Consider the following 57253-nt stretch of genomic DNA (forward strand, 5'->3'; position numbering starts at 1 on the left):
CATAGCGCGAGTGGTCATCCACGACCGTCAGGGGATGGCATTGGGCATCATTGCCGAGCCGAACCCAGCCTTTGAAGTCCATCTGCCACAACAGATTGGGGGCCGGCATCTCAAAACGATGGCTGGCCACCGCGCCGCCGACCGGAGGCTTGATGCGGCCAGACCGACGCAAGATCTGATGGACTGTTGAGACGGCTGGCGAACGAAAGCCATTACGCTCCAGGCAGTGAGCTATCTTGCGAGCTCCCCATGCCGGATGAGCATCGCGTACCGCGATAATGCGCGCCTCGAGTTCGCAATCGGTCTGTCTCGGACTCGCATGCGGTCGCCGCGAGCGGTCCTCGATGTCCTGGTCGGCCTGCCATCGTGCAAGCCATTTGTAGCCCGTATCGGGATGGATATTGAACCGCCGACAGAGTTCCCGTCGGTTCGCTCCCTCCTGCATCGCAAGCCGAACGAACTCTCGCCGCTGATCCATCACCGACACCTCTCGCCAGGGCATGGACTTGGCCTCCCACACTGCCAAATCCGTGCACTATGACGTGTCGGCTATGTCCCCGAACACCCGTCGGTCATGTCCCCGGGCTGAACACTTGACCGGGCGATCCAGTATTCCGAGACGACAGCAGAATACGAAGGGCCACCTTGATAGGTTGAGCCGTTGCGAAACCCCTCGCTTCTCGATCCCCGCTCTCCGTAATCGCGGTCATCATCTGACTGTTCGCCCGCCCGATCGGAATTACGGTGACAGTGTTGGACTGCACCCCTGAAGTGAGACACGATAATTACAGTGACAGGCGTTTCGAGGATAGCCTGTAGCAGCAAGAGGCGACCAGTTGGTGCCGCTTTCGAAAGGGGCCAGCATGCCATAGTGACACTGTTTTGCCCGACGGGTCAAACGATATTCGTAAAATTCGAAATCCGCGCTGTCCTTGAATTGCAATTCCTGAACGAATTCTGCGCGTTGCTCCGATTGCCATCGTCTGTCGTTGTTTGCGAAATCGCTCCTCTTCGCCTATGCAGCGATCTTCGCCTCTTTGTTGCTGATATTTCCTCGACGCAGCAATGGCTTAACCGAACGGACGATGTGCCGTTCGCCGGCCGCGTTTCTACTGTGCATGGGGTTGTTTTTCACTTTTTTGCAGGAGGGATCCCGGGCCGACCAAGTGACGAGGGGAGGGAGCGCAGCCTACGCACCGCGCTGCTCCTTCCCTGGCGCCTGAGCTGAACAAAAGAAAAGGCCCGGTCGCGATTCGCGACCGGGCCTTTTTTCGTTCGTGCCGACCAGCGCGCTTACGCGGCGGTCGAAGCCTTCTGCGCGGCCTTTGCTTGCGCGGCAGCCGCCTCGTCCTTGCGGATCTCGGAGAGCTTCTTCTGGACCTGCTCCGAGAAGATGTACTGCGCCGGGCGCTGCTTGGACATGTCGATCTCCGGCGCCATGGGACCAGAGGTCTTGATGCCGCGCAGCGACACCCACATCGCCTTCAGCGGGTTGTGGAGGGCTGCGGTGGCCGCGGTCGGCTCGTAGCCGCAATGGGCCATACAGTCGGCGCACTTCTCGTATTTGCCGGTGCCGTAGCTGTCCCAGTCGGTGGTGTCCATCAGCTCCTTGAAGGTTTTTGCGTAGCCTTCACCGAGCAGGTAGCAGGGCTTCTGCCAGCCGAAAATGTTGCGCGCGGGCATGCCCCACGGCGTGCACTCGTATTCCTGGTTGCCGGCGAGGAAGTCCAGGAACAGGCCGGAGTGCATGAAATTCCACTTCTTGCCCTTGCCCATCGCGAAGACGTCGCGGAACAGCTTCTTGGTCTTGGTGCGGTTGAGGAAGTGCTCCTGGTCCGGCGCGCGCTCATAGGCGTAGCCCGGCGACATCGAGACGCCGACGCCGAGCTCGACGGTGAGGTCGAGGAATTTTGCGATCTCCTCGGCCGGATGGCCGTCGAAGATGGTGGCGTTGACGTTAACGGTGAAGCCGCGCGCCTTGGCCGCCTTGATCGCGGAGACGGCGCGGTCGAACACGCCCTTCTGCGACACCGCCTTGTCGTGGTGATCGCGCAGGCCGTCGAGATGCACCGAGAAGAACAGATACGGCGAGGGCTCGAACAGATCGAGCTTCTTCTCGAGCAGCAGCGCGTTGGTGCAGAGCGAGACGAACTTCTTGCGCGCGACGAGGCCGCGCACGATCTCGCCGATCTCCTTGTGGATCAGCGGCTCGCCGCCGGGAATCGCGACCATCGGCGCGCCGCATTCGTCGGCGGCATCCCAGCACTCCTGTGCCGTCATGCGGCGGTTGAGGATCGCGTCGGGATAATCGATCTTGCCGCAGCCGACGCAGGCGAGGTTGCAGCGAAACAGCGGCTCCAGCATCAGCACGAGCGGATAGCGTTTGCGGCCAAGCAGTTTCTGCTTGAGCAAATAGCCGCCGATACGCATTTCCTTGAAGAACGGGATAGCCATTACAAGTTTCTTTCTGGGCTTTGAATTCGGGTGAGTCAGCTCGCAGCCAATTGGGCCGGAAGCCGGAATTCGATGTTTTCCTCGCGGCCCGGCAACACCGAGACCTTCACTGGTCCGATCCGCCGCATCGCTTCAATCACGTCATCCACGAGTACCTCGGGCGCCGAAGCGCCGGCCGTGACGCCGACGGTCCTGGCATCCTTCAACCACGCCGGATTGAGCTCGCTGCCGTCGGCAATCAAATAACTCGCGACGCCGGCTTCGGTGCCGATTTCGCGGAGCCGGTTCGAGTTCGAACTGTTGGCAGCGCCCACCACCAGGATCACGTCGACCAGCTTGCTCAAATCCCTTACCGCAGTTTGGCGGTTCTGTGTCGCATAGCAGATATCCCGGATATCCGGACCTTGAATATCTGTAAAGCGGGCCTGGAGGGCCGCGATGATGTCCTTGGTGTCGTCGACCGACAGGGTGGTCTGGGTGATGTAGGCCATTGGCGTATCCGCCGGCAGCGTCAGGGCGTTAACCTCTTCAACGCTTTGAACAAGCTGCACCGGCCCCGGGACCTGGCCCATCGTGCCCTCGACCTCGGGGTGGCCGGCATGGCCGATCAGAATCAGCGTGCGGCCCTTGGTGATGTAGCGCTTCCCCTGATTGTGAACTTTCGTGACCAGGGGGCAGGTGGCGTTCAGCACCGGAAGATCGCGCGCGGCGGCCTCTTCCTCGACGCTGCGGGCGACGCCATGGGCGCTGAAAACGGTCACCGCCTTCGGCGGCACTTCGGACAATTCCTCGACGAAGATCGCGCCCTTGTTCTTCAGGCTCTCGACCACGTATTTGTTGTGCACGATCTCATGGCGCACGTAGACGGGCGGACCGTACTTCTCCAGGGCCCGTTCCACGATCTCGATCGCACGCACCACGCCCGCGCAGAAGCCGCGCGGCTGCGCCAGATAAACTTCCATTGGACGCCCATCACGCAAGTTGCACCAATCCGCTTCAAAGTTCCCGGCAGCACCTCGATACTGACCAATGGGTGCAATATCCGCACCATTGGTGTCGCGCAGCGGTAGCTGCCCACCCCCGTTGGGCTCCGGCGCATGGAGGCGCAATACTTTGTGTCAAAAAATCGGCAGCAAGGGAAGTCGAACGCTCCTTGGGTTCCCAGACAAAGGCAGTTCGGTGGTATTTGAGTAGGTCATTCCCGGTGAGCAAATGGCGACATTTGGCTCACTCTTTCGTCACTTTCCCGCCTCAACTCCCCGGCTATACCGACCGCCCCGCATGATTTTGCCACGGGTCCTCCGCCGTTTACCTCGAACCTTGTCGCGGCGAGAACCACTCAAACAGCAATAGGTTTCGCCCGGGAACTCCGATAAACAGCGGGCGTTTCCGGCAAGCTGTTAACCGCAGAAAGAAAAGAAGTGCTGCAAAGCGTCGTTGTTGCCATCGTCAGGGCCTGTACCCGGTTTGCCTCCCTCGTCGTCATTTTCGGGCTCCTGCTGTCGGTGGGAGCGGGCTATTACGCTGCGCGCCACTTCGCCATCAACACCGACATCAATTCGCTGATTGCCCAGAATCTGGACTGGCGCCAGCGCGACCAGCAGTTCGACCGCGCCTTCGACCGCGACGCGACCATCACGGCGGTCGTCGAGGCCAAAACGCCCGAGATGGCGAGCGCGGCAGCGGACGCGCTCTTTGCCAAGCTCAAGGACGACAAGACCAACTTCCAATCGATGCAGCAGCTCGGCAGCGGCGAGTTCTTCGAGAAGAACGGCCTGTTGTTCCTGCCGACCGAGGAGGTCGGCAAGATTACCGGTCAATTCGAATCGGCAGCGCCCCTGATCGAGATCATGGCGGGCGACCCCTCGATCCGCGGCCTGACCGGCGCGCTCGAGACTGGACTTGCCGGCGTCAAGCGCGGCCAGGTCAAGCTCGACAACACGGAGCGGCCTTTCAACCTGATCGCGCAGACGGTCGAGACCGTGCTCAACAAGGGCAATGCCAGCTTCTCCTGGCGCGAGCTCGTCAGCGACGAGCCGCTGAAGGATTCGGACAAGCGCGCCTTCATCGAGTTCAAGCCGGTCCTCGACTACAACGCGCTGGAGCCGGGCAAGGGCGCCACCGACGCGATCCGCAAGGCCGCAGCGGATCTGGATTTCCCGACCAAATACCAGGCGCGGGTGCGGCTGACCGGCCCGGTCCCGATCGCCAACGAGGAATACGCGACCGTCCAGGAAGGCGCGGTCGTCAACGGCATCGGCACGGTTCTCGTCGTGCTGCTGATCCTGTGGCTGGCGCTGCATTCGGCGAAGATCATCTTCGCGGTGTTCGTCAATCTCTTCGTGGGTCTTGCGATCACGACCGCGGCCGGTCTGATGATGGTCGGCTCGCTCAATTTGCTGTCGATCGCGTTTGCGGTGCTGTTCGTCGGCCTCGGCGTCGATTTCGGCATCCAGTACAGCGTCCGCTACCGCTCCGAGCGCTACAAGCACGACGATCTCTCGGGCGCGCTGGTGCTGGCGGCGAAGCGCTCGGCGGTGCCGCTGTCGCTCGCGGCGATGGCAACGGCCGCGGGCTTCCTCTGCTTCATGCCGACCGACTACAAGGGCATCTCCGAGCTCGGCCAGATCGCCGGCGTCGGCATGCTGGTCGCGTTCCTCTCGTCGATCACCGTGCTGCCGGCGCTCTTGAAGCTGTTGAACCCGCCCGGCGAGCCGGAGCCCGTCGGTTACGCCTTCCTGGCGCCGCTCGATCACTTCCTCGAAAAGAACCGCGTGCTGATCGTCGGCGGCACGCTGCTGCTGGCGCTCGGCGGCCTGCCGCTGCTCTACTTCATGAAGTTCGACTTCAACCCGATGAACCTGCGCAATCCGCATGCCGAATCGATCGCGACCTTCCTCGACCTGCGCAAGGATCCCAACACCGGCGCCAATGCCATCAACGTGATGACGACGTCGGAAGAGCAGGCAAAGCAGGTCGAGGCGAAGCTGGAGAAGGTGCCCGAGGTGCTGCGGGTGATGTCGCTCGACAGCTTCGTGCCGCAGGATCAGCCGCCGAAGCTGAAGCTGCTCGCGCAGGGCGCCAAGGTCTTGAACCCCGCGCTCAATCCCGACCAGATCGACGCGGCGCCGTCGGACCAGGAAAACGTCGAAGCGCTGAAATCCTCGGTCGACAATCTGCGCCGGACCGCGGGCGATGCGAAGGGACCGGGTGCGCTCGCCTCGCGCCGGCTGGCCGACGCGCTCGAGAAGCTCGCTAATTCCGACGAGGCTACGCGCAACAAGGCGCAGGACGTGTTTGTCACACCGATGAAGATCGTGTTCGACCAGCTCAAAAACGCGCTGCAGGCCGAGCCGGTGACCTTGAAGTCACTGCCGCCGGATCTCGTCAGCGCCTGGAAGAGCAAGGACGGCGTCATCCGCGTCGAGGCGCTGCCCAAGGGCGATCCCAATGACAACGACACGCTGCGCAAGTTTGCCGCGGCCGTGCTCGCGGCTGAGCCGACCGCGATCGGCGGGCCGGTCTCGATCCTGAAATCCGGAGACACCGTAGTGAAGGCGTTCATCCATGCCGGCATCTATGCCCTGCTGGTGATCGGCCTGCTCTTGTGGATCACGTTGCGGCGGTTCGTCGACGTGCTGATGACGCTGGTGCCGCTTCTGGTTGCCGGCGCGGTGACGCTCGAGATCTGCGTGTTGGTCGGCCTGCCGCTCAACTTCGCCAACATCGTCGCGTTTCCGCTGCTGCTCGGCGTCGGCGTCGCCTTCAAGATCTATTATGTCGTGGCGTGGCGCTCGGGCAGGACGAATCTGCTCCAGACCAGCCTGACACGTGCGATCTTTTTCAGCGCGCTGACGACGGCGACTGCGTTCGGCAGCCTGTGGCTGTCCAGCCATCCCGGCACGTCCAGCATGGGCAAGCTGCTCGCACTGTCGCTGGTAACGACGCTTGCCGCCGTGCTGCTGTTCCAGCCGGCCCTAATGGGCAAACCCCGCAATCTCAGGGAGTAGGCAGATGTCGCCGACCGGGTCGGCGGCGCCCTTCTGACCGGGCTTGACCGCGCCGGCGGCCTTCGGGGCTGCCGGGGCAGCTGCTGAGGCGCCCGTCGTGCCCTGGGCTTTCGGTGCCGCGCCGGTGGACTTCGGCGCGCCCTTGGCCATGGCGTTGGCGGGGCTCAAGGGGATCGGCGGACCAACCCGGGTCCAGGTCTCGCCCCCGCAGAGAAAGCCCATCACACAGCCCTTGATTTCGAGCTGGTCAGTCCCGGCCGGCGTGATGGTGGCGCTGTAGAGCTGGCCGTCCTTGGCGTTGTAGACCTGTCCTTCCCACTGATCGACGCCGGGCTTCTTCTTCATGTCGATCAGGGTCGGCATGCCCAGCGTCGGCCTGTTCTTTTTTGACACATCCGGGTTATTCTCGTCGCGGCCTCCGGGCTGCTTTTCCCAGGAGACGGCACCCCACATGCTGCCACTGCATTGGGCGACACGGATGTTGGCGACGCCGTCGGCGACCCGCCAGTCGCCGGTCGGGTCTGTGGCGAGCGCGGGGGTCAGACAGGTGTAACCGCCAGCCAGTATTATTCCGGTGTAAAGGGCTAAACGCATGATAGTTCCTTGGCAGTGCAACATGGTTTAAAGCTGTGCTTGCGAAGATGGTCCGAAAAAGGGCAAAAGGCCGCACAGACCGTTTCGATAGCGGTCCGTTTTCAGTTGACTAGACGGCCCTCAACCGAAGTATGTAGCGGATGCACAGTCCAAATCCAGACATGTCTGAGCTCTTCGCGGACCGTCAGGCCCAGCGCAGCGCCCTGCATAATCGGTATCTGAACGAGCAGTTCGTTCGGGTTCTCAAGACCATCGGCTACGATGTCGGCTTCCAGAAGGGGCAGGGGCAGTACCTCTACGACCGCGAGGGCGCGCGCTATCTCGACCTGTTGTCCGGATTCGGCGTGTTTGCGATCGGGCGCAATCATCCGGTCATGCGCGAGGCGCTCAAGAGCGTGCTCGATGCCGACCTGCCGAACCTCGTCCAGTTCGATGTCTCGACGCTCGCCGGCGTGCTCGCCGAGCGCCTTCTGAAATACGTCCCTTATCTCGACAAGGCGTTCTTCGCCAATTCCGGCGCTGAATGCGTCGAGGCAGCAATCAAATTCGCGCGCGGCGCGACCGGCCGTCCCGGCATCGTCTATTGTGCCCACGGCTATCACGGCCTGACCTATGGCGCGCTGTCGCTCACGGGCGATTCGAACTTCCGCACCGGTTTCGAGCCGTTGCTGCCGGGCTGCACCCCGATCCCGTTCAACGATCTGGCCGCGCTCGAAAAGGCGTTGGCCTCACGCGAGGTCGCGGCCTTCGTCGTCGAGCCGATCCAGGGCAAGGGCGTCAACATGCCCACCGACGAGTTCCTGCCCGGCGCGGCCGCGCTCTGCAAGAAATACGGCACGCTGTTCGTCGCCGACGAGATCCAGACCGGCATGGGCCGCACCGGCCGCTTCCTTGCGGTCGAGCACTGGAACGTCGAGCCCGACATAGTGCTGCTGTCGAAGTCGCTGTCGGGCGGCCACGTGCCTGTCGGCGCGGTGCTGACGCGCAAGGCCATCTTCGACAAGATCTTCAACCAGATGGACCGTGCGGTGGTGCACGGCTCCACCTTCTCCAAGAATGACCTCGCGATGGCTGCGGGCATCGCCACGCTCGACGTCATGGAGTCCGAGAAGCTGATCGAGTCCGCCGCCAAGCGCGGCGCCGAGCTGCGCCTGGCGCTGACGCGCATGGTGCCCGGCTACGAACTGTTGAAGGAAGTCCGCGGCAAGGGTCTGATGATCGGCATCGAGTTCGGCCCGCCGAAATCGCTGCGCCTGCGTGCCTCCTGGAACGTGCTGGAGACCGCCAACAAGGGCCTGTTCTGCCAGCTCATCACCGTGCCGCTGTTCAAGGATCACAAGATCCTGACCCAGGTCGCCGGCCACGGCAGTCACACCATCAAGCTGCTGCCGCCGCTCACCATCACCGAGGAAGACTGCAGCTGGATCGAGCGCGCCTTCGACGACGTCATCGCCGGCAGCCACAAGGTCCCCGGCGCGATCTGGTCGCTCGGCAAGACCCTGGTGGACAACGCGGTGAGACGGTCGGCCTGATTTTTGGCCGAGCCATCTCGGCATTCGTCATTGCGAGCGAAGCGAAGCAATCCAGGCTATCTCGGCGGAGGCAGTCTGGATTGCTTCGCCGCTTCGCTCCTCGCAATGACGGTGCGGGGTGAATCTATCCCTCCACATTCGCCTTCATCGCCGCCTCGAACTTGTCGACGAACTCGGCGAGCTCGTCGGCGGCGATATCGCTGACGGCCCAGAAATTCAGGCCGCGATTGCCCCAGCGGCGGCAGTTGAAGCCTTGCATGGTCTCGGTCTTCGGCGCGCGATATTCCACGTTCGATGTCTGCGACACGAATAGGTTGATGACGTGCTGCCGGCGCCGGTAGACGACCGCACCGATGGCGCGCGCATCGATATAGTCGAGCCGGCCGCCGACCAGTGTGAAGCCCTGCGCGGTGAGATCGATCACGGGCGGGGCGACGTCGAGCTTGCCGTTGAACCACGGCTTGACCGTGTGCTGGTCGGTCGAGACCACGTCGGTGAGGTGGCCGGCCTGGAGCGAGCGCAGATGCGCGGAGACGACCTCCGACAGGATGCGCTGCTGGTCGTCCTGGCGCAGCACCAATGCGACGACGCCGGAGGCGGCGAGCGCGGAGACGGCTGAGCCCATCGCAAAGCCGCGCAGCAAGGAGCGGCGAGTCGGTTGGTGCTGTGCTTGCGGCAGTGACGCCTCGATCCGAGCGCGGAGGCTCGCGGGCGCGGTGTAGCGCAAATCGGTGTCGGCGAGCACGCGCTGCATCTCGCGCTGCGCGGCGAGCTCGGCGGCGCAGGCCGGGCAGCTGGCGATATGCGCTTCGACCTCGCGCGCATGGCCGGCATCGAGCTCATTGTCGAGCAGCGCGTGAAGCAGGATTCTTGCTTCGTCGCAGGTCATCTTGCTTGCTCCTCTTCCGCCGTCCAGGCCGCGCGCAACATGGCGCGCGCGCGGGCGAGGCGAGACATCACGGTGCCGATGGGCGCGCCGACCGTCTCGGCGATTTCACGATAGGACAGGTTGTTGATCTCCCGCAGCACGAAGGTCTCCTTGAACGGTTCGGCGAGCGTGTCGATCAGCTTGCGGATCGCGCCGGCATCGCGGCTGCGCAGCACTTCGGTTTCCGGGCTTGCCTCGCTCTCCTGCCAGATCGGCGTCTGCTCCGCGGCGCCGGGTGTATCCTCGATCGCGCTGGGCCTGTGCGCCCGCCGCGCATATTCTGCGTTGCAGACGTTGCGCAGGATCGCGAACAGCCAGGGTTTCATCGCCGGCCCGCGATAACTGTCAAAGTGCTTCAGCGCGCGCAGATAGCACTCCTGCACCGCGTCCTCGGCGTCGGAGGCATCGCGCAGGAGGTAGCGCGCGAGCGTGTAGACGTCGTCGAGATGGGGCAGTGCCGCTTCGCGGAAGCGCTGCGCCTTCTGCAAATCGTCGGTGGCGGGCATCGCTCCTCGCTTTGCCTCTTGCTTTGCTTCGTCTTTTGCCGTGATCGAAGACGTCCGAGCCCGGCCGGTGTGGGACCACCGGCCGGGCAAGACGTTGATGTCTCGGCTCGAGATGTTACTCAACCTTGATCATCCCCGTCATGTGCGGATGCAACGAACAAAAATATTTGTAATCGCCCGCATTGGTGAAGGTGAACGAGAACTTGTCGTCGGTGTCCAGGGTCTTGGACCTGAACTTGCCGGCCGAGACGATAGTGTGCGGAATGTCGTCCCGGTTGGTCCAGGTCACGGTGGTGCCGGCCTTGATCTTGAGCTCGGCCGGCTGGAAGACGAAATTGTCGATGTGCACCTCCGTCTCGTCAGCGCGGGCAGCCGTTGCGGGCAGCAGGATGGCCGCGACCAAAGCGAGACCGAAGTCGATACCGAAGTCGCGGCGATTAAGTGTCTTCATGATCAGCCTTTCTCTCAGCCCTGGAGCGGCGTATCGATGATGGCGAGGCGCTGCTCGTTCTGCTTGAAGTTGATACTGGCAACGCCGAGCATGGAGCGGAGTCTAGCGTCCTCGACCTTCATCGGCCCGGGCGAGGGAGCGGCCCCCGGCGCCGGCTGCGGGAAGGCGGTCGAGCGCGCGGTGTGGAAGGTGACGTTGCCCTCGACCTTCTGCATCACCTGATGGATGTGCCCGTTGAGTACGGTGACCGAGCCAAAACCCTTGACGTATTCCAGTGCGCGGCCGCCATCCTCGGTGCCCCAGCCCCATTGCGGGTAGACGGTCCACAACGGGATGTGGGCGAACAGCACGATCGGCGTCGATTTCGACTTGCCGCGCAGATCGTCTTCGAGCCAGGCGAGCTGCTCGGCGCCGAGATTGCCGAGGCCGCCAGCCTTGAGGTCGACGACATTGACGAGGCCGACGAAATGCACGCCGCCGGCATCAAATGAGTACCAGCCGTGCCCCTTGGTGCCGCGACCGTAGCGTTCGCGATAGAGCTTAACCTCCTCGTCGATGAAGTCGTGCTCACCCGGCACGTAGTGCACGTCGAGCTTGGTCTGCGAGATGATGCGCTCTGCGTCATCGAACTCGGTGACCTTCGACAAATGGGTGATGTCGCCGGTATGGATCATGAAGGACGGCTTGATCGGCATCGCATTGATCTTGCCCACGGCTTCCTCCAGCGTGCCGAGTGCGTTGGGATTAGCCGGCTTGTCGAAGCCGACATGGCTGTCGCTGATCTGGAGGAATGTCATGCCGGGCGCAGCCGCGGTCGCGGCTTGCGCAGAATCGATGATGCCCAGCGAGCGCGGCACGCCGCCGGTGATGGTCCAGAGTACACCGGTGCCGGCCCAGGTCATGCATTCCAGCACCTTGCGGCGGCTGACGCCGTCTTCGCCATGGTCGTGTCCGCTCATCACGCATCTCCTCTGGCCCGAAATTGGGCTTGCCGGGAGGTGATCGGGAGAGGGGCGGGTTTATTCCCGGGCTCCAGATAAAATGGATCGGGACCAGCTAATCACGTTTCCGAGAACCGGTTTACCCCGAAACAGGTGGTCTCCGCACCGCGGACGCCAATGGTGGCGCAGCTGAGCAACCATCTCGCGCCGTGGAAGCCGTTGCCGGACCGTCGTTTCTTGGTGCTTACGCAACGATCAGGATGCAGCGTTCAGTCGCAGCAATCATCCGCGAATCGACGAGACTGACTTCGGTGTCAGAAACTAACTCGTTCGAAGGTGAGCTCGCATCGAGAGAATAGGAACAGCTGGAGATCAACTGAATTCAAGGTTCGCCAATGACGCAGGCTGCCGAGTTTGACGTCTTGGCGAACGCAACTGAAGAGGAGTTGATGATGATGAGAACACTCGCGATCCTTGCGGCAGGCGCATCACTGCTCGCAGTCTCTTGCCCGAGCTATGCAGCAGACCATCTGTTCACCGCCGTGGCTGCGGGCGGACTGTCGAACACCCCCGGCCAAGAAAGCCAACCATTCCTGAATGGACTCAACAATCCGGGTCGACCGGGTGACGAAGTCCCAGGTCAAGGCAGCGTATTTCAGGGCGAGGACCATACCGTCCCGGCAACGGATACGACGACCGGGGTGAAGATGCTTAAAACGCCTCCGCCAGCGCAGAGCGGGACGAAGACTGTGCCAACGGGCAGCCCTTCGGTGCCCTAATCCAGCCACTGCGATCGCTTCGGGTCGCGCCAGAAGCGGCGCGTTCAGTCTCAGCTCTTCTGGTCTGATCACGCCGCCGGCATCGCCAACGAGGGGGCAACGTTCAGCGTGGAGCGCCGCAAGAGCTAATGCGGCGAAATTACTATTCGCACGGATAATCAATTGACATCGGCCCGAAGCCTTCTGATGCGCGCAGCATTGGGGGGCTGCGTGGTTGCCGCTGCCTATCCGTTGTGGGCTCCGGACAGCTCGCTCACAGCTGCCGGCGGCGACCATGATGATCTGCGCTATGTTAGCATTGCCCGCGACAACGTCATTCAGAACGTCACCGCTGCCGGAACGCTCGAAGCCGTTGATACCGTCGAGGTCAGCTCACAGCTTTCGGGGCAGGTCGCCAAGCTGATGGCCGACCACAATTCCATCGTTCGGGCCGGCGAGCCCCTTGCTGCACTCGACAGCGCCACTTTCGAAGTCTTGGTCAAGGAAGCAGAAGCCTCGCTCACCGTCGCGCTCGCACAACACGAGGAGGCCAAGGCAGCCGTCGATGGCGCGCAGGCGCACTACGATGACGCGTTGCGCGATCTTCAGGTCAAGAGCTCACTCAGCAAGAACGGCAGTGTTTCGCAACGCGACGCCGAGCGAGCGCAGATGACGGCTCGCTCGCTCGGCGCTGAATTGTCTGCGGCGCAGGCGCGCGTGCAGGTACGCGCGGCCGGTGTGATGGTTGCGCGTGCCTCCCTCGAACGGGCTCGACTTGATCTCGAACGAAGCACCGTCAAGTCGCCGATCGATGGAATAGTCATCCGGCGCAGCGTCGAGCTTGGCCAGACAGTTGCTGCAAGCCTCCAGGCGCCGACCCTCTTCACCATCGCGCGGGATCTGTCGGACATGCGCGTCAGTGCGTCCGTCAGCGAGGCCGACATTGGCGCGGTGCGAACCGGCCAGCGTGCGCTGTTCAGTGTCGATTCCTATCCGGGACGGACCTTCGAGGGCCGCGTACTCGAGATCCGGAAGGCAGCACGGATGGTACAAAACGTGGTGACCTACACCGTGATGATTTCGGCGCCCAATCCAGAAGATCTGCTGCTTCCCGGGATGACGGCCGATGTTCGCATCGTAGTTCAAGAGCAACACGATGTGATGGTTGTTCCCAATGCCGCACTCAGTTTTCGCCCGGTGCGGGACGGCGCAACTGATCGCGCCCCCGGACAGGGAGTGATCTGGATCCGCACGAAGTCCGGCCATCTGGACCCAGCCTCGGTCTCATTGGGCGCCACCAGCGACTCTCTGACCCAGATCCTGTCGGAGGACGTTCAAATCGGTCAGCGGGTCGCCATCGGTTATCGTAGCAAGCCATGACATCGCTCGTCATCCTGGACCATATCCACAAGCGGCACCGGCTCGGCAGCCAAAGCGTTCACGCGCTGTCGGACATAACCATGCAAATCGATCCGGGAGAGTTCGTTGCCGTCGTGGGCCCGTCCGGATCGGGAAAATCCACCTTGCTTTCGATCATAGGCTGCCTCGATCGACCCTCCTCCGGAGGATACTTCCTTCACGGTCAGGATGTACTTGCGCAGTCAAGGCGGCGGTTGAGCGAACTGCGAAACCGGCGCTTCGGCTTTGTGTTTCAGAACTTCAATCTGTTGCCACGCCTGACCGCCCTCGAGAATGTAGGGTTGCCGTTATTCTATCGGCGTGACGGGCTGCGCAATCCGATCGCAAGGGCACGCGTTGCGCTCGAGCGGGTCGGTCTCGGCAGTAGGATGCAGCATATGCCTGGCCAGCTCTCGGGCGGTGAGCAGCAGCGTGTCGCCGTCGCGCGTGCGATCGTCAACGAACCCGACCTTCTCTTGGCCGACGAGCCGACCGGGGCACTCGATACGAACACACGCGATACCATCCTCTCCATACTTGCCGAACTCCGGCGTGGCGGCCTCACGGTCATGCTTGTAACCCACGACGCCGAAGTCGCGGGGCGCGCGCAGCGCACGATCAGGCTTCGGGACGGCGCAATCGTCGGTGACTCGATATCTCTCGGCACGTCCTCAACTTCGACCATCGCGGAGGTTTGATGCGATCGCTCGGCTACGTCTATCTGGCGTTTCAGTCGATACGTGCCCACATATTGCGCTCTGTTCTCGCGATAACGGGCATTGTCATCGGCATCGCCGCCGTGCTGATCGTGGTCGCTGTGGCGGAAGGGGCGCGTGCCGAGATTTCGAGACAGATCAATTCGCTTGGATCGAATCTATTGCTGGTGCAGCCCGGTGCGCAAAACGCGCAAGGCGTGCGACAGCAGGCGGGCACCGTCCTGTCGCTTACGACAACCGATGCGCTCGCTGTTGCTCGCGAAGTGCCCGACGTTGTCATTGCGGCGCCATTCGTGGGCGGGCAAAAGACGGTCATCGCGAGAGACTTGAACTGGTCAACCCTTGTTGCCGGGGTGACCCCGGAGTTTTTTGAAGCTCGTGGGTGGCTAATAGGGGAGGGGCAGCTATTCAATCAGGATCAGGTTGCATCAGTCGCAAAGATCGCGGTGATCGGACGTACGATCGCGCGCGAACTGTTCCGCGACAGCGATCCGCTCGGCCGCTTCATCCGTATCGACCGCACTTCATATGTCGTGATCGGGGTGCTTGCCGAGAAGGGGCAGGACTTCACCGGCCGCGACCAGGACGACGTCATCTTCATTCCCCTGTCGTCCGCAAGAATCTTCGCCACCGGACGAAGTCAGGCCAATCCGGATGCCGTGCATACGATTCTGGTGAAGGCCGATTCCACCCAGTCAATGACAACGGTGGGAGGTGCGATTGCCCGCGTCCTGCGGCACCGTCATAAGATCATGGGACACAAGGACGACGATTTCCGGATTCAGAACCTCATCCAGATCGCCCAGACGCGCGATCGGACCTATCGCCAGTTCACGCTGCTGGTGTCCGCGCTTGCGGGAATCTCGCTCCTGGTCGGCGGCATCGGCGTGATGAACATCATGCTCGTATCGGTGACCGAACGGTTCAATGAGATCGGCATTCGCCTTGCGTTTGGCGCCCGGCCACAAGATATTCGGAAACAATTTCTGATGGAAGCGGTGCTCCTCTGCACCATCGGCGGCCTGTCGGGTCTCGTCGTCGGCTACGCCTGCACGCGCGTTGTGCCCTCCGCGTTGGGCTGGCCCGTCGAGTTCAACGCAGGGATGGCGCTGGTCGCCGTCGCCTGCTCCAGTCTCATCGGCATTATCTTCGGTCTTCTGCCGGCCGAGCGGGCTGCGCGCTTGGATCCGGCGGCGTTACTAAGGTCCGGTTAGAAGGACGAGTTTCCTCGTCCCTCTTGGCGGGCTGGTGCGATGGGGATCTCGTCCGGGGTTATTCGGGTCGGCTGTCAAACTCCAGCCAATCTTCATGGCATAGAAAATCTAAGTCAACGCGTCAGAAGATCTGGTTTGATCCGGGGATGGCGGCGTGAAACAAGCTCCCACCGAACCATGAAACAGGTGAGCGACAATGGTTGATGCGAGCGAAGTTGCTATCAGTCACCTGCAGCGCCGGAAGATCGAAGGGCGCGTGCTGATCCCGTTCATTCAGGTATTGCGTGACCGGTTCGGTCAAAGCGCAATGCGCGAAGTCGTTGACGAAACGATACGCAGGCTCGCCGCCGAGGACGGCGCGAGATGGGCAGCAACCTACGGCAAGACGACTGCGTCGCTGCGAACCGTGGCGCAGGAACTCTGGCCGGGCGGCGGCAGCATGGACCTCGAGGTGGTCTCGGAGTCCGACGATCACCTCGATTTCAACGTTACGCGCTGCCAATACGCCGCGTTCTACAAGGAGCTGGGTCTCGCTGATCTCGGCATTCGCGTCCACTGCAATCGTGATCATGCCATGCTGGCCGGCTTCAACGACGAACTCGAACTGTCCCGAAGCCAGACGATCATGGAGGGCGGAGCCTGCTGCGATTTCAGGTTTCGCAAGCGGTCGTAGCGCTACGCCGAAAACTCCCGCACAGCCCGCACCACGACGGCCGGCGCTTCCTGCGCAACGCAGTGACCGATGCCGGCGAAGGATTGTGTGCTGACGCGCGGAATGAGTGACACTGCGCGCAAGGCCATCTCCTTGTAGATCGCACCCGAGGCCTCGGCGGTCGTCACGCGCACTGGGCAATCGATCTCGATGAGCCGCGCGAACGGGTTTCCGCGGGCGTCGCCGGTGTAGATCTGGTCCATTGCCTCGAAGATCGGCCGCAGGATCGCTGACTCGATCTCTGGCGTGCAGCAGAGCCGCACCCGGCCATTCTCCAGAGGCGCGAAGCCGTGCTTCACATAGGCCCAGAGCGAGGTCTCGGTCCAATCCGCGAACGCCGGCGCGGCGCGGTAGCGCTTGAAGACCGCCTCAAAACTGTCGAACTCGGCCTGGCGCCGCAGCACGCCTTGTACGCCGGCGGTGGCCCATTCGCTCAATCCCGCCGACGCATCGCGTGCCTTGCGCGGATCCATCACGGTCGGCTCCATCACGAACAGGCGCGTGAAACGGCCGGGCCGAAGTTTCGCTGCGAGCAATAAATCCGTCGCACCGGCGCTGTGGCCGATGCCGTAGATGTCGCGCAGCTCCAGCGCATCGATCACCCGGCAGACGTCGTCGGCGTAATCGAGGAAGTGATATGCGCCGGGCTTGTGGCTGGCGCCGTGGCCGCGGCGGTCGAGCGCATAGACGGTGTAAGTCGATGCAAGCTCACGCGCGACCTCGCTCCAGACGTCGGCGACGAAACCGGTGCCGTGCAGGAGCAGGGCGGGCTGTTTGCCGCGCTCGCCCCACTGCAGCATGGCGATCTCGGAGCTGGCCGGGCCGATGGAAAAGCGGTGCGGATCGGTCATGGGGGCAAGATGCTACTTCGCATCCTCCAAGATCATCGTCGCGCCTTTCTCGGCGATCATCGCGGTCGGCGTGTTGGTGTTACCCGAGGTGATGGTCGGCATGACCGAGGCATCGACGATGCGAAGGCCGGAAAGGCCGTAGAAGCGCAGGCGTTCGTCGACCACCGCCATCGGATCGTTCGCCGCGCCCATCTTCGCGGTGCCGACGGGATGGAAGATGGTGGTGCCGATGTCACCGGCAGCCTTCGCGAGCGAGGCATCGTCGTTGCCGACCGAGGGACCTGGCAGATATTCGCGCGGGCGGTACTTTGCCAATGCCTTCTGCTGCATCAGGCGGCGGGTGGTGCGGATTGCGTCGGCGGCGACCTGGCGGTCGTCATCGGTCGACAGATAGTTCGGCGCGATGATCGGTTTCTCGTCCGGGCTCGCCGAACGGAGGCGCACGGTGCCGCGCGAGGTCGGCTGGAGATTGCACGCGCTCACCGTGATCGCGGGAAAGCGGTGCAGCGGATCGCCGAACTTGTCGAGCGATAGCGGCTGCACGTGGAACTGAATGTTGGCGCGTGCGCGCGTTGCATCCGAGCGCGTGAAGATGCCGAGCTGTGACGGCGCCATGGTCAGCGGACCGCGGCGGCGGAAGGCGTAGTCGAGCCCCATCAGGCCGCGGCGGAATAGGTTATAATAGGTCTCGTTCAGCGTGCGCACGCCCTCGACCTTGTAGATCGCGCGCTGCTGCAGATGGTCCTGTAAGTTGCGCCCCAGACCGGGCTTGTCCATGACGACGTCGATGCCGAGCGGCGACAGCCAGTCGGCGGGGCCGATGCCGGAGCGATGCAGCACTTGCACCGAGCCGATCGAGCCGGCCGAGAGGATCACCTCGCGCTTAGCCCGTGCCTCGATGATCTCGCCGTTCTGGATGAAGCGCACGCCCACCGCGCGGCCCTGCTCGATGATCAGGCGGTCGACCAGCACATGCTTCTCGAGCCGCAGATTGGGGCGGTTCAGCGCGGGCTTGAGGAAGCCGCGCGCCGACGACCAGCGCCGGCCACGCTTCTGGTTGACGTGGAAATAGCTGGCGCCTTCGTTGTCGCCGGTGTTGAAATCCGGGATGCGCTTGATGCCCATCTCCTCGGCGGCGTCGCCCACTGCATCGAGAACGTCCCACGACAGCCGCGGCGCCTCGATGCGCCAGCCGCCGCCGGCGCCGTGATGCTCGCTCGCGCCCAGGAAGTGATCTTCCAGCCGCTTGAACAGCGGCAGCACGTCGTCATAGCCCCAGCCGGTCATGCCGAGCTGGCGCCAATGGTCGTAATCGGCAGCCTGTCCGCGCATCGAGATCATGGCGTTGATCGACGAGCAGCCGCCGATCACCTTGCCGCGGGGATAGGCGAGCGCGCGGCCGTTCAGGCCCGGCTCGGCCTCGGTCTTGAACATCCAGTCCGAGCGCGGATTGCCGATGGCAAAGAGATAGCCGACCGGGATGTGGAACCAGATCCAGTTGTCGTCGCCGCCGGCCTCGAGAATGAGGACACGGTTCTTCGGATCGGCCGAGAGCCGGTTCGCGAGGATACAGCCCGCCGTGCCGGCCCCGACGACAATGTAGTCAAACTCACCTTCGAGCCGTCTTGGCATTCTGCGTCCACCCAAACAGGCGTCATGCCCGGGGCTTGTCCCGGGGCTCCAGCGCTTTCTGTCCTAATAGTCGGACGTGGATGGCGAAGACAAGCTCGCTACAAGCCCGGCCATGACGAGAGGACAGGGCTACCCTCGATCCGCGGCAGTTAGGTGGACCGGCGCTTGCATGGTAGACAGTCCTGTATTCCCAACAAAGCTTGAGACCCTCCATGCCCATCGTGAACCGCGTCGCCGACCTCCAACCCGATATTCAGGCCTGGCGCCGGGACATCCATCAGCATCCGGAGCTGCTATATGACGTTCACCGCACCGCAGCATTCGTTGCGGACCGTTTGCGCGAGTTCGGCTGCGATGAGGTCGTGACTGGCCTTGGCCAGACCGGCGTGGTCGGCGTGATCAAGGGCAGCAAGCCGGCCGGCGAGGGCCTCAAGGTGATTGGCCTGCGCGCCGACATGGACGCGCTGCCCGTCGAGGAGCAGACCAACCTGCCTTACGCCTCCAAGACCCCGGGCAAGATGCACGCCTGCGGCCATGACGGCCACACCGCGATGCTGCTGGGCGCGGCGCGCTACCTCGCCGAGACCCGCAACTTCGCCGGCGATGCCGTGGTGATCTTCCAGCCGGCCGAGGAGGGCGGCGCGGGCGGTGCGGCCATGGTCAAGGACGGCCTGATGGAGCGCTTCGGCATCGAGCAGGTCTACGGCATGCACAACGGCCCGGGCATCCCCATCGGCTCGTTCGCGATCCGGCCGGGTCCGATCATGGCGGCGACCGACGAGGTCGACATCATGATCGAGGGCGTCGGCGGCCATGCCGCGCGTCCGCACAAATGCGTGGACTCCGTGCTGGTCGGTGCGCAGGTGATCACCGCCTTGCAATCGATCGTCGCGCGCAGCGTCGATCCCTTGGAATCGGCGGTGATCTCGATCTGCGAATTCCACGCCGGCAATGCCCGCAATGTCATTCCGCAGACGGCGACGCTGAGGGGCACCATCCGTACGTTGTCGCCGGAGGTGCGCAAGCTGGTCGAGAAGCGCGTGCACGAGGTTGTGGCAGGCGTGGCGCAGATCACGGGTGCCAAGATCGATCTGCGCTACAAGCGCAACTATCCGGTGGTGAACAACCACGCTGCGGAGACCGAGGTGGCAAGGCGCATCGCCAAGCAGGTCGCAGGGGACGCCAACGTGCACGAGATGCCGCCGCTGATGGGCGGCGAGGATTTCGCCTACATGCTGGAAGCGCGGCCCGGCGCCTTCATCTTCTGTGGCAATGGCGACAGCGCCGGCCTGCATCATCCCGCTTATAATTTCAACGACGAGGCGATTGTCTACGGCACGTCCTATTGGGTCAAGCTGGTCGAGGAATCGCTGGCTGCGTCGTAGTTCACCTCGCCCCGCTCTTGTCCGCCGAAGCCTCGGCGAAGGCGGATGAGGTCGATCGCGTAAGCGATCGGGTGAGGGGGACTCTCCGCGAGTCCGTCTCTCACCGTGATTGTGGATGCAGCCCCTCACCTCAACCCTCTCCCCGTAAGAACGGGGAGAGGGAGCGGACAGGTACTCAGAACATCCGCGAGAAGATCACGTAGAGCGTGGCCGACAGCATGATCGCGCAGGGCAGGGTCAGCACCCAGGCCATCAGCAGGTTGCGGATCGTCGACCATTGCAGGCCCGAACCGTTCGCCGCCATGGTACCAGCGACGCCGGACGACAGCACGTGGGTGGTCGAGACCGGCAGGCCGAACACGTCGGCGGCGCCGATCGTGGCGGCGGCCACGAGCTCGGCCGAGGCGCCCTGCGCGTAGGTGAGATGGCTCTTGCCGATCTTCTCGCCCACGGTGATGACGATGCGCTTCCAGCCGATCATGGTGCCGAGGCCGAGCGCGATGGCGACCGCGATCTTCACCCAGTTGGGGATGAACTTCGTGGCGGCATCGAGCGAGCCCTTGTAGGTGTTGAGCACCGCGATCTCATCCTTGTTGAGATCGTTCGCCTTGTCCTTCATCAGGAAACGGATCGCTTCCGACGTCAGGTACATGTCGTTGCGGGTATTGCCGACGGCTTCGGCGGGTACCTTGCTCAGCGTGCCGTATCGGGCAACCTGATCGCCGACGTCCTTCACCAGCACGGCGAGCGAGGGATAGGTACCGTCGTTGAGCTCGTGCAGGGCGATGTACTGCGTCACCGCCGGACGAGGATCGCCGATGATGCTGTGGCCGGCGCCTTTGGCCGAGATCACCTTGGAGGCGGCCTCGGAGGTCTTCTGGAACTGGGCGACCTGGGATTCCGGCAGCGCCCGGTTGAGGGCGTAAGCCGTCGGCACGGTGCCGATCAGGATCAGCATGATCAGGCCCATGCCCTTTTGGCCGTCGTTCGAGCCGTGCGCGAAGCTGACGCCGGTGCAGGTTGCGATCAGCAGGCCGCGGATCCACAGCGGCGGCGCCTTGTTGCCTTCGGGCGCGGCATAGAGCGCCGGCTTGCGCACGATAAACTTGAGCAGCAGCAACAGCACGGCGGCGCAGATGAATCCGAACAGCGGCGACAACAGCAGCGCGTAGCCGATCTCGGTCGCCTTGCTCCAATCCACGCCCGAGGTGCCGTCGCGGCCGCGCATGACGGCGTTGGCAACGCCGACGCCGATGATCGAGCCGATCAGCGTGTGCGAGGAGGAGGCCGGCAGGCCGAAGAACCAGGTGCCGAGATTCCACAGGATCGCGGCGATCAGCAGCGCGAACACCATGGCGAAGCCGGCGCTGGAGCCGACCTGGAGGATCAGCTCGACCGGCAGCAGCGAGACGATGCCGAACGCGACCGCGCCGGAGGACAAGAGCACGCCGAGGAAGTTGAAGAAGCCCGACCACATCACCGCGACTTCGGCCGGCAGCGAATGGGTGTAGATCACGGTCGCCACCGCATTGGCGGTATCGTGGAAGCCGTTGACGAATTCGAAGCCGAGCGCGATCAGGAGCGCGACGAACAGGAGGATGTAGGGCAGGTAGGTCGTCACCCGCGTGCCGGTCGCGTTGATGTCGACATAGATGCTGTAGGCGACGAACAGCAGGCCGGCGGCGAGGATGCCGAAGAACAGGATCAACGTCAGCGGATTGAAGCCCTTGTCGAGATTTGGCCGCGAGGCCGGCTGGACGGGCGCGGGATCTGTTACCGCGCGGTCAAATGCAACATCGGTCATGTCTGGACGCCCCTTAACTTTCAAGTAAGGGTATTGTCCGCGATGGATTTGAAGGCCGGATGACAACTAAGGCGTGAAGGCCGTTTTTGCTGCCAGTATTAGGCAGCCCGTGCAGCCTTCTTCTGCAAGCCGGCCGCGATCTTCAAATCGTCGACAAAGCGCTGATATTCCAGCACCTTGGTTTCCGGATCGGGCAGCCGCAGCAGATAAGACGGATGCACCGTCACCAAAGCCTTGCGCCCGTCGGGTAGGTCGATGAGCCGGCCTCGGTTTTTGCCAATGGGCGTGATCTTGCCGAACACGCTTTGCGCGGCAGTGGCGCCCATCGCCACGATGAGATCGGGTTGGATTGCCGAAACTTCCCGCTCATACCATTGCCGGCACGCCCGGATCTCCGGCGTATTCGGCTTCTGGTGCAGGCGGACCTTTCCGCGTGGCACGAATTTGAAGTGTTTGACCGCGTTGGTGACATAGACCTTCTTGCGATCGACGCCGGCCTCCTCCAGCGCGCGGTCGAGCATCTGGCCGGCCGGGCCGACGAAGGGATGGCCGGCGAGGTCTTCCTTGTCGCCGGGCTGCTCGCCGACCAGCATGATGTTGGCGGACTTCGGGCCTTCGCCGAACACGGTCTGGGTTGCGTCCTTGTAGAGGTGGCAGGCGCGGCAATGCGCGGCCTCCTCGCGGAGCGCGTCGAGATCGTCGGCAGCTAGCTTGCGTTTCATCGGAGCCTCCGGCCGCGGGGTGATCCACCCGCCGGTCCAGCGTTCGGCATCGGCGAGCAGCGGTTCAAGTATCGAGGCTTTCGACAGGTTCCTGTGACTCTTCTTCGGCGCTTCCGGCGTGATCGGGTGGTCTGGAAAGTGGCGGCGCCAGGTTTCCTCCAACCGGTTGGGGGCGGGCATCTCCGTCTGGCTGATGCCCGGGGTGAATGAGATCGCGTGGCCATCCCAATGGGCGCAAATGTCGGGCGTGAGGATCGACCAGGGCATGTCGGCGTAGCGGCGCGCGAAGAAGGGGGCGGTGAATTCGACGATGTGATGCTCCGGCACGAACCAGGCCGCGTAATGTGCGTTGTGCTCGCGTCCGATTTCGCGGAAGCGAATGACATCGCGCATCCGCTGCATGTCGCGATGCACGCTGACGGCCATCGCTGTCGCCTGCGCGACGTCCGGATCGGCTCTGGTCTCGAGCAGATCGTGGTCGGTCCGCAACCGCCACAGCAGGCGATAGAGCAGTGCAAAGCGTTCACCGTCGCGGTGCAGGGCCGCGATGCGGGCGAGCTCGATGAAATTGGCCGGCACGCTGAAGGTGCCGTCGGTTTCGATCGGCGGAAGGCCTGGCGCTTCGCATAGACCGGCCGGCACCGCCTCTTTCGCGCGGCCCTGCACGCTCCAGGTCACTTCGGCCGGCGCGATCTGATGCAGTGCGAGCGCGCGGGCGGTTTTGCGCCAGCTCTCGAAATCGGTCTGGCTGTCGAGAGTGATGAGGTACATGGCACTTGAATCCTCTTGATTCTGCTCATGAATCCGACTTAGCGCCAATTCGATTGACTCGCGGGGCGCCGTTAGCTTTATATTAGAACATATCATGAACAAATGAGCCAGCCGTTGGTTCTTCTTTTGAGGACCACGGCATCAATCTCTGAAGGAGCGGCGAGCATGAGCGGCGCACGCATTAGCGCGCTTGCGACCTTGCGCAGCCAAATCGAGCGCATCGAGACGGCGGAGGTCGTGCATCATCGCGATCGCGTCGCGCTCGGCCACAGCGAGGCTGACAGCGCGCTGAAGGGCGGGCTCGCGCGCGCGGCGATCCACGAGGTGTTTTGTGAGGGGCGGCAGGGAACGGCCGCGACGGGCTTCGTCATGGGGCTTGCGGGCCGCGTGACGGCACGCAAGCCGCTATTGTGGGTGCGGCAGGATTTTTCGGAGCTCGAAACCGGCGCGCTGTCGATGAGCGGGCTTGCCGAACTCGGCCTCGACCCGCGTCGCGTGGTGATGGTGCGCGCCGCCGATGTCGAGAGCGCACTGCGCACCTCAGCCGACGCGCTCGCCTGCGATGCGCTGGGGGCCGTGGTGCTCGAGCTCTGGGGCGAGATCAGGCAGTTCGATCTCGTGGCGAGCCGCAAGCTGACGCTGGCCGCGCAATCTTCCGGCGTCACCGGGCTCTTGCTGCGCATGGCCGCGCAACCGATGCCCTCGACCGCGGAAACACGATGGATGCTGCGCGCGGCGCATTCACCGCCGGGCCCGGTGTGGAGTGCCTGGGGCGTGCCGCGCTTCGATGCCGAGCTCTTGCGCAATCGTCATGGCCCATGTGGCCGGTGGATCATGGAATGGAAATGTGATGAGTGCCAGTTCAGTGAGCCGTCGACGTGTCCTCAGCCTGTGGCTGCCGCGCCTGCCAATCGATCGGATTCAGCGGTTCTTTGGCAACGTCGGACTGCATAAAAGCAATGATCCAAGCATCGTCGTCATCAAGGACAACAATGCGCTGGTGATTCATGCGCTGGACGAGGCCGCCGAGCGCCTCGGCCTGTATATCGGTCAGCCGCTGGCGAACGCGCGGGCGATGTGTCCGGACTTGCGTGTGTTCGACGCCGATGTCGTGGCCGATGCGAAGACGCTCAGCGATGTCGCGGACTGGTGCGACCGCTTCACGCCGCTGGTGGCGCTCGATCCGCCGCACGGGCTGTTCCTCGACATCACCGGCTGCGCGCATCTGTTCGGTGGTGAGGCCGCGTTGTTGCGGACGTTGGTCCGCGCATTGGCCCGGCAGGGGTTTGCCGTCAGCGCGGCGATCGCCGGCACCTCGGTCTGCGCGCGCACGCTGACGCGGCAGGCCACGGGCACCATCGTGGCCGATGGCGAGGAGGCGGAGGTGATCAGCCGGTTGCCGATATCCGCGCTCGGCGCAGGCGAGACCATCACCACCGGCCTGCGCCGTGCCGGGCTGAAGACCATCGGCGATGTCGCCGCGCGCACGCCGAGCGAGATCACGGCGCGGTTCGGCGCGCGGTTCTCCACGCTGCTGGCGCATGCGCTGGGGCAGGGCGATGCGCCGATCAACCCGCGCAAGCCGCTGCCCGACTACATCGTGGAAAAGCGCTTTGCCGAGCCGATCGCGACCGACACCATGATCGCGATGACGCTGTCGCGCCTCGCCGACACGTTGATCGCGTCCATGGAGAAGCAAGGCAAGGGCGCGCGGCGCCTGGAGGCCGCCTTCTTCCGCACCGACGGCGTGGTGCGCGCGATCACGGTCGAGACCGGACATCCGGTGACGCGAAGCGCGGTCATTGACCGCCTGTTTCGCGAGCGCCTCGACGCACTCGCCGATCCGCTCGATCCCGGCTTCGGCTTCGACATGGTGCGGCTGTCGGCGAGCCGCACCGAGATCGTGGTGCAGGAGCAGCGCGATCTCGACGCTCATGTCCACGACAATGACGATCTCGCCGCGCTGATCGACCGCATTGCCGCGCGCATCGGCGGCAAGCGGGTCGTCGTGCACCTGCCGCAGGATACCCATATCCCTGAATGCGCGGTGCTGGCCGCGCCGGCGCAGCATCATCTCGCCGCTGCCATGCAGGCCGAATGGCCGGCACGTGCCGAGAGCGAGCCGCCGCTGCGCCCCTTGCGGCTGTTCGACAAGCCGGAGCCGATCAAGGTGCCGTTCGCGACCGTGCCGGACGGTCCGCCACATCAGTTCACCTGGCGCCGCGCGCTGCATGCGGTGGTGCGAGTGGAGGGACCCGAGCGCATCGCCATGGAATGGTGGCGGCAGGACGGCAAGCAGCTCACGCGGGACTATTTCCGCATCGAGGATGCCGAAGGCCTGCGCTTCTGGATCTTTCGCGACGGTCTTTATGAGGGGGAGTGCTTCGATCACGACGGCAAGCCCGTTCCTCCCAGCTGGTATGTGCACGGTCTCTTCGCATGAACACGCCTGCCTATGCCGAGATTGGCATCACCACCAATTTTTCCTTCCTGCGCGGCGGCTCGGATCCGCGCGCCTATGTGCATCAGGCCAGCATCCTCGGCATCCCCGCGATCGGCATCGCCGATCACAACACGCTGGCCGGCGTGGTGCGCGCCTACAAGGAGCTCGACAATGCCGAGGTGCTGCACAAGCCGAAACTCCTGATCGGCGCGCGCATCGTCTTCGTCGACGACACGCCGGATATTCTGGTCTATCCGCGCGACCGCGCGGCCTATGGCCGGCTGTGCCAGCTTCTCACCAAGGGCAAGCGCGGCGACGACATCACGCGGATCGAGAAGGGGGAATGCCGTCTCACCTTCGCCGATCTCCTCGCGTTTTCGCAAGGTCAGCTCCTGGTCCTGACGCTGCCGCATCGTTTCGAACCCGCGCAGGCGCTGGATGTTCTTGCGAAACTCAAGGACAGCCGCGCCGAGGGCGTGTGGCTGGCGGCGAGCCTGATCTATCGTGGCGACGACCGGCGCCGGCTGGCGCGGCTCGATGATCTCGCGGCAGAAGCACGAGTGCCGCTGCTCGCGACCAACGAGGTGCTCTATCATCATCCGGCGCGCCGTCCCTTGCAGGACGTGCTAACCTGCATCCGGGAAAAGACCACGATCGAGTCGGTCGGACGGAAGCTGGAAGCCAATGCCGAGCGGTTCTTGAAGGCGCCCAGGGAGATGTCGCGGCTGTTCCGCGATTTCCCCGAGGCGATCACGGAGACCATGCGCTTCGCAGACGCAATCGACTTCTCGCTCGATCAGCTCAAATACCAATATCCGGACGAGCCGGTGCCGCCGGGCAAGACCGCGCAAGGGCATCTGGAGGACCTGACCTGGGCGGGTGTCGACAAATATTTCGGCGGCAAGATCGACGACAAGTTGCGCGCGACCCTGAACAAGGAGCTCGCGCTGATCGCCGAGCTGAAATACGCGCATTACTTTCTCACCGTGCACGACATCGTGCGCTACGCGCGCAGCCAGAATATCCTGTGCCAGGGGCGGGGATCGGCGGCGAACTCGGCCGTGTGTTACGTGCTCGGCATCACCTCGGTCGATCCGACCAAGGTCGATCTGTTGTTCGAGCGCTTCATCTCCAAGGAGCGGCTGGAGCCGCCTGACATCGACGTCGATTTCGAGCATTCGCGGCGCGAGGAGGTGATGCAATATGTCTATCGCCGCTACGGCCGCCACCGCGCCGCGATCATCGCTACCGTCATCCATTACCGCCCGCGCAGCGCCATCCGCGACGTCGGCAAGGCGCTGGGCCTGACCGAGGACGTCACTGCCGCGCTCGCCGATACCGTCTGGGGAAGCTGGGGCAAGGGCCTCAACGACATGCAGGTCAGGCAGGCCGGGCTCGATCCCAACAATCCCATGATCAACCTCGCGGTCGAGCTCGCAACCGAGCTGATCGAATTCCCGCGCCACCTCTCCCAGCATGTCGGCGGCTATGTGCTGACGCAGGACCGGCTCGACACCTATGTGCCGATCGGCAACGCCGCGATGGACGATCGTACTTTCATCGAATGGGACAAGGATGACGTCGATGCGCTCAGCATGATGAAGGTCGACGTGCTGGCGCTGGGCATGCTGACCTGCATCCGCAAATGTTTCGATTTGATCGCGGAGCACAAGGGCGAGCGCTGGGTGCTGGCGAGCGTTCCGCAGGACGATCCCAAAGTCTATGACATGCTTTGCGACGGGGAATCGCTCGGCGTGTTCCAGGTCGAGAGCCGCGCGCAGATGAACATGCTGCCGCGCCTGAAGCCGCGGACGTTCTACGATCTCGTCATCGAAGTCGCGATCGTACGTCCGGGGCCGATCCAGGGCGATATGGTGCATCCTTACTTACGGCGGCGGAACGGTCAGGAGGAGGTGCGTTATCCCTCGCCGTCGCCCGAGCATGGTCCCGCGGACGAGCTCTACAAGGTGCTGCACAAGACCAAGGGCGTGCCTCTGTTCCAGGAGCAGGCGATGCGGATCGCGATCGAGGCGGCAAAATTCACCTCCGAGGAGGCCAATGGCCTGCGCCGCTCGATGGCGACCTTCCGCAATGTCGGCACCATCGGCAAATATGAGGACAAGCTGATCGGCAACATGGTCGCGCGCGGCTACGATGCCGACTTCGCCAGAAGCTGCTTCGACCAGATCAAGGGCTTTGGCTCCTACGGTTTCCCCGAGAGCCACGCCGCGAGCTTCGCGCAGCTCGTCTATATCTCTTCATGGCTGAAGCATTACCATCCCGACGCCTTCTGCTGCGGCCTCTTGAACTCGCAGCCGATGGGCTTTTATGCCCCGGCACAGATCGTCGGCGATGCCCGCAAGAACGGCGTCGAGGTGCGCGACATCGACGTGTCCTACAGCTTTGCGCAGAACACGCTGGAGCAGGGGAAAGACAAATATTGCGCCGTGCGCCTCGGTTTCCGCCAGATCGATGGCTTCCACTGGCTGGACGAGGATGAGGAGCGCTTGAAACGCTCCCAGCTGTCATTCCGGGGCGCGCGGCTTGTCCGCCGAAGCTCTGAGAGCGAAGGCGGAAGCGCGAACCCGGAATCCATAGGGCCGCGTACGCCTGGAGGAGGAATGGATTCCGGGCTCGCGCCAAGTGGCGCGCGCCGGAATGATGAAGGAGAGGTAGCTCAGAACAATACGGAGAGAGCCCAGGACTGGGCCGACCGCATCGTTGCCGCCCGCAACCGCCGTCCCTTCACCTCGCTGGAAGATTTTGCGCGCGACACCGGCCTGCCCAAGCGCGCGCTGATCCTGCTGGCGGATGCCGACGCGTTCCGCTCGCTCGGGCTCGACCGTCGCGAGGCGCTATGGCAGGTGCGGCGGCTGCCTGACGACGTGCCGCTGCCACTGTTCGAGGCGGCCACCGCGCGCGAGCAGCCGGACGAGCACGCAAAACCATTGCCGGTGATGCCGCGCGCCGAGCAGGTGGTCGCCGACTATCAGACCATCCGCCTGTCGCTGAAGGGACATCCGATGGAGTTCCTCCGCGAGATGTTCTCGCGTGAGCGCGTCATCGCCTGCAAGGATGTCAGCCATGAGAACGAGCGGCGCCGCGTCCGCTGCGCCGGCGTGGTGCTGGTGCGGCAGCGGCCGGGCAGCGCCAGCGGCGTCGTGTTCATGACGCTCGAGGACGAAACCGGCATCGCCAATGTTGTGGTGTGGCCCAAGATCCTGGAGCAGTACCGCAAGGAGGTGATGGGCGCGCGCCTCATCCTGGTCGAAGGCTATATCCAGAGCAGCCCCGAGAAGGTGACGCATCTCATCGCCCAGCGCATGATCGATCGCTCGCACGATCTGATCGGATTGGCCAACGACGCTCTAAGCCGCAAGCATCCGGTGCCATCAGGCGCCACCGTGGTCGAACCGCTCAACGACGACCCCCGCGCTCACGCCGATACCCCCGCGCAAAAAATCCGCCATCCCCGCAACGTCCGCATCCTGCCGCCGTCGCGGGATTTTCATTGAGGTTTTGTTCAGCTCGCGCAATCTCTCACCGTCACCCTGAGGCGGCCGCTTCTTCAGCGGCCCTCGAAGGGCGACGGCCCGGCTGCATCGTGGCCGTTCATCCTTCGAGGCTCAGCCTGCGATGCTTTGCATCGCAAGCTTCGCACCTCAGGATGACGGGGCGGTTACGAACCTTGTCGCCCCTAAAAATTCACCCGGTTCGAAATCGCGCCGTCCACGACGAGATTGGACCCGGTCGTGAACGATGACACCGGGCTCGCCAAGAACACCGCCGCGCTCGCGATTTCCTGCGGCGTGGCCATGCGGCCGGTCGGATTGCGGCTCATCGCATCCTTGTAGCGCTCGGGCATGTTCTGCTCGATCATGTTCCAGACGCCGCCCTTGAAATAGACGGTGCCGGGCGACACCACGTTGACGCGGATCTTCTTCTTCGCATATTGCCGCGCCAGTCCCTTGGCCATGTGGATCAGCGCCGCCTTGATCGGGCCGTAGGAGCTGGCGAGGTCAGCCTGTGCGGCCGAGATCGAGGAGATGATGATGAAGGCCGCATCGCCGCTTCTCTCGCCGCTGGCTTCGAGGAATGGCCGCGCGGCATCGAATGCATGCACGGCGCCGAGCACGTCGAGCCGAAAATTCTGCTCCCAGGACGCGGCATCCTGGCCCTGCGCCATCGCGCCGGCATTGGAGAACAGCAAATCGATGCCGCCGAGTTCTTTTGCGACATTCTCGATCCAGGCTTTCAGCGCCGCGCCGTCGGTGACGTCGACGGGGGCCGCCGATGGCGCTGACACCGCTTGCCTTCAGTTCAGTGACGGTGGCCGCAACCTGATCGGCGTTGCGCGCGCATACCGCGACATTGGCGCCTTCACCGGCGAGTGTCGCCGCAATCGCCCGCCCGATGCCGCGCGTGCCGCCGAGCACGATGGCGTTCTTGCCTTTGAGACCGAGATCCATTGTTTGGCTCCTTTTTGTTGATCGTGCGGAGCTTAGTTGTTTGAGCGAGGATGTCGAATTCGTTCTCGGTGTCATACCCCGCGCAGGCGGGGTATCCAGTACGCCGCGACGTCTCGGTTCTATCACCAGCGTCTCTGGAATACTGGATCATCCGCCTTCGCGGATGATGACACCGTGCGAGATGGCCAAGAGCGCCTCTCACTCCGGCGCCGCCCCTACCGGCGGGCCGCCGGGCGGGCGATGCAGGAAGGTCAGCGAGACGTAGGCGCCGGCCCAGGAGCCGATCGCGGCGAAGGCGACATAGAAGGCGTTCTCGGTGTAGCTGATCACGGCGTAGGAGGAGAGCAGGTACCAGATCGCGCTCCACGTCGCGGCCGGTACGCGCTTGCGCGCGACCACGGCCGAGGTGAACATCACATAGACCGCGTCGGTGGCCGCCGTTGCGACGAACACGGCGCCCGCGGTGAGGGGATCGATGGCGGCCATTGCAATCCTTTCTCTGAACGTGGGATGGTCGCGAAAACTAAAGGGAGAGAAGCGGCCATGCAAAGCTCCGCCGACATTCTCAAGTGCATCTGGACCTCCGCCGGCGGCGATCCGGCTGCGCTCGGCCGCGTGCAGCTGACGGGCGAGGAGCCGCAGATCCCATCCTCGTTTCGCGTCGCCGTCGCCGGCCAGACGACGATCGCTGCTGCCGGCCTCGCCGCCGCCGAAATCTGGCGACTGCGCAGCGGCGAGGTGCAGGACGTCTGCGTCGACATGCGTCATGCGGTCGTCGAATGCCGATCCGAGCGCTATTTGCGCGTCGACGACAAGCCGCCGCCCCCGGCCTGGGACGCCATCGCCGGCGTCTACAGAACCGGCGATGGCCGCTTCGTCCGCTGCCACACCAATTTCCCGCATCACCGCGACGCTGTCTGCAAGGTGCTCGGCTGCGTGCCCGAGCGCGAGAAGGTGCAGGCGGCGCTGATGCAATGGAAAGGCGAGGATTTCGAGACTGCGGCTTACGCTGCGGGCGGCGTCGTCGCCCTGATGCGCAGCTACGACGAATGGTCGGCGCTGCCGCAGGCGCGTGCGCTCGCCGAACTGCAGCTGGTCTCGATCGAGAAGATCGGCGAGGCCCCGGCGAAACCGTGGCCCCAAGGATTGTCGAACAGCGATCGTCCGCTCGCGGGTCTCCGCGTGCTCGATCTCTCCCGCGTGATCGCAGGCCCTGTCGCGGGCCGCACGCTCGCTGCGCACGGTGCGGACGTGCTGCTCGTCTCGGGGCCTGAATTACCCGCCATCCCCTGGCTCACCATCGACACCGGCCGCGGCAAGCTCACCACCTTGATCGAACTGAAGAGCGAAGCGGGCAGGGCGCAATTGCGCGCGCTGTTGAAAGACGCCGACGTCTTCTCGCAAGGCTATCGTCCGCGCGCGCTCGCCGCCCTCGGCTTCGCACCGGAGGACGCGGCGCAAATTAGTCCCGGCATCGTCTATGTCACGCTGTCGGCCTATGGCCATGCCGGCCCCTGGGCGGAGCGGCGCGGCTTCGATTCACTGGTGCAGACCACGACCGGCTTCAACCAGGCGGAGGGGCAGGCCGCCGGCATCGACGGTCCCAAGGAATTGCCGGCGCAAATGCTCGACCACGCCACCGGTTATCTGATGGCGTTCGGCACCATGGTGGCCAAGGCGCGCCAGGCCCGCGAAGGCGGCAGCTGGCACGTGCGCGTGTCGCTGGCGCAGACCGGACGCTGGCTATGGAATCTCGGCCGCCTTGACGGCGGACTGGACACCCCGGATCTTACGGGGGACGCTGTACATGCTGCGTTCATCGAGAGCATGTCATCTGGCTTCGGCACGTTGAAGGCGGTGCGTCATTCGGCGGTGCTATCGACAACGCCGGCACAATGGAGCCGTCCGGCGATGCCGCTGGGCAGTCATCCGGCACAGTGGCCGGCGCGAAGCTGACATGAAGCTGACACGTCGCAACATTTTAACGCCAACCGAGAGGCGCCCAGCGTTTTTTAGGTTGTCTGAAATCTGAATTCAGCACTATTAGCGCGACCGATGAGGCAGTCATTTGCCGAGATCGTCGCAGACACGACCGGGCTCAATGGTAGTTGAAAATACCAAGCGATTGCAGGTGCTTACAAAACCACGGGTGATCACCTCCGTAGTTTTACTAGCTCTCGTCGGTGCCGGGGCCTATGGCTTCCTCCAGGCGGGGCCCAAGGAAAAGAAGCACTCCGACATCTCCAGCCAATCGCGCAGGAATGCGCAGACCTTCACGCCGACGCCGTCCGAATGGGCAACGCTGACGATCGAGCCGGTCAAGGCCAAGAGCTTCCGGGCCGAGTATGTCACCGAGGGCAAGGTCGCGGTCGACGAGGATCGCTCGACGCCGGTGTTCTCGCCCTATGCAGGCCGGGTCACCAAGCTGCTCGCCAAGCCGGGCGAGACCCTGAAGCAAGGTCAACCGCTGTTCACGATCGAAGCCGCCGACACCGTGCAGGCTCAGAACGATTTCGTCGCGGCGATGACGTCGCAGAACAAGGCGAGGTCGGCGCTCGAGCTCTCGGACATCCAATTCAAGCGCGCCAAGGACCTCTATGAAGGCCATGCCATTCCGCTGAAGGACTATCAGCAGGCGGAAGCGACCCAGGTCCAGGCGCAGAACGACATGCGCTCCTCGGGGACGGCGCTGGAAGCCGCGCGCAACAAGCTGCGCATCCTCGGTTTCACCGACGAGACCATCAAGGCGTTCCAGGAGAAGGGCGCGATCAATCCGGAAATCACGATCTATTCGCCGATCGCGGGCACCGTCGTGCAGCGCAAGATCGGCCCTGGCCAGTATGTCAGTTCCGGTGCCAGCGATCCGGTCTTCGTGATCGGGGACCTCTCCACGGTCTGGCTCACCGCGTTCGTGCGCGAGAGCGATGCGGCCGCGGTGTGCATCGGTCAGGACATCACCGTCAACGTGATGGCCCTGCCGGGTCGGCCGCTGACCGCCAGGATCAACTACGTCGCCGCCGCGATCGACCCCAACACCCGCCGCCTCCTGGTCCGCGCCACCATCGACAACAAGGACGGCCTGCTCAAGCCGGAGATGTTCGCCAACGTCACGATCTACTCGGCCGGCGACCGTGCCGCGCCGGCGGTGCCGAAGCAGGCTTTGATCTATGAAGCCGACAAGGTCCGCATCTGGGTCGCGCGCGAAGACAAATCGGTCGAGCTGCGCCAGATCAAGATCGGCCTCATCAACGGCAACCTCGTCGAGGTCACCGGCAATCTGAAACCCGGCGAGCAGATCGTCACCAAGGGCAGCCTGTTCATCGACCGCGCGGCGTCCGGCAGCTGATCGACGACCCAAGAAAACTGAAGACCTGATGGATCGTCTCGTTGCTCTTGCCGTCAACCGGCGCTTCCTAATGGTCGGCATGTTCGTCGCCGTCCTGATCGGCGGCCTGATCGCGTTCAACCAGCTCAACATCGAAGCCTATCCCGATCCGACCCCGCCGATGGTCGACATCGTGACGCAGAGTCCGGGCCTGTCGGCCGAGGAGATCGAGCGCTACATCACGATCCCGATCGAGACCCAGGTCGCGGGCCTGAAGAACCTCACGACCATCCGCACCATCTCGCTCTACGGCCTCTCCGACATCAAACTCCAGTTCTCCTTCGCCTACACCTATGACGAGGCGCTGCAGCAAGTGCTGAACCGCCTGGCGCAGCTCGCGCCGCTGCCCGGCAACGTGCAGCCGCAGATCTCGCCGCTCAGCCCGATCGGCGAAATCTTCAGGTATCGTCTGGTGGGTCCGCCGAACTACAGCGTGCTCGACCTCAAGACCATCCAGGACTGGATCCTGCAGCGCCGCTTCCGCGCCGTACCCGGCGTCATCGACGTCACCGGCTGGGGCGGCAGGAGCAAGACCTACGAGCTCCAGGTCGATTTCAACAAGCTGGTCGCCAACGGCCTGACGCTGCCGCAATTGCTCCAGGCGGTCGGCAATTCCAACGTCAATGTCGGCGGCAATACCGTCAATATCGGCCAGCAATCGGCCGTGGTGCGCGGCGTCGGCCTGATCCGGTCGATCGACGACCTCGCCAACACCATGGTGGCGCAGTCCGGCGGCAATCCGGTACTGGTCAAGGACGTCGCCACCGTAACCGTCGGTCAGAAGCCCCGTCTCGGCATTGCCGGCCTCGACGAGTCCGACGATATCGTGCAGGGCATCGTCCTGATGCGGCGTGGCGAGCAGAGTTCGCCGACCATCAAGCGCGTCCACCAACTCGTTCAAACCATCAACAACTCCAGCATCCTGCCGCCCGGCGTGCGCATCGAGCGCATCTACGACCGCGGGGACCTGATTGAGCTCACCACCCACACCGTGCTGCACAACATGGTGGTCGGCATTATGCTCATCGTGCTGTTGCAGTGGATCTTCCTCGGTGATTTGCGCAGCGCGCTGATCGTCGGCGCCACCATTCCGTTCGCGCTGTTCTTCGCCGTCATCATCCTGGTGCTCCGCGGAGAATCGGCGAACCTGCTGTCGGTCGGCGCCATCGATTTTGGCTTGATCGTCGATGCCACCGTCATCATGGTGGAGGCGATCTTCCGCCGCCTGACCCAGACGACGCCGATGTCGGAAACCGAGCAAATGTCGAATGAGACGCTGTTCGGCATGAAGAGCCATGCCATCCTCAGCGCCGCGGCGGACGTTTCGCGCTCAATCTTCTTTGCAGCGGCAATCATCATCGCGGCCTTCCTGCCGCTGTTCACGTTATCCGGCGTCGAGGGCAACATCTTCGGGCCGATGGCGCGCACCTACGCCTATGCGCTGGCCGGCGGGCTGCTTGCGACCTTCACCGTCACCCCGGCGCTATCCGCGATCATCCTGCCCGCCCATGTCGAGGAGACCGAGACGAAGGTGATGCTGATCCTGCATCGGCTGTATTCGCCGCTGCTGCATTGGGCGGTCGCCAATCGAAACATCGTGCTCGGCGGCGCCGTCGGGCTCGTGCTGATGACGGTGGCGCTCGGCCGGCTGCTCGGTCTCGAATTTCTGCCAAAGCTGGAAGAGGGCAATCTCTGGATCCGCGCCACGCTGCCGCCGACCATCTCGCTCCAGGAAGGCAATACCTACGTCAACGAGATGCGCAAGGTCATCCGCGCCCGGCCGGAGGTCGAGTCCGTGGTGTCGCAGCACGGCCGTCCCGACGACGGCACCGACGCGGCCGGCTTCTTCAACGCCGAGTTCTTCGCGCCGCTCAAGCCTGCGAGCCAATGGCCCGGCACGCACGACAAGGAGGAGCTGACCGCCGAGCTGCTCAAGCAGCTCGACGACCGCTTCCCCGGCGTCGAGTTCAACTTCTCGCAATATCTCCAGGACAACGTCTCCGAGGCCGTCTCCGGCGTGAAGGGCGAGAACTCGATCAAGCTGTTCGGCAGCGACCTCCAGGCGCTGACCGACACCGCCAACAAGATCAAATCGGTGCTGGCCACTGTGCAGGGCGTCACCGACCTCGCGGTGTTCACTTCGCTCGGCCAGCCGACCATCCAGATCGACATCGACCGTGCCAAGGCCGCGCGCTATGGCCTCGCTCCCGGCGACATCAACGCCACGATCAAGGTCGCGATCGGCGGCGACACTGCGGGCGATCTCTATGAGCCGGGCAGCGACCGCCACTTCCCGATCATCGTCCGCCTCGCGCCGGAATACCGCAGAAGCGCGGAGGCGATCCAGAATTTGCGGATCGGCGCGCCGGGGCCGAACGGCACCGTCACGCAAATCCCCCTGAGCGAGGTCGCCAATATCAGCCTCGTCTCCGGCGCCGCCTACATCTATCGCGAGCAGCAGGAGCGCTATCTGCCGATCAAGTTCTCGGTGCGCGAGCGCGATCTCGGCAGCGCCATCCGCGAGGCGCAGCAGAAGATCGCCGAGCAGGTGCAGCTGCCGCCGGGTTCGCACATGGACTGGGTCGGCGAGTTCGGCAATCTCCAGGACGCGATCCGGCGGCTGTCGATCGTGGTGCCGATCTCGCTGGCGCTGATCGGCGTCCTGCTCTGGTTCAATTTCGGCTCGATGACCGACACGCTGCTCGCGATGAGCGTGATCCCGATGGCGATCTTCGGCGGGGTACTGGGCCTCTTGATTTCCGGCACGGCATTCAGCGTCTCCGCGGCGATCGGATTCATCGCGCTGTTCGGCATCGCCGTGATGGACGGCATCATCATCCTGTCGCAGTTCAACCAGCTCATCGAAGAGGGCATGGACCGCATGAGCGCGGTGGTGCGCACCGGCGAATTGCAGCTTCGTCCGGTGCTGATGACCTGCGTCGTCGCGGGCGTCGGCCTGCTGCCGGCGGCGCTGTCGGAAGGCATCGGCTCGCAGGTGCAGAAGCCGCTCGCGGTCGTGGTCGTGACCGGCATGATGCTGGCGCCCGTGGTGATCCTCGTGACCTTGCCGGTCCTGATCTCCTTCTTCTCGCGCCGCGCGCGTTGACCGTCAGAACCCGTAGAGCCGCGCCGGATTGTCGACCAGGATCTTCTTGCGCACATCGGCATCGGGCGCCCACACCGGAAGCTGATTGAGCAGCCGGCCGTCGTCGATCTGATAGAGCGGCGCGATGTCGGTGGGCTTGCGGCCCTCGACGCGGCTAGAATCCGGATGCGGCCAGTCCGTGCCCCAGACGATGCGGTCCGGGTTCGCCGCGATCAGCGCCTTCGCGAACGGCACCATGTCCTGATAGTCGGGAGCGAGCTTTGATGAGCGGTAGGCGCCCGAAATCTTGACATAGGCCTTGCCGGATTTCACCAGCGCGACGAGATCGGAGAAGCCCGGCTGCTCCAGGCCCTGCGAGGCTTCAAGGCCGCCAAAATGGTCGAACACGACGGGCACCGGCGCCGTCTCGACGAGGTCCTTGATCGCCGAGATCATGGCAAGCGTGGTGTAGAGTTGCACGTGCCAGCCGCGCGCTTTCATGCGCTCGACTGCGGCAGTGAAGCGCGGTCGGCCGACATTGGGATCATTCACGCCGCCGGTCGCCAGATTGAGGCGGATGCCGCGGAAGCCGTCCTGATGCATCGTGTCGAGCGCGCTCTCCGGTGTCTTGTCGTCGATCACGGCCACCCCGCGCGCGGTCGCGCCGCGCGCCTTCATGCCGAACAAAGTGGAGGAATTGTCGGTGCCGTAGACGCTCGGCGTCACGATCACCACGCGCTCGATATGCAGCGCCTTGTGCAGCGCGGCCATTTCTTCAGGGCTTGCCGGCTCCGGTGTATAGACGCGTCCCGCGAAGAACGGAAATTTTTCGACGTCGCCATGGATGTGGGTGTGGCAGTCACAGGCATGCGCCGGGACATCGAAATTGATCGGAGTCGCAGGCTGCGCCGCACGGGCGTGGGCTTTGCTGGTCATGGCTACTCCGGCGGCAAGGGAGGCCAAGAGGACGCCGCGTCGGCTGAGCATGGTTTCTCTCCTGCTTCGTTGTCGGCGAGTCTATAACATATCTCGGCGGTCGGGTCGCCGATATACGTCTTACGCGACCCGGCGGCGCTTTGACGGCCGTCCGCTTGTCGCGGGCTGTGCCGACAGGGTCAGGCCCAGTGCGCCGACGATGCGCATGACAGTGCCGAACTCGGGATTTCCGGTCTCTCCGAGAGCCTTGTATAGGCTTTCACGGTTCAAGCCGGCCTTCTTCGCGATCTCACTCATGCCGCGCGCCCGCGCGACGAGGCCAAGCGCATCGCGTACGAAATCTGCATCGCCGGTCTCCAGCGCGGCCGCGATATAAGCGGCCTGCCGCTCTTCAGTGTTGAGGTAGCCGGCCGCATCAAATCGGGTTGTCTTCGTAGCCGTTTTGGCTACGGCTTTGGACGTTGCCTTGGGCATCACACTGTCTCCGCCAGCCTTTGGGCTTGTTCGATGTCCTGACGTTGTGTGCGCTTGTCGCCGCCACATAGCAGGATCACGATCTGCGCTCCGCGCTGCATATACTAGATCCGATAGCCCGGGCCGTAATCGATGCGCATTTCCCGGACATTGCGGCCGACGCTCTTGCTGTCGCCGGGATTGCCCATTTCCATGCGGCGAACGCGGACGGTGATCCGGGCGACCGCGTTGGCGTCTTTGAGCCGGTTCAGCCACTCCGAAAAATGCTCGGTTTGCCTGACCTCGATCATGAGGATCAATCGTAGTCTATGGGCTACAAAGTGTCAAACAAGTTGGTTGAGCCGCGTCGAGTTGGCCAGTGTAGCTTTGACGCGGATATGTCCCGAACCTCTACTGCCCCGACGGCGTGCGCAGGCCGTGCCAGGCGTCGCGGACCTGCTGGTAATGCACCTCGGGCAGGTAGTCCGGCGTGTTCAGGCTCAAGGTCTTGACGTCGAGATGGCCGACGGCGCTGAGCAGCGTGTAGGAGGCGATGACGCGATCGCGCAATGCGCCGATCAGGCGGGCCTTGGCCTGGATCAGGTCGGCCTGCGAGTTCAGCACGTCGACCGTCGTGCGTTGTCCGCCGGCGGCCTCGCGTTGCACGCCCTGGAGCGCGACGGTCGCCGCCTTCACCTCGGACTCCGAGGCCGAGACCGTGATCTTGGCGCCTTCATTGGCAACCCAGGCGCTGACCGCCGCCGTGCGCGCCTGGTTGCGCACCTGGTCGAGCACGAGGCGGCTCTGCGCCGTGATCTCCTTGGCCTGCCGGGTCTGCGCCGCGGCCTGGCCGCCGTCGTAGATCGGGGCGGTGACGTTGGCGACGATCGAGGCCTGGTCCTCGGCGAAGGTGCCGAGCGTCGGGTCGTTGTTGCGACTCTTGCTGGCGCTGCCCTGGATGCTGGCGCTCGGCAGCAGCGTGCCTTCGGCGATGCGGATGTTGGTGGAGGCGACGTCGACGTCGAAGCTTGCGGCCATCACCGCCGGATGCTGGCGGATCGCCATCGTTATCGCGTCCTCGCGGCTCTTCGGCAGATAGCGGTCGACGACCTCGGCGGGCCGAAGCTGCGACGGCGCATTGCCGATCACCTGCGCATAGGTTGCCTGGCTGACGGCGAGCGCGACTTCGGCGGCGTTGAGATCGGCAAGGCCGCGGTTGAGGCGCGCTTCGGCCTGGGCGGTATCGGTCGGCGTGACATCGCCGGCGTTGAGGCGGCGCTGGGTGACGGCGAGTGTTTCGCGCAGGAAGGCGACGTTGGAACGCTGCGCTTCGACCAGCGACTGGTTGGCGAGCACGTTGGTGTAGGCGGTGACCGCATCGAGCAGCACGCCCTGGCCGACATTGCGCAGCGCCTCGCGGCCCGACTGCACCTGCAGTTCGGCGGCCCGCACGCTGTTGGCGGTGCGGAAGCCGTTGAACAGGGTCTGCGTCACGGTGACGCCGATGATCCAGGGTTTCAGATTGGCGGTCTGGATGGTGTTGTCGGGCAGCAGATTGCGCACCGATTGCAGGCCGGCACTTAGGCTGGCCACGATCTGCGGCCGGTAGCCGGCAAGCGCCTGCGGCACGTTCTCGTCGGTCGCGCGCTGCCGCGCGCGCTCGGCATTGAGCTGGGGGTTGGTCTGGTAGGCCTTGGCCAGCGCCTCGGGCAGGGCTTCCGCCGATGCGGCCGAGGGCAGGGCGCAACAAAGCGCCAGCGTGGTCCATGTCGCAAGCACAGGAGCCACGCCCGATCGATGCCGCGTCATCACGCGACCAGCTCTGGCGGCACGCCCAATCATGTAATCCCGCAAAACCCTGGCTGTCCGCCCCCGCCGACGGCGGCCCTCTTAGCTGTTTAACCAGCGCAGGTCCCGCAGGCAAACTGCCGCGGGGAAAACCCCCATGAAATGCGTGCTTGTTGCAGCTTCGTCACAGGGGGGGCCTCAGGGGAGCGAGAGAGCCTTACACCAGCCTTGCAAGCCTTGCCGCGGCTTGGCTTTACCGGTTCTTGTTCACCGGCTTGCGCTTCTCGATGAACGCCGCCATGCCCTCGGAGCGGTCTTCCAGCGCGAAGGTCGAGTGGAATAGGTTGCGCTCGACGCTCATGCCTTCGGCGAGCGTGGTCTCGAAGGCGCGGTTCACCGCTTCCTTGGCCATCGCAGCGGCAGGGCGCGACATCGCGGCGATCTTCTCGGCTGCCGCCATCACCTCGTCCATGAGCTTGTCGGCGGGCACGATGCGGCTGACGAGGCCGCTGCGCTCGGCCTCCGCCGCATCCATCATGCGGCCGGTGAGGCAGAGGTCCATCGCCTTCGATTTGCCGATCGCGCGGGTCAGGCGCTGGGTGCCGCCGATGCCCGGAATGGTGCCGAGCGTGATCTCCGGCTGGCCGAACTTTGCGGTGTCGGCTGCGATGATGACGTCGCACATCATGGCGAGTTCGCAGCCGCCGCCGAGGGCGTAACCGGCGACTGCGGCAATGGTCGGCTTGCGGCAGCGCGCGACGCGGTCGCCGCCGATCGCGGCAAAATCCTCGGAGAACATGTCGATGAAGCTCTTCGGCTGCATCTCCTTGATGTCGGCGCCGGCGGCAAAGGCTTTCTCGCTGCCGGTCACGACAATGCAGCCAATGGCCTCATCGGCCTCGAGATCGTCGACGGCGGCCGCAATCTCGCGGAAGACGCCGAAGGAGAGCGCGTTGAGCATCTTCGGCCGATTCAGCTTGATGATGCCGACCGCGCCTTTGCTCTCGACGATGATGTGTTCGAACGTGCTCATGTTCCACCCACGCTTTTGATTGGGCGGGCAATGTGCCCGCTGGCGCGGTGGGCTTCAAGAGGGCCGGACGCAGGACGCGCGGGCCGCGCGTCCTGGCGGAACTGACGGTCAGGCCATGAACATGCGCGCGGCGGAGGCCAGCGTCAGCAGCGTGCCGACGCCGATGAAGATCTTGCCGATCAGGGAGCTCTGGTCCCAGGCCGAGCTCTGCTGGGTGCTTGCCATCACCGGTGAGGGGCGCGGCTGTGCTTCGGTTGCGGCGATCACAGCCTTCTGCGCCGGCGGGCTGTCCTGTTGCAGGGCGCGGTCGATGTCGTTGAGCTGATCGGGGGCCACCACTTGGGTGTCGGCGTTCGGTGCGGTGTTATTGGCGGTATCATCGGCCGCCGCCTGGACGTTGTCGTTGGCACGGCCCGTCATCGCGGAGGCCGCAGCCGCGGTCGGCGTATCGGCGGCGAGCTGCGCATTGGCGTTGGCGACTTCCGGCGGCATCTGGCTCGAGGCCGGCACGCCGTTGTCGGGCTTGGCCTCGGAGGTATTTGCCGCAGCATCGTTCTTGTCGGCCTTGTCGTCGGGTTTCTGCGCCGTCTTGCTGCTGCTGGTACGGCGCGACTCGTGGCGCCGGTGCTTGCTCGGCTTGGCCGCGTCGGCCTGCTTGCCTGCGCTGTCGGAGTTGCTGCTTGCTACTGAACTCGGCGCCGCCTGTGCAATGCCCCCAAACAGCAAGAAAAGTCCGGCCAGAACGATCAGGGCCGCGCGCCCGATGGCTTTGATCATGTTGACGATCTCCCCAATTCCGCCCGTCCCAGGAACGAACAGAGACCCTGGGGCGTGACCACAGCGGGGCAGAAAATGGGAATCTTCTGGCTACACCGGGCAAAAGCGGGGCAAACCGCCCCTCGCGGCCGGCCGCCGGATGCGGGCCGGACTGATCGGTGTTATGAGCCGTCGCGGGCTCTTACGGCCGCACCGGATGCGGAGGCTCGGCGGCGATCACGAATTCGTGATCGCTCGGGTGCAGGGGTAACAAATTGAAAGAGCGGCCGAATTGCATGGTGAGGGGCGCGCGTGCGCGGACGTGAGGATGAATGGACCGGCCTGATGCGGTCGGCCATGGCTGGCGACGATGCGGCGTATCATCGCCTGTTGAAGGCGGTCACGCCGGTGTTGCGCGCTGCTGCGAGGCGTGGGCTGGCGCGGGCCGGCCAGTCTCCCGACCAGGCCGAGGATATCGTGCAGGAGATCTTGTTGGCGGTGCATCTGAAGCGACACACCTGGGACAGCGAAGCTCCCTTCGCGCCCTGGCTGTTCGCGATCGCCCGCAACAAGCTGATCGATACGCTGCGGCGGCGCGGCAGGCGCGTCTTCGTCAACATCGATGATTTCGCCGAGACGCTGCCGGGCGAGGCACCGCAGGAGACGGCTTCGGCGGGCGAGGTCGCCGCGCAGCTGAGCACTCTGCCGCAGCGCCAGCGCGACGTGTTGCAGTCGATCGCGGTCGAGGCCGCCTCGATCAAGGATACGGCGGCAAAGTTTGCGATGAGCGAAGGTGCGGTGCGGGTCGCGCTGCATCGCGGACTTGCTGCGCTGACTGCCAAACTGCGGGACCACTAGGCATGGATACTGATCAACTCATTCGCTCGCTCGCGGCCGACAACGTCCATCGCGCGCCGCGCGTCGGCGCCGTGCTGACCATGGCGCTGCTGGTGGCCGCGCCGCTCTCGATCCTGATCTTCGCGACTTTCCTCGGCGTGCGCCCGGACGTGATGAGCGCGATGCGCAACCCGTTTTTCGACATGAAGTTCGCGGTGACGCTGTCGCTCGCGATCCCCGCGATCATCGTCAGCCTGCATTTGTCGCGCCCCGAAGCCCTGCTGCGCGGCTGGGGCTGGCTCTTGCTGCTTCCCGTCGGACTGCTTGCCGTGGCGATCGGCAGTGAGGCGATGATGGCGCCGGCCATGCCGATGACAATGCGCTTGATGGGCAAGAACTCCAGGGTGTGCCTGCTTGCGATCCCCGCGATGTCGCTGCCGCTGCTTGCGGGGGCGCTGTTCGGTCTGCGCCACGGCGCGCCCTCGCGCCCCGCGCTTGCCGGCGCGCTCGCCGGCCTGGTCGCGGCGGGATTGGCCGCGACGCTCTACGCCTCGCACTGCACCGACGATTCCCCCCTGTTCGTCGCGACCTGGTACACGATCGCGACCGCGGTCGTGACCGCGATCGGCGCGGCGGTGGGCTCGAAAGTCTTGCGATATTAAGGAGCCAGCTTCACGCCGCCGGCGTAGTGCCCTGCTGCATGCGGTGGAAGCGCAGCACCTGTTGCGCGGTCGAAGAGCGCAGGGCTTCGTAGGTGTCTCGCAGCGCCAGCATGTCGGTCTGCGAGCCGCCGGAGAGCTTCTCGCGCATGGCGATGATCGCGCGCACGCTCGACCACGACATCCCCGCGACCTTGGCGAGGATCATCACACCCTCGGTCCGGCTGTCGATCATCATGGTCTCGGCGGTCTCGACCGCGACGCCTGCGAGCGCGGCCAGCCCCGCATTGGTCTCGTCGAACTTGCCCTGCTCGGCGAAGGTGCTGACCTGGAATTCGTTGAGGCGGCCGTCCGCGTGCAGCGACTTCACCAGCGCACGCGCCATCTCGGTTTGCCGGGTCGTCGCGGCGGCACGGACCCGCTGAGCCGCTTCCTGGACCACGCTGGACACTTCGTCCGCGAGCTCGGGATGTGCGGCCTCTAACTTCCTGCGCACGCTCAAGGAGGCCTTCGCGATCAGCTTCAAATAATGATGACGCGGCAGGTCGGGCCGCAGGCCGATGCAGGTGGCGAGGTCGTCGTCGCGTTCGGCGCGGGTGACGAGGTCGGTGAGACTTCCCTCGGAGAGGCGCGCGCCCGGATTGCTGACGGTCGACTGCACCACGTCCTCGTTGCCGCGCGTCACCAGCAAATCGGTCAACGCCTCCGACAGCACTCGCCGCAGCGAGATCGCCCTAAGATGCGCCTGGCCTCTGGTGCGCGCGATCTCGATCAGGGTCGCCTCGTCCAGCCGTTCCGATTTCGACAGCACCGGGCCGGAGACCTCGATCACCTCGTCGAGCGCGAGCGTGCGGATGATCTTCGGCGGCGCGGACGCGACCGGTGCAAGGCGCTCGGCGAGCAGCGCCCTGGCCGAAACCTCGATCTGCTCGACCAGGCACTGGAACACGTCGTCGAACACGCGGACGTGGTCGTCGGAATAATCCACCGCGTTGCCCACGAAGAGATCGGTGACGCGGCGCAGCGTCTCGACCCGGCGCGCAACGGTGCCGTGGGAGAGCGCGGCCTGCAATTCCTCGAGCAGGTTCTCGGATGGTGTTGCGGATTTCGATCTCATTGCCCTGTCCTGGAGCGTTCGGCCCGGCGGCGTCTTCTCGCGCGCCTGAAAAATGAATTGGTCAACCCGTTGCAATGCGATTGCGCCCTTGCGCCTTGGCGGAATAGAGCGCGTGGTCGGCGCGTGCTAGAAACGTGTCGGCAGTATCGTTGTCGCGCAGCGTCACGACGCCCGCGGAAATGGTCACGCGCAGGCCGGGGGCAAATGCGCTCCAGTCGAGATCGGCGATGATCTGGCGCAAGCGCTCGATCATGCGCGATGCCGCCTCGCCATCGGTTCCGGGCAGCAGCAGCAGAAATTCCTCGCCGCCGTAGCGGCCGAAGCCGTCGGCTTGGCGGATGTTGGCGAAAATGGTGATCGCGAAGGTGCGCAGCACCTCGTCGCCGATGGGATGGCCGTGGGCGTCGTTGATGCGCTTGAACCAGTCGAGATCGATCAGCGCGATTGCGCAAGGCGTTGACGCCTGCCGCGACTTGTCGATCGCGGTGTCGAGAAGCCGCATGATGCAGCGGCGATTGTAGGAGCCGGTGAGCTCGTCGAGCTCGGCCAGTTCCTCGATGCGCTGATAGGCGGCCTTCAGCTCGATGCTGCGCCGGTACAGGATCTTGCGCAGCGTGGCGCCGAACAGGCCGAGGAAAGCGCACTGGCCGATCACCAGCACGAAGCACAGCATGGAGGCGGTCCGCTGCACCCGGGTCGTAACCGGCAGGCCAATCGGCAGATCCGAACCCAGGAAGACAAAGGCGAGCCCGCAGGTGGCAAGACCCCAGGTGAGCATCGCTTGGCTCGATGTCATCCGCAGCGTACCGAACGCGAAGATCAGAAACAGCACGGCGAGAAACGCGACCCCGACCGTCGGCACCGCGAGCAGGAATACCAGTTGCAGCGCCATATGCGCCGAGATCTGGAAGACGGTGAGGTAATGATCTTCGAACCGATCGCCGAAGCCGGCTTCCGACAGCACGGTGAACGTGCCGATGATCAGGAGGCCGCCGAGCCAGAACAGCGACGGCACACCCATGGAGATCGCACCGTCATAGGCGTACAGCAGCAGGACGGAGGCGCCGAGCGAGTAGCTCGCGACCTGGCCGATATACATCTGGCGGCGCTGCCGGGCCCGACGAGCCAGGACTTCCGGAGCCGCCGTCGCGGGCGCGAGGACGAGATCCGCGACTTCAGCGGCATTCCTCTCGGGAAGCGACGTCGCGGCCGTGTTCATTGTCCCGCCAATGGTGGATGTCAGCTCAAAAATCTACGTGGCAAGCCTTTAGGTTTGGTATCCTTCGAAATCGAATCCGAACCGTGCAGCGCGGAACAGGGGAATGTCGGCCCGGCAGCGAAATTTGCCGGCGGTTAAGCATCGGTTTGCGATGCGGTCGAGCCAAAGCGGGGGTTCGTGAGACATACACCGTGCAGGGCTGCTATGGATCCAGGCTTGACCGGGCTGCCTGTGCCGGACAGTCCTTCCGCAGGGAAATATTTCAGTATTATGTTACCGATCTGGATCGAGGCGGGTCGCCGCCGGTGGAACGAGAAAAAAGCGCGTATGTGGGGTAGATCACATAGCCCCCCGTATGCGTGCGGTAACTTGAAGAATTTTGCACCCCCCGTCGAACCGTCCGCCGCACCGACCCGACCAACTTTGCGAGACGGCCTTTGAGCGCAACACAGGCGGCTTCGGACGAGGTCCTGATCGCCAGGATCGCTCAAGGCGACCGGCTCGCCATGCAGGTGCTGTACGGACGGCACCATGTCAGGGTTTACAGGTTCGGACTCAGGGTCGTGCGGGACGAGCAGGCGGCGGAAGACCTCATCAGCGAGGTGTTTCTCGACGTCTGGCGTCAAGCCGGCAAATTCGAGGGCCGATCCGCCGTTTCCACCTGGCTGCTGGCTATCACCCGATTCAAGGCCCTGTCTGCGCTTCGGCGCAGGAAGGATTTCGAGTTGGACGAAGAGGCCGCCAACGCGATCGAGGATACGTCCGACGATCCGGAAACGGTGGTGCAGAAGAAGGATACCAGTGAGGCGTTGCGGGAGTGTCTGACGGGCCTCTCGCCGGAGCACCGGGAAATCGTCGATCTCGTCTACTACCACGAGAAGTCCGTGGAAGAGGTGGCTGAAATCGTCGGGATACCGGAGAACACTGTGAAGACGCGCTTGTTCTATGCGCGCAAGAAACTGGCCGAACTGCTGAAGGCAGCCGGCGTTGAGCGAGGCTGGCCATGATGGCTTTGAGCAAGAAGATGCTGGAGCAAGAGCCCAGTGAAATTGAACTGCTGCTGCCCTGGCACGCCGCCGGCACGCTGAACGCGCGCGATGCCCGCCGCGTCGAGGAAGCGCTGGCGCGCGATCCGGAGCTTGCGAAGCAATATGCCGCGATCCGCGGCGAGTACGAAGAGACCATTCATCTGAACGAGAGCCTGGGCGCTCCGTCGGCGCGCGCGATGCAGAAGCTGTTTGCCGCGATCGATGCCGAGCCAGCGCGGGCGACCGGTTCGCTGCCGCTGTCGGCACGCATCGCGACCTTCTTCGCGAGCCTGTCGCCGCGGACGCTGGCCTGGTCGGCGAGCCTCGGCGCCGTCGCGCTCGTGCTGCAAGCCGGAATTATCGGCGCCGTGCTGATGAAGAACCAGCCGGCGACCTTCCAGACGGCTTCGCTCTCGACCAGTGCGCCGATCACACGCGAACTTGGTGGCACGGTCGCGCCGGCGCGTGCGCTGGTGCGCTTCACCCCCGAGGCGCGCATCGCCGACATCACCGCGCTGCTCGACAGCTACCAGGCGTCGATCATCGACGGAGCCAAGGGCGGCATGTTCCGCCTCCAATTCAACAAGGCGATGAGCCAGGACGAGCTCGCCTCGCTGCTCGGCAAGATGCAGCGCGAGAAATTCGTCAATCTGGCCGTCGCGACGCCCTGAACGCGCCGCTGAACCGATGACGCGCAAGTCCGAGAGTAGGGTACGCGCCGGGGCCTACGTTTCGTCGGTTGGAGCCGTGCTGCTGCTCACGGCCTGTCTCGGCGCCGAGGTTGCGCAGGCGCAGGCGATCATGCGTACGCCAACGATCAGCGTTCCCTCGCGCACGCCGACCATCTCTCCGAGCATTACCCCGCGTGTCAGCCCCGGTGTTGCCGCGCGCGCGGTCAGCGTCGGCCGCGGCCCGCGGACGATCGCGGCCATCCCCCGCACCACGCCGTTGCGCGTGCGGACGACGCCGGTGCTGCCCTATGCGCGCTATTCGCCGAACCTCTATCCGGCCTGCACCGCACCCTATCGCGATGCCGGTGGCGAATGCTTGGCGCAGCCGAACGCGGGCGGCGAGGGTACCGGAACATCAGGCAAGAAGAGCGCCGGCAAGGGGCGTGGCAACAGCACGCCGGCCGCGGTGAACCTGCGCAGCTTCGCCAACGAATTCGTCGCCGAGATCGATAGCGCGCTGTCGCCGGCCGAGGCCGACGAGCTCGCGCGTCGCCACGGCCTGACGCGCGTCGCCTCCGAGAATTTTCCGCTGATCGGCGCAACTTTCGGCCTGTTCCGCATCACCGACGGCCGGCCGTACGAGACGGTGCGGCGCGAATTCGCGGCCGACGGCAGTGTGCGCTCGCTTCAGCCGAACTTCCGCTATGTGCTCCAGGACCAGACATCGTCGGGGCCGACCGAGGGCGATCCTGCGCAATATGCACTGACAAAGCTCCGCCTGCCGCAGGCGCATACGCTGGCGCACGGCGCCAACGTCACGATTGCCGTGATCGACTCCGGCATCGACGCCAGCCATCCCGAACTCGCCAATTCCATCGCCGACAATTTCGATGCGCTCGGCAGCGCCGAGGGGCCGCACGTTCACGGCACCGGCATCGCCGGCGCCATCGTGGCGCATGCGCGGTTGATGGGCAGCGCGCCCGAGGCGCGCATCATCGCGATCCGCGCCTTCGGCGGCACCGCCGGTGGCGCCGAGAGCTCGTCCTACATCATCCTGCGCTCGCTGAACCATGCCGCCGAGCACGGCGCGCAGATCGTCAACATGAGCTTCGCCGGTCCGAAGGACGCGGTGATCGAGCGGGCCATCGCGGCGACCGCTGTGCGCGGGCTGGTGCTGATTGCGGCCGCCGGCAATGCCGGCGCGAAATCGCCGCCGCTCTATCCCGCCGCCAATCCCAACGTGATCGCGGTCAGCGCCACCGATCAGCAGGACCGGCTGTTCACCGCCTCCAACCGTGGCAACTACATCGCGGTCGCAGCCCCCGGCGTCGACATCTTCCTGCCGGCGCCCGACGGCAAATATCAGATGACGTCGGGCACTTCGTTCTCGGCAGCCTATGTTTCCGGCATCGCGGCGCTGCTGTTCGAGCGCAACCATGCCTTAAAGCCGGAAGAGCTGCGCATGGCGCTCGCGAAGACCGCGCGCGACCTCGGTTCACCCGGCCGTGATGATCTGTTCGGCGACGGCGAGGCCGATGCGTTTGCCGCGGTCATGGCCGTTCCCGCCGACAGCGCGACGCCGGTTGCGGCGGCATCCGGTACAACAAAACGTGAAGACGCCGGCAAGCGTCGCGACGAGCCGGGCAGCCGCGCGATCGAGCAACCCTCGCTGTCAAGCGCAGAAGAGAAATCCGCGATTTCTCAGGCGGATAGGCCGGCGCCGCGATAGCCGCTGCGACAAAGATGCGCGCACGGCGAAGGTCAAAAAAGCAAACCCCGCGTTGAACGTTCAGCCAGCTGCCACGACCAAATTATGTGGGAGCGGTCATCCCTCCCCATCAGTCATATCAGGCGCGAGCGCCCATCCACCCCAAGCGCCCATATGGCTCGACCCGTCCGGTTGTCCCCCCGGACGGGTCTTTTCTTTTGGGCATCTGATCTTTCGAAGCCTGGCGCTCGTTCAGCTTCCGGTTGAAGGATCGCGCCCGCGTTCGTGCCGATCGTCGACTCGGCACACCGCAAGCCCGTCATGCTTGTGCGAAGCTTGACTCGAAAACACAGGAAATCTCCGCACGACTACGGTGTTTGATGACGGGCGCGGCGTCGTTGCTGGACAAGTCAAAACTTTTCCACAAAATATTCATGTCGCGTCTAAATTGATTCGTGTGCGTTGCGTCCCCGCGTCCGTGTTTTCTCCTGACGGGCTGGTTCATGACACATCGCCAAGAAGTCGTTCGCGACGTGGCTGTTAGCCGCGACATCGCGGCACGCTGGTGCGCTCTCGCCGAGCAGCGGCTGCAACATCTCTCTGAAATGTTCGAGACCGGACGCTGGCGCCGCTACCACTCCGAGATCGCATTCCTCGAAAACATCCAGGAGGCCAAGCGTGCGGTCCAGACCTGGCGCGCGCTTGCAACGGGCGCGGACGTCGCTGCGGCAGCCGCGAGCGTGACGCCCGCCTTCGGCTGGTCGCCGGCGACGATGCCGCGCGTGTTTCCGCGTGAGCAACCGGCGCAGACCGTGCAGCCGAAGGCCGTTCACATCGCGCCCGAGACCGCCGTGCCGGTTAGGCTCGATCCCGAGCCGGACGTTCTCGCCGATATCACCGACGCCCCGATCGCACCGCTCTCCGCGCCGCCCGCGATGGCACCGATCACGGCACCTGCCGTGATGGCACCGCCGACGGCGCCGGCCACGATGGCAACGCTTCTGCCGCAGTTCTCCCCGCCCGCCGCCGAAATCGTCGCAGCCCCCGAGCGTGTCGTCGAATTCACCTTCAGCCTCGACGGCCTGCAGGCAAAATACCCGCTGCTGCGGAACGCGTTCTAAGGGATGTTCAAGAGGGCAGCCGAACTTCTCCAACCCCGTCATCCTGAGGCGTGAGCCTTGCGGTGCAGAGCACCGCAAGGGCGAGCCTCGAAGGATGTGCGGCCCGTCTGCCAGCCGCGTCGCCGCTCACTTCTTGGACCTCGGCGCTCCCGCACGTCGGCGCGCAAGCAGGCTTACTGCCTTCCAATCCGAGCGAACAAGCGCTTCCTTCTTGGCGCGGCTCCATCCCTTGAGCTGCCGTTCGGCCGCAATGCCGTCGGTGATCCGTTCGAAATGCTCGGACCACACCAAGACGACCGGACGCCTCGAATAGGTATATCCGGGATAAGCGCCGGCATTGTGCTCATCGACGCGCTTGGACACGTCCTCTCCAGTGGCGCTCCCGATATAGAACGAGCCATCCGCGCACCGCAGCATGTAGACAAAGATGCCCACAAATCATCCTTCGAGGCTCCCCGCGCGGTGCTCCGCACCGCACGGCTCGCACCTCAGGATGACGGCAGCGTGCTTGTTGTCAATATCAGACTTAACAGCCTTTGAGTGTGGTGCCGAATAGCTCTTCGCGAAGTCGAGTTCGCTCGCTCGTCCCGTCATCCTGAGGTGCGAGACACGTGGCGCAACGCGCCGCGTGGGGAGCCTCGAAGGATGCTCGGCCCGTCTGCCAGCCGCACAGTTAACGCCGCACTGCATTCCCGCCGACCACCACCTGCGCGAACCGCTGCGCACCGTCGGCCGACAGGTCGGACGTCACCGCACGCGCGTGATCGAGGCCGACCACGGCGCCGCGCGGGGTCTCGGAGATCATGTTGTTGTTGACGAGCGCAGTGCCGGCTCCCGGCACCACGGAGACACCGACGCCGGCCAGTGCCTTGCGGATCACGTTGCCCGTGATCGCGATGTCGCGCAAATATTTTCCCCAGCCGGCGACGATGCCGTAGGATGGCGCGTTCTCGATCACGTTGCCGGTCACCGATGAATCCGCTTCGATGTACATGCCGACGCCGGCATCGTCGTCGGGTACGGTGCCGATCGGACGCTTCGGGAGCAGATTGCGGATGATGTTGCCCTGGACAACGGCGATGCGGCCGCCCTCGTTGAAATTGCAGACGGAGACGCCAACGGCGGCGCCGTCGACGGTGTTGTTGGCGATCACCGCGGCTTCGAACGCGAACTCGGAATAGAGCGCGACTTCGCGCACGTCGCTGACACTGTTGCCGGTGATGTGGATGTTGGAGGCGGAGTTGCCGCGCACGGCGGAGTAGTCGCAATTCCTGATGCGGTTGCCGCGTACGATCACATTGCCGGCGCGAAAGGCGTTGATGGCGTTGCCGTACTGGCCGGAGCCGCCGGGGCCGGCCTTGATGTCCTCGATGCGGTTATCGGTGACCAGCGTGCCGTCATCGCCGATCGCGGTGCGCAGGATCTCGATGCCGTTGTCATTGGTGCCAGTGATTGTGTTGCGGGAAACGCTGAGGCCTTTGGCATCGAACGAGACCACCGCCGTCACCGCGATATTGGTGAAGATATTGCCGGAAATGTCGCCTGACACCTGCTCGAGCCAGACCCCGCTGCCGCCGGAGCCGGTGATCGCGCAATCGGTGATGCGGACGTCGCGGCCGCCGAGGACGTGGATCAGGCCGCGCCGCGTCGGCAGCGGAATGTTGCCGCCGTCGAAGATGATGCCGGTGATGCCGATCGCATCGGAACCATCGCTCTGGATTACCGAGGCTCCGCCGGTGAAGACGAGTTTCGTCGCACCGCGCACGCCGATCAGTTGCGCGCCGTTCGGGAGCCGCAACAGACCGGTCCGGTAGATGCCGGGCGGCAAGGCGAGCGGCACCTGTGCCCGCGCGCTCTCGTCGATCGCACGCTGAAGCGCTCGCGTTTGGTCTTCGCTGCTGCCGGGCCGCACGCCGTATTGCGTGGCATCGCGGCCGAGCAGGGATGTCAGCGGCGCCGCGCGCGCAGCGTCAGCCGGCATGGCGAGCGCGCCAGCGATGCCGGCAGTCGAGGCTCCGATGAGATGACGGCGATTGAGGTCCATGACGCGTCCTTCGGCGGACGCGGGAAATGTCCGCGCCCACTAGGTAGCGCAGGGCGGCCGGTGACGTGAGGATTGTTCACGGTAGGGTTAAATGTTTACGCAAGCGAGGTGCGGTAGGGTGGGCAAACGACTTGTCCGCCGTAGCTCGGAGAGCGAAGGCGGAAGCGTGCCCACCATAGTCAGCACGGATCCCGATGTATGGTGGGCACGGCGCAAGTGCGCCTTTGCCCACCCTACGAAATCGGTGTGTTCCGCTCCTTCCTTGCCAACTGCACCATCTCCATCAGCATGGCTTCGCCAGCATCGACCAATTCCTCCAGCGTGATCCGCGGCGCGCCCTTGCGGCGCACGGCGCCGCTACGCGCGAGCAACGGGATGTGGATAAACGCCGCCAGCATCGGCCCGCCCGCTCTCACATTCTCGATCGCGCGCCAGCTCAGATAGTTGCAGAGATAGGCGCCGGCATCGCGCGAAGAGCGCGCATCGATGCCGGTGAGGCGTGCGGCGCGCAGCAGCCGTGCGGTGTGCGGACCGAACATCATCGCGTCTGCATGGCCGGCGATGCCGCGCTTGCTGGAACGGGTGTTGGCGGCATCCGGCCAGAGCATGGTGACGGCATTGCGGGCGCGGGTCTCGATGCGCAAGTAAGGCGTGCGTGCGGCGAGGCCGAACATCAGAAGCGCATCCGGCTTCACCTTCGTGAGCACGTCAGGCAATTGCCGGTCGACCGCAGCATAGGTGACCGGGAAGATGTGACTGGCAATCGTGACATCGTCGAGTGCCGGGCGGCGCAGCTGCGCCAGTCGCGCCACCAGTGGCTGGGTCGGATTATAGGGCGCGCCGGGAAACGGCCCGAAGCCGGTCAGGAGAACGCGGAGCTTTTCGCTCATTGCAGCAACTCCAAGATCTGCTCGGCAGCGAGCGCCGGCGTGAGATGGCCGTCGGCCACCTCCGCTTCGATCTTCCGGACCTTGGTCCGCACCGATGCCTCGCTGCGCAGCCGCGCCAGCATCCGCTGCTCCAGCATCGACCACATCCACTTCACCTGCTGATCGCGCCGGCGCGCGGCAAACTCGCCGGATGCGCTCATCGCCTTGCGGTGATCCAGAACCTTCTGCCAGAGCTCGGCGATGCCGGTGCCGGTGAGCGCCGAATAGGTCTCGACCGGTGGGTGCCAATGCTCGGACCTGGGGCTGAGAATGTGCAGCGCGCCGCGATAGTCGGCCGCGGTGATCTTGGCGCGCTTGAGGTTGTCGCCGTCGGCCTTGTTGATGGCGATCATGTCGGCGAGTTCGACCAGGCCTTTCTTGATGCCTTGTAGCTCGTCGCCGCCGCCCGGCAGCATAAGCGCGAGGAAGAAGTCGGTCATGTCGCAGACCGCGGTCTCGGACTGGCCGATGCCGACGGTCTCGACCAGCACGACGTCGAAGCCGGCGGCTTCGCAGAGCAGCATCGCCTCGCGCGTCTTGGCCGCGACGCCGCCGAGCGTGCCCGAAGACGGCGAGGGGCGGATGAAGGCATCAGTGGAGGCCGCCAGCCGCGCCATCCGCGTCTTGTCGCCGAGGATCGAGCCGCCGCTGCGCGCCGAGGACGGGTCGACCGCGAGCACGGCGACCTTGTGGCCCTGTTCAATCAGATACGTCCCGAGCACGTCGATCGTGGTTGATTTGCCGACGCCTGGCGATCCGGTGATGCCGACGCGAAATGCCTTGCCGGTGTCGGGCAGCAGCGTCTGCACCAGCTCGCGCGCCAGCGTCTGATGGTCACCGCGCCGGCTCTCCACCAGCGTGATGGCCCGCGCCAGCGCCGCGCGGCTGCCGGCGCGGAGGTCGCGGGCGAGAGATTTGATGTCGAGCGTCTTGGGGCTGGTCATCGTTGCAGGCGAGCGGGTGGATGCATCATCAGTGGGATGCCCGAATGCACCGTTCAACGAAAGATTTCAACGGCGGAAGATGATCTTGAACGATGTCCCACACAATCCCTACGTCTGTTGCATGGTACGCGTGGCGCAAGTGGTTGCCGAAATCGACCATTCTCTGCCAGTCGATCTCTGGCGCGTCTTTTTTGATATCGTCAGTCAAGCGCCGGGCAGCCTCACATATGACTTCAAGATAGCGTTCTGTCGCCATGCGGCGCGTCTTGTCTGCAGTGAAGAGGTCGAGGTTGTAGCCTGCCAGCAATGCCTCGATCTCGACGATGGCTTCGAGAATGTCTCGCAACCGGTCTTCCGCGGTCGGCGGCATCTAGAATACCTCGACCAGGTCATCCGCGATCCGCTCGGCGATGCGGGGCTTCAGCAGGTTTCGCAATGAAATTTGCGTCGTGAGGCCCACCTCATCTTCTATCAGATGCAGGACTTTGAAGAAATCGAACCGTGGTGGTTCCTCGCGCGAGGTCGTTTCGACGAGAACATCCAGGTCGCTGTCGGGCCGCGCATCACCGCGGGCACGTGATCCGAAGATGTATAGCCGTTTCACGCCCGCAGCCCTCAAGGCGGGAGCGATCTCCTTGAGCTTCAGAATAATTGTCTGAAGCGGAATGTCGGCGACCTCGGTCATGGCTGGATACTAGCACGAAGCCGCCAAGCGGCCCAGCGCCGTACTTAGGGGCGTCTCGATGGGCAGGCGAGGGCCGCTCGCCTGGAATCACCGGGATGTTGCCGCGGCCGTCTGGAGCGGTTTCATTTTGCGCCAGATCCACACCATCACCGGCCACAGCAGGGCGCCGATCGCCATCGCGGCAAGGATCGCCGCGACCGGGCGTTCGAAGAACGGCAGGATGCTTCCGTCCGACTTGATCAACGACGTGACGAAAGCCTGCTCGACCATGGTGCCCATGACGATGCCGAGCACCATGGCCGCGACGGGGTAGCCGTTGGCCTCCATCACATAGCCGATCACGCCGAAGGCGGCGACGGTGACGACGCCGAACATGTTGTTGCCGATCGCGAACGAGCCGACCGCGCAGCACAGCATGATGATCGGCATCACGGTGGAGCGCGGCGCCAGCAGGATGTAGGCGGCAACGCGGATCATGGCGATGCCGAGCGGGATCATGATGATGTTCGCGATGATGAACATCAGATAGATCGCATACATGCTCGACGCCTTCTCGGTGAACAGCGTCGGGCCGGGATTGAGCCCCTTCATGTAGAGCACGCCGATCGCGATCGCGGCGATGGTGTCGCCGGGGATGCCGAACAGCAGCGAAGGCACCCAGCCGGAGGCGATGCTGGCATTGTTGCTGGCGCCGGCCTCGACCAGGCCTTCGACGTGACCGGTGCCGAACTTTTCCGGCTCCTTGGAGAACCGCTTCGACATCGCGTAGGAGACCCAGGCGGCCATGTCGGCACCGGCGCCGGGCAGCACGCCGATGATGATGCCGACGATGTTCCCGCGCGTCATCTGCCAATGATAAAGCTTCGTCAGCTTCCACTGGCCGGCCATGATGCTCCCGAATTTTCGCCGCGGCAGCGGTGGCGGCTCGGGTGTCAGCATCGCGCGCATCACCTGCGCCACAGCGAACACGCCGACCAGCGCCGGGATCGGCTCGATGCCGCCGAACAGATCGGTGATCCCAAAGGTGAAGCGCGGGATGCCGCCGGGGTTCTCGATGCCGATGCAGGAGACCAAGAGGCCGATGAACATGCCCGCGATCGCCTTCACCGGCGAGGAGCGCGCGACCAAGGTGGCGCACATCAGGCCGAGCAGCGCCAGCCAGAAATATTCGAAGGTCGAGAACGACAGCGCGATCTCGGCGAGCGGCGGCGCCAGGATCATCAGCGACAGCACGCCGGCGATGCCGCCGACCGCGGAGAACCAGACGCCGGCTCCGAGCGCAAGCTCGGCCTGGCCCTTGCGGGTCATGGCATAGGCTTCGTCGGCATAGGCGGCAGAAGCCGGCGTGCCGGGAATGCGCAGCAGCGCGCCCGGAATGTCACCGGAGAAGATCGCCATCGACGAGGCCGCAACGATGGTCGCGATCGCCGCGATCGGCGACAGGTAGAAGGTGACGGGGACGAGCAGGGCGGTCGCCATCGTCGCCGACAAGCCCGGCAGCGAGCCGATCACGAGCCCGTACACGGAAGCCGCGAACATCGCGATGATGACCTCCCAGGTGGAGATCAGTGCGAACGCATCAATCAGGGTTTTCAGCATGGGATTACCAGGGCGTCGGCAGCAGGCCGGCAGGCAGTGGCACGCGGAGCAGCTTGCCGAAGATGAGGTGAATGGCGAACGGCGAGAGTGCCGCGAGCGGCAACGCCAGCTTCCACTTCGCCCCTAGCGCGGTCGACGTCACGTAGACCATGATCGCCGCGGTGATGATGAAGCCGAGCCGGTCGGCGGCAAAGACGTAGAACAGCAGCAGCGCCGGCGGCAGCAGCGCGCGCAGGCCGTAGAGATTGCCCTGCGGCGGCGGGCTAGCTGCCTGGCCGTCCTCGAACGGGATGAGCTCTTCCTCCTCCTCGAAGGAATGGCCGATGCCGAACACGATCGCGAGCCCGCATAGCGCGAGCCCCGTCCCGATCACCAGCGGAAACACGTTGGGGCCGACCGGCTGCCCCGGCACCGGCGGCAAGATCCAACCGCCATAGGCGGCGGCTGCGCCGAGTGCGACGAGAAACGATCCCGTGACGGAGTCGGGAAGACGCATGGGGGAGTCCTACAAAGAGTGTTCTCCCGCTCCCCGCGCGCGGGGAGAGGGTTGGGGTGAGGGGGGTTCTCCGCGAGGACGGTGAGAGTTGGATTCGTGGAGAGTCCCCCTCACCCGGAATCCGCGCCTTGCGCGAATTCCGGCCTCTCCCCGCAGGCGGGGAGAGGCGATCAGAGCGTCGCAGTACCAGGTCACGCCTTGCTCAGGCCGGCCGCCTTCATCGCCTCGCCCATCTGGGCGTCGCCCTTGTCCATGAAGCCGGCGAAATGGGCGCCATCGCCCCACACGGTGCCAAAGCCGCGATTGCTCATGAAGTCCTTGAACTCGGCGGAGTCGTAGACCTTCTTCAGGGCCGCGGTGAGCTTCGTTGCGATCTCCGGCGGCAGGTTCTTGGGCGCGCCGATGCCGCGCCAGGCGCCGGTCGCGTAATCGATGCCCATCGCCTCCTTCAGCGTCGGCACGTCCTTGA

At 64.4% G+C, this 57253-nt stretch carries 50 protein-coding genes and 1 pseudogene (1 of these 51 cut by a window edge); 20 read left to right on the forward strand and 31 right to left on the reverse strand.

All coding sequences use genetic code 11. The features are described from left to right. The 3 genes from BLV07_RS24560 to ispH all read right to left on the reverse strand — a co-directional run. Positions 1–502, reverse strand: a 502-nt coding sequence (locus tag BLV07_RS24560) for a helix-turn-helix domain-containing protein (protein ID WP_143035487.1), incomplete at its 3' end; no start/stop codon positions are given. 791 nt (positions 503–1293) lie between these two features. Then, positions 1294–2454: an adenosyl-hopene transferase HpnH gene (hpnH, locus tag BLV07_RS24565; protein ID WP_091890723.1), complete on the reverse strand. Its 1161-nt coding sequence runs from the start codon at positions 2452–2454 to the stop codon at positions 1294–1296. A gap of 35 nt (positions 2455–2489) precedes the next feature. Next, positions 2490–3416 (reverse strand): 4-hydroxy-3-methylbut-2-enyl diphosphate reductase, encoded by a 927-nt coding sequence (ispH, locus tag BLV07_RS24570; protein WP_091890726.1) that lies wholly within the window; start codon positions 3414–3416, stop codon positions 2490–2492. A 459-nt stretch (positions 3417–3875) separates the two neighbouring features. On the opposite strand from ispH, the gene hpnN reads away from it, so the two are divergent. Continuing rightward, positions 3876–6464: a hopanoid transporter HpnN gene (gene hpnN / locus BLV07_RS24575; protein ID WP_091890729.1), complete on the forward strand. Its 2589-nt coding sequence runs from the start codon at positions 3876–3878 to the stop codon at positions 6462–6464. On the opposite strand, the gene BLV07_RS24580 is transcribed toward hpnN, so the two are convergent. Further along, positions 6432–7058 carry a DUF2147 domain-containing protein gene (locus BLV07_RS24580; protein ID WP_176945731.1) on the reverse strand — a complete coding sequence of 209 codons (627 nt, stop codon included), beginning with the start codon at positions 7056–7058 and terminating at the stop codon, positions 6432–6434. The genes hpnN and BLV07_RS24580 overlap by 33 nt on opposite strands. Before the next feature lie 140 nt (positions 7059–7198). On the opposite strand from BLV07_RS24580, the gene hpnO reads away from it, so the two are divergent. Continuing rightward, positions 7199–8590 (forward strand): aminobacteriohopanetriol synthase HpnO, encoded by a 1392-nt coding sequence (hpnO, locus tag BLV07_RS24585; RefSeq protein WP_091890735.1) that lies wholly within the window; start codon positions 7199–7201, stop codon positions 8588–8590. Positions 8591–8714: 124 nt separating this feature from the next. Here hpnO and BLV07_RS24590 read toward each other — a convergent pair whose 3' ends face one another. The 4 genes from BLV07_RS24590 to BLV07_RS24605 all read right to left on the reverse strand — a co-directional run bounded on the left by BLV07_RS24590 (position 8715) and on the right by BLV07_RS24605 (position 11434). Beyond that, the gene (locus BLV07_RS24590) at positions 8715–9479 is read right to left on the reverse strand and encodes an anti-sigma factor family protein (protein WP_091890738.1); all 765 of its coding nucleotides are present in this window, start codon (positions 9477–9479) and stop codon (positions 8715–8717) included. Beyond that, entirely contained in the window at positions 9476–10024 is a 549-nt protein-coding gene (locus tag BLV07_RS24595; RefSeq protein ID WP_164939366.1) for a sigma-70 family RNA polymerase sigma factor, read from the reverse strand. Before BLV07_RS24595 ends, BLV07_RS24590 begins: the two co-directional genes overlap by 4 nt. Before the next feature lie 115 nt (positions 10025–10139). Next, positions 10140–10475, reverse strand: a complete 336-nt coding sequence (locus tag BLV07_RS24600) for a cupredoxin domain-containing protein (protein ID WP_091890741.1) — start codon at positions 10473–10475, stop codon at positions 10140–10142. Positions 10476–10489: 14 nt separating this feature from the next. Further along, positions 10490–11434 carry a metallophosphoesterase family protein gene (locus BLV07_RS24605; protein WP_091890744.1) on the reverse strand — a complete coding sequence of 315 codons (945 nt, stop codon included), beginning with the start codon at positions 11432–11434 and terminating at the stop codon, positions 10490–10492. A gap of 377 nt (positions 11435–11811) precedes the next feature. Here BLV07_RS24605 and BLV07_RS24610 point away from each other — a divergent pair, with 377 nt between their 5' ends. The 5 genes from BLV07_RS24610 (at position 11812) to BLV07_RS24630 (ending at position 16175) form a co-directional block, all read left to right on the forward strand. Next, complete coding sequence (locus BLV07_RS24610) at positions 11812–12195, forward strand: hypothetical protein (RefSeq protein ID WP_091890747.1); 384 nt, start codon at positions 11812–11814, stop codon at positions 12193–12195. A gap of 186 nt (positions 12196–12381) precedes the next feature. After that, entirely contained in the window at positions 12382–13554 is a 1173-nt protein-coding gene (locus BLV07_RS24615) for an efflux RND transporter periplasmic adaptor subunit (protein ID WP_091890750.1), read from the forward strand. Further along, a complete protein-coding gene (locus tag BLV07_RS24620) occupies positions 13551–14270 on the forward strand; it encodes an ABC transporter ATP-binding protein (protein ID WP_091890753.1) in 720 nt (239 codons plus the stop codon). Before BLV07_RS24615 ends, BLV07_RS24620 begins: the two co-directional genes overlap by 4 nt. Further along, the gene (locus tag BLV07_RS24625; protein ID WP_091890756.1) at positions 14270–15502 is read left to right on the forward strand and encodes an ABC transporter permease; all 1233 of its coding nucleotides are present in this window, start codon (positions 14270–14272) and stop codon (positions 15500–15502) included. Before BLV07_RS24620 ends, BLV07_RS24625 begins: the two co-directional genes overlap by 1 nt. A gap of 196 nt (positions 15503–15698) precedes the next feature. After that, the gene (locus tag BLV07_RS24630) at positions 15699–16175 is read left to right on the forward strand and encodes an L-2-amino-thiazoline-4-carboxylic acid hydrolase (RefSeq protein WP_091890759.1); all 477 of its coding nucleotides are present in this window, start codon (positions 15699–15701) and stop codon (positions 16173–16175) included. Between the two features lie 2 nt (positions 16176–16177). Here the strand turns inward: BLV07_RS24630 and BLV07_RS24635 are convergent, their stop codons facing one another. Together BLV07_RS24635 and BLV07_RS24640 are read right to left on the reverse strand one after the other, a co-directional pair. Continuing rightward, the gene (locus BLV07_RS24635; RefSeq protein WP_091890762.1) at positions 16178–17065 is read right to left on the reverse strand and encodes an alpha/beta fold hydrolase; all 888 of its coding nucleotides are present in this window, start codon (positions 17063–17065) and stop codon (positions 16178–16180) included. A gap of 12 nt (positions 17066–17077) precedes the next feature. Continuing rightward, on the reverse strand, positions 17078–18697 hold the full coding sequence (locus tag BLV07_RS24640) for a GMC family oxidoreductase (protein WP_091890765.1): 1620 nt from the start codon (positions 18695–18697) through the stop codon (positions 17078–17080). A gap of 212 nt (positions 18698–18909) precedes the next feature. On the opposite strand from BLV07_RS24640, the gene BLV07_RS24645 reads away from it, so the two are divergent. Then, complete coding sequence (locus BLV07_RS24645) at positions 18910–20082, forward strand: M20 aminoacylase family protein (RefSeq protein ID WP_091890768.1); 1173 nt, start codon at positions 18910–18912, stop codon at positions 20080–20082. A gap of 175 nt (positions 20083–20257) precedes the next feature. Here the strand turns inward: BLV07_RS24645 and BLV07_RS24650 are convergent, their stop codons facing one another. Further along, positions 20258–21886: an inorganic phosphate transporter gene (locus BLV07_RS24650; protein WP_091890771.1), complete on the reverse strand. Its 1629-nt coding sequence runs from the start codon at positions 21884–21886 to the stop codon at positions 20258–20260. A gap of 98 nt (positions 21887–21984) precedes the next feature. Beyond that, a complete protein-coding gene (locus BLV07_RS24655; RefSeq protein WP_091890774.1) occupies positions 21985–23379 on the reverse strand; it encodes a UdgX family uracil-DNA binding protein in 1395 nt (464 codons plus the stop codon). A 165-nt stretch (positions 23380–23544) separates the two neighbouring features. On the opposite strand from BLV07_RS24655, the gene BLV07_RS24660 reads away from it, so the two are divergent. The 3 genes from BLV07_RS24660 to BLV07_RS24670 are packed head-to-tail and all read left to right on the forward strand — an operon-like array spanning position 23545 to position 29337. Next, the gene (locus tag BLV07_RS24660) at positions 23545–24333 is read left to right on the forward strand and encodes an ImuA family protein (RefSeq protein WP_091890776.1); all 789 of its coding nucleotides are present in this window, start codon (positions 23545–23547) and stop codon (positions 24331–24333) included. Continuing rightward, entirely contained in the window at positions 24230–25822 is a 1593-nt protein-coding gene (locus tag BLV07_RS24665) for a Y-family DNA polymerase (protein ID WP_176945732.1), read from the forward strand. Before BLV07_RS24660 ends, BLV07_RS24665 begins: the two co-directional genes overlap by 104 nt. Further along, positions 25819–29337: an error-prone DNA polymerase gene (locus BLV07_RS24670; RefSeq protein WP_091890779.1), complete on the forward strand. Its 3519-nt coding sequence runs from the start codon at positions 25819–25821 to the stop codon at positions 29335–29337. The genes BLV07_RS24665 and BLV07_RS24670 overlap by 4 nt, the downstream gene beginning before the upstream one ends. Positions 29338–29519: 182 nt before the next feature. Here the strand turns inward: BLV07_RS24670 and BLV07_RS24675 are convergent. Together BLV07_RS24675 and BLV07_RS24680 are read right to left on the reverse strand one after the other, a co-directional pair. Then, positions 29520–30291, reverse strand: a pseudogene (locus tag BLV07_RS24675) (SDR family NAD(P)-dependent oxidoreductase). Between the two features lie 198 nt (positions 30292–30489). Next, on the reverse strand, positions 30490–30777 hold the full coding sequence (locus BLV07_RS24680; RefSeq protein ID WP_091890782.1) for a hypothetical protein: 288 nt from the start codon (positions 30775–30777) through the stop codon (positions 30490–30492). A 57-nt stretch (positions 30778–30834) separates the two neighbouring features. Here BLV07_RS24680 and BLV07_RS24685 point away from each other — a divergent pair, with 57 nt between their 5' ends. The 3 genes from BLV07_RS24685 to BLV07_RS24695 all read left to right on the forward strand — a co-directional run bounded on the left by BLV07_RS24685 (position 30835) and on the right by BLV07_RS24695 (position 36782). Then, positions 30835–32247, forward strand: coding sequence for a CoA transferase (locus BLV07_RS24685; RefSeq protein ID WP_091890786.1), 1413 nt, complete (start codon positions 30835–30837; stop codon positions 32245–32247). Positions 32248–32392: 145 nt separating this feature from the next. Then, positions 32393–33637 carry an efflux RND transporter periplasmic adaptor subunit gene (locus BLV07_RS24690; protein WP_091890789.1) on the forward strand — a complete coding sequence of 415 codons (1245 nt, stop codon included), beginning with the start codon at positions 32393–32395 and terminating at the stop codon, positions 33635–33637. Between the two features lie 28 nt (positions 33638–33665). Then, positions 33666–36782 carry an efflux RND transporter permease subunit gene (locus BLV07_RS24695; RefSeq protein WP_091890792.1) on the forward strand — a complete coding sequence of 1039 codons (3117 nt, stop codon included), beginning with the start codon at positions 33666–33668 and terminating at the stop codon, positions 36780–36782. A 3-nt stretch (positions 36783–36785) separates the two neighbouring features. Here BLV07_RS24695 and BLV07_RS24700 read toward each other — a convergent pair whose 3' ends face one another. The 6 genes from BLV07_RS24700 to BLV07_RS24725 form a co-directional block, all read right to left on the reverse strand. Next, positions 36786–37748 (reverse strand): amidohydrolase family protein, encoded by a 963-nt coding sequence (locus BLV07_RS24700; protein WP_091890794.1) that lies wholly within the window; start codon positions 37746–37748, stop codon positions 36786–36788. A 69-nt stretch (positions 37749–37817) separates the two neighbouring features. Next, positions 37818–38171, reverse strand: a complete 354-nt coding sequence (locus BLV07_RS24705; RefSeq protein WP_091890797.1) for an addiction module antidote protein — start codon at positions 38169–38171, stop codon at positions 37818–37820. A gap of 104 nt (positions 38172–38275) precedes the next feature. Next, a complete protein-coding gene (locus BLV07_RS50120; protein WP_349525416.1) occupies positions 38276–38461 on the reverse strand; it encodes a type II toxin-antitoxin system RelE/ParE family toxin in 186 nt (61 codons plus the stop codon). Positions 38462–38561: 100 nt separating this feature from the next. Beyond that, positions 38562–39992, reverse strand: a complete 1431-nt coding sequence (locus BLV07_RS24715; protein WP_091890800.1) for a TolC family outer membrane protein — start codon at positions 39990–39992, stop codon at positions 38562–38564. A 199-nt stretch (positions 39993–40191) separates the two neighbouring features. Further along, positions 40192–40971, reverse strand: coding sequence for an enoyl-CoA hydratase (locus BLV07_RS24720; RefSeq protein WP_091890803.1), 780 nt, complete (start codon positions 40969–40971; stop codon positions 40192–40194). Between the two features lie 108 nt (positions 40972–41079). Then, positions 41080–41748, reverse strand: a complete 669-nt coding sequence (locus BLV07_RS24725) for a hypothetical protein (RefSeq protein WP_091890806.1) — start codon at positions 41746–41748, stop codon at positions 41080–41082. Between the two features lie 291 nt (positions 41749–42039). Here BLV07_RS24725 and BLV07_RS24730 point away from each other — a divergent pair, with 291 nt between their 5' ends. Both BLV07_RS24730 and BLV07_RS24735 read left to right on the forward strand, forming a co-directional pair. After that, on the forward strand, positions 42040–42585 hold the full coding sequence (locus BLV07_RS24730; protein ID WP_091890809.1) for a sigma-70 family RNA polymerase sigma factor: 546 nt from the start codon (positions 42040–42042) through the stop codon (positions 42583–42585). A 2-nt stretch (positions 42586–42587) separates the two neighbouring features. Then, entirely contained in the window at positions 42588–43226 is a 639-nt protein-coding gene (locus tag BLV07_RS24735; protein ID WP_091890811.1) for an NrsF family protein, read from the forward strand. Positions 43227–43236: 10 nt separating this feature from the next. On the opposite strand, the gene BLV07_RS24740 is transcribed toward BLV07_RS24735, so the two are convergent. Beyond that, a complete protein-coding gene (locus tag BLV07_RS24740) occupies positions 43237–44340 on the reverse strand; it encodes a DUF2336 domain-containing protein (RefSeq protein WP_091891026.1) in 1104 nt (367 codons plus the stop codon). 61 nt (positions 44341–44401) lie between these two features. Beyond that, positions 44402–45559 carry a GGDEF domain-containing protein gene (locus BLV07_RS24745; protein WP_091890813.1) on the reverse strand — a complete coding sequence of 386 codons (1158 nt, stop codon included), beginning with the start codon at positions 45557–45559 and terminating at the stop codon, positions 44402–44404. 437 nt (positions 45560–45996) lie between these two features. Here BLV07_RS24745 and BLV07_RS24750 point away from each other — a divergent pair, with 437 nt between their 5' ends. The 4 genes from BLV07_RS24750 (at position 45997) to BLV07_RS24765 (ending at position 50087) form a co-directional block, all read left to right on the forward strand. Then, positions 45997–46566, forward strand: coding sequence for a sigma-70 family RNA polymerase sigma factor (locus BLV07_RS24750; protein WP_091890816.1), 570 nt, complete (start codon positions 45997–45999; stop codon positions 46564–46566). Then, complete coding sequence (locus BLV07_RS24755; protein ID WP_091890819.1) at positions 46563–47258, forward strand: hypothetical protein; 696 nt, start codon at positions 46563–46565, stop codon at positions 47256–47258. The genes BLV07_RS24750 and BLV07_RS24755 overlap by 4 nt, the downstream gene beginning before the upstream one ends. Positions 47259–47274: 16 nt before the next feature. Then, positions 47275–48987: a S8 family serine peptidase gene (locus BLV07_RS24760; protein ID WP_091890822.1), complete on the forward strand. Its 1713-nt coding sequence runs from the start codon at positions 47275–47277 to the stop codon at positions 48985–48987. A gap of 512 nt (positions 48988–49499) precedes the next feature. After that, entirely contained in the window at positions 49500–50087 is a 588-nt protein-coding gene (locus BLV07_RS24765; RefSeq protein WP_502690210.1) for a TIGR03809 family protein, read from the forward strand. A gap of 126 nt (positions 50088–50213) precedes the next feature. Here BLV07_RS24765 and BLV07_RS24770 read toward each other — a convergent pair whose 3' ends face one another. The 9 genes from BLV07_RS24770 to BLV07_RS24810 form a co-directional block, all read right to left on the reverse strand. Next, positions 50214–50522, reverse strand: coding sequence for a GIY-YIG nuclease family protein (locus tag BLV07_RS24770; RefSeq protein WP_091890828.1), 309 nt, complete (start codon positions 50520–50522; stop codon positions 50214–50216). A gap of 238 nt (positions 50523–50760) precedes the next feature. Then, positions 50761–52131 (reverse strand): TIGR03808 family TAT-translocated repetitive protein, encoded by a 1371-nt coding sequence (locus BLV07_RS24775; RefSeq protein WP_091890831.1) that lies wholly within the window; start codon positions 52129–52131, stop codon positions 50761–50763. Between the two features lie 233 nt (positions 52132–52364). Further along, complete coding sequence (locus BLV07_RS24780) at positions 52365–53021, reverse strand: pyroglutamyl-peptidase I (RefSeq protein ID WP_091890834.1); 657 nt, start codon at positions 53019–53021, stop codon at positions 52365–52367. Beyond that, positions 53018–54004 carry a methylmalonyl Co-A mutase-associated GTPase MeaB gene (gene meaB / locus BLV07_RS24785; RefSeq protein WP_091890837.1) on the reverse strand — a complete coding sequence of 329 codons (987 nt, stop codon included), beginning with the start codon at positions 54002–54004 and terminating at the stop codon, positions 53018–53020. Before meaB ends, BLV07_RS24780 begins: the two co-directional genes overlap by 4 nt. Positions 54005–54032: 28 nt before the next feature. Then, entirely contained in the window at positions 54033–54374 is a 342-nt protein-coding gene (locus BLV07_RS24790) for a HepT-like ribonuclease domain-containing protein (protein ID WP_091890840.1), read from the reverse strand. Beyond that, a complete protein-coding gene (locus BLV07_RS24795) occupies positions 54375–54689 on the reverse strand; it encodes a nucleotidyltransferase family protein (RefSeq protein WP_091890843.1) in 315 nt (104 codons plus the stop codon). It abuts the gene before it with no gap. 87 nt (positions 54690–54776) lie between these two features. Beyond that, positions 54777–56288, reverse strand: a complete 1512-nt coding sequence (locus BLV07_RS24800; RefSeq protein WP_091890846.1) for a tripartite tricarboxylate transporter permease — start codon at positions 56286–56288, stop codon at positions 54777–54779. A 4-nt stretch (positions 56289–56292) separates the two neighbouring features. After that, the gene (locus tag BLV07_RS24805; protein WP_091890849.1) at positions 56293–56784 is read right to left on the reverse strand and encodes a tripartite tricarboxylate transporter TctB family protein; all 492 of its coding nucleotides are present in this window, start codon (positions 56782–56784) and stop codon (positions 56293–56295) included. A 191-nt stretch (positions 56785–56975) separates the two neighbouring features. Further along, a protein-coding gene (locus tag BLV07_RS24810) for a tripartite tricarboxylate transporter substrate binding protein (protein ID WP_091890852.1) crosses the window boundary here: on the reverse strand, positions 56976–57253 show its end. The gene runs 715 nt beyond the window's last position; only the last 278 of its 993 coding nucleotides appear in the window; its start codon lies off the right edge, out of view — the gene reads right to left on this strand; its stop codon occupies positions 56976–56978.

The sequence above is a fragment of the Bradyrhizobium sp. Rc2d genome, assembly GCF_900099855.1.
In the GTDB taxonomy this organism is placed as follows: domain Bacteria; phylum Pseudomonadota; class Alphaproteobacteria; order Rhizobiales; family Xanthobacteraceae; genus Bradyrhizobium.

Bases quoted from the DNA above. Each gene is read 5' to 3' on its own strand.
- hpnH (WP_091890723.1), bottom strand. From the start codon at position 2,454: ATGGCTATCCCGTTCTTCAAGGAAATGCGTATCGGCGGCTATTTGCTC.
- ispH (WP_091890726.1), bottom strand. From the start codon at position 3,416: ATGGAAGTTTATCTGGCGCAGCCGCGCGGCTTCTGCGCGGGCGTGGTG.
- BLV07_RS24580 (WP_176945731.1), bottom strand. From the start codon at position 7,058: ATGCGTTTAGCCCTTTACACCGGAATAATACTGGCTGGCGGTTACACC.
- hpnO (WP_091890735.1), top strand. From the start codon at position 7,199: ATGCACAGTCCAAATCCAGACATGTCTGAGCTCTTCGCGGACCGTCAG.
- BLV07_RS24590 (WP_091890738.1), bottom strand. From the start codon at position 9,479: ATGACCTGCGACGAAGCAAGAATCCTGCTTCACGCGCTGCTCGACAAT.
- BLV07_RS24595 (WP_164939366.1), bottom strand. From the start codon at position 10,024: ATGCCCGCCACCGACGATTTGCAGAAGGCGCAGCGCTTCCGCGAAGCG.
- BLV07_RS24600 (WP_091890741.1), bottom strand. From the start codon at position 10,475: ATGAAGACACTTAATCGCCGCGACTTCGGTATCGACTTCGGTCTCGCT.
- BLV07_RS24605 (WP_091890744.1), bottom strand. From the start codon at position 11,434: ATGAGCGGACACGACCATGGCGAAGACGGCGTCAGCCGCCGCAAGGTG.
- BLV07_RS24610 (WP_091890747.1), top strand. From the start codon at position 11,812: ATGACGCAGGCTGCCGAGTTTGACGTCTTGGCGAACGCAACTGAAGAG.
- BLV07_RS24615 (WP_091890750.1), top strand. From the start codon at position 12,382: ATGCGCGCAGCATTGGGGGGCTGCGTGGTTGCCGCTGCCTATCCGTTG.
- BLV07_RS24620 (WP_091890753.1), top strand. From the start codon at position 13,551: ATGACATCGCTCGTCATCCTGGACCATATCCACAAGCGGCACCGGCTC.
- BLV07_RS24625 (WP_091890756.1), top strand. From the start codon at position 14,270: ATGCGATCGCTCGGCTACGTCTATCTGGCGTTTCAGTCGATACGTGCC.
- BLV07_RS24630 (WP_091890759.1), top strand. From the start codon at position 15,699: ATGGTTGATGCGAGCGAAGTTGCTATCAGTCACCTGCAGCGCCGGAAG.
- BLV07_RS24635 (WP_091890762.1), bottom strand. From the start codon at position 17,065: ATGACCGATCCGCACCGCTTTTCCATCGGCCCGGCCAGCTCCGAGATC.
- BLV07_RS24640 (WP_091890765.1), bottom strand. From the start codon at position 18,697: ATGCCAAGACGGCTCGAAGGTGAGTTTGACTACATTGTCGTCGGGGCC.
- BLV07_RS24645 (WP_091890768.1), top strand. From the start codon at position 18,910: ATGCCCATCGTGAACCGCGTCGCCGACCTCCAACCCGATATTCAGGCC.
- BLV07_RS24650 (WP_091890771.1), bottom strand. From the start codon at position 21,886: ATGACCGATGTTGCATTTGACCGCGCGGTAACAGATCCCGCGCCCGTC.
- BLV07_RS24655 (WP_091890774.1), bottom strand. From the start codon at position 23,379: ATGTACCTCATCACTCTCGACAGCCAGACCGATTTCGAGAGCTGGCGC.
- BLV07_RS24660 (WP_091890776.1), top strand. From the start codon at position 23,545: ATGAGCGGCGCACGCATTAGCGCGCTTGCGACCTTGCGCAGCCAAATC.
- BLV07_RS24665 (WP_176945732.1), top strand. From the start codon at position 24,230: ATGAGTGCCAGTTCAGTGAGCCGTCGACGTGTCCTCAGCCTGTGGCTG.
- BLV07_RS24670 (WP_091890779.1), top strand. From the start codon at position 25,819: ATGAACACGCCTGCCTATGCCGAGATTGGCATCACCACCAATTTTTCC.
- BLV07_RS24680 (WP_091890782.1), bottom strand. From the start codon at position 30,777: ATGGCCGCCATCGATCCCCTCACCGCGGGCGCCGTGTTCGTCGCAACG.
- BLV07_RS24685 (WP_091890786.1), top strand. From the start codon at position 30,835: ATGCAAAGCTCCGCCGACATTCTCAAGTGCATCTGGACCTCCGCCGGC.
- BLV07_RS24690 (WP_091890789.1), top strand. From the start codon at position 32,393: ATGGTAGTTGAAAATACCAAGCGATTGCAGGTGCTTACAAAACCACGG.
- BLV07_RS24695 (WP_091890792.1), top strand. From the start codon at position 33,666: ATGGATCGTCTCGTTGCTCTTGCCGTCAACCGGCGCTTCCTAATGGTC.
- BLV07_RS24700 (WP_091890794.1), bottom strand. From the start codon at position 37,748: ATGCTCAGCCGACGCGGCGTCCTCTTGGCCTCCCTTGCCGCCGGAGTA.
- BLV07_RS24705 (WP_091890797.1), bottom strand. From the start codon at position 38,171: ATGCCCAAGGCAACGTCCAAAGCCGTAGCCAAAACGGCTACGAAGACA.
- BLV07_RS50120 (WP_349525416.1), bottom strand. From the start codon at position 38,461: ATGATCGAGGTCAGGCAAACCGAGCATTTTTCGGAGTGGCTGAACCGG.
- BLV07_RS24715 (WP_091890800.1), bottom strand. From the start codon at position 39,992: ATGATTGGGCGTGCCGCCAGAGCTGGTCGCGTGATGACGCGGCATCGA.
- BLV07_RS24720 (WP_091890803.1), bottom strand. From the start codon at position 40,971: ATGAGCACGTTCGAACACATCATCGTCGAGAGCAAAGGCGCGGTCGGC.
- BLV07_RS24725 (WP_091890806.1), bottom strand. From the start codon at position 41,748: ATGATCAAAGCCATCGGGCGCGCGGCCCTGATCGTTCTGGCCGGACTT.
- BLV07_RS24735 (WP_091890811.1), top strand. From the start codon at position 42,588: ATGGATACTGATCAACTCATTCGCTCGCTCGCGGCCGACAACGTCCAT.
- BLV07_RS24740 (WP_091891026.1), bottom strand. From the start codon at position 44,340: ATGAGATCGAAATCCGCAACACCATCCGAGAACCTGCTCGAGGAATTG.
- BLV07_RS24745 (WP_091890813.1), bottom strand. From the start codon at position 45,559: ATGAACACGGCCGCGACGTCGCTTCCCGAGAGGAATGCCGCTGAAGTC.
- BLV07_RS24755 (WP_091890819.1), top strand. From the start codon at position 46,563: ATGATGGCTTTGAGCAAGAAGATGCTGGAGCAAGAGCCCAGTGAAATT.
- BLV07_RS24760 (WP_091890822.1), top strand. From the start codon at position 47,275: ATGACGCGCAAGTCCGAGAGTAGGGTACGCGCCGGGGCCTACGTTTCG.
- BLV07_RS24775 (WP_091890831.1), bottom strand. From the start codon at position 52,131: ATGGACCTCAATCGCCGTCATCTCATCGGAGCCTCGACTGCCGGCATC.
- BLV07_RS24780 (WP_091890834.1), bottom strand. From the start codon at position 53,021: ATGAGCGAAAAGCTCCGCGTTCTCCTGACCGGCTTCGGGCCGTTTCCC.
- meaB (WP_091890837.1), bottom strand. From the start codon at position 54,004: ATGACCAGCCCCAAGACGCTCGACATCAAATCTCTCGCCCGCGACCTC.
- BLV07_RS24790 (WP_091890840.1), bottom strand. From the start codon at position 54,374: ATGCCGCCGACCGCGGAAGACCGGTTGCGAGACATTCTCGAAGCCATC.
- BLV07_RS24795 (WP_091890843.1), bottom strand. From the start codon at position 54,689: ATGACCGAGGTCGCCGACATTCCGCTTCAGACAATTATTCTGAAGCTC.
- BLV07_RS24800 (WP_091890846.1), bottom strand. From the start codon at position 56,288: ATGCTGAAAACCCTGATTGATGCGTTCGCACTGATCTCCACCTGGGAG.
- BLV07_RS24805 (WP_091890849.1), bottom strand. From the start codon at position 56,784: ATGCGTCTTCCCGACTCCGTCACGGGATCGTTTCTCGTCGCACTCGGC.